50 protein-coding genes, 2 tRNA genes and 2 pseudogenes (2 of these 54 cut by a window edge) are annotated in these 56,945 nt (G+C 64.7%); 27 read left to right on the forward strand and 27 right to left on the reverse strand.

Translation table 11 applies throughout. The features are described from left to right. Both ACQKIE_RS00550 and ACQKIE_RS00555 read left to right on the forward strand, forming a co-directional pair. Positions 1-701 carry the final stretch of a ShlB/FhaC/HecB family hemolysin secretion/activation protein gene (locus ACQKIE_RS00550; protein ID WP_427454933.1) on the forward strand. 964 nt of this gene lie to the left of the window's left edge, so only the last 701 of its 1,665 coding nucleotides appear in the window; the start codon falls outside the window, past its left edge; its stop codon occupies positions 699-701. 57 nt (positions 702-758) lie between these two features. Next, entirely contained in the window at positions 759-1,865 is a 1,107-nt protein-coding gene (locus ACQKIE_RS00555; RefSeq protein WP_427454934.1) for a catalase family protein, read from the forward strand. 18 nt (positions 1,866-1,883) lie between these two features. Here ACQKIE_RS00555 and phbB read toward each other — a convergent pair whose 3' ends face one another. Both phbB and gluQRS read right to left on the reverse strand, forming a co-directional pair. Further along, entirely contained in the window at positions 1,884-2,624 is a 741-nt protein-coding gene (gene phbB / locus ACQKIE_RS00560) for an acetoacetyl-CoA reductase (RefSeq protein WP_427454935.1), read from the reverse strand. Between the two features lie 56 nt (positions 2,625-2,680). Beyond that, on the reverse strand, positions 2,681-3,589 hold the full coding sequence (gene gluQRS, locus ACQKIE_RS00565) for a tRNA glutamyl-Q(34) synthetase GluQRS (RefSeq protein ID WP_427454936.1): 909 nt from the start codon (positions 3,587-3,589) through the stop codon (positions 2,681-2,683). A gap of 170 nt (positions 3,590-3,759) precedes the next feature. On the opposite strand from gluQRS, the gene htpX reads away from it, so the two are divergent. The 4 genes from htpX (at position 3,760) to ACQKIE_RS00585 (ending at position 8,069) form a co-directional block, all read left to right on the forward strand. After that, the gene (htpX, locus tag ACQKIE_RS00570; RefSeq protein WP_427454937.1) at positions 3,760-4,650 is read left to right on the forward strand and encodes a protease HtpX; all 891 of its coding nucleotides are present in this window, start codon (positions 3,760-3,762) and stop codon (positions 4,648-4,650) included. Positions 4,651-4,791: 141 nt separating this feature from the next. Then, complete coding sequence (gene htpG, locus ACQKIE_RS00575; protein ID WP_427454938.1) at positions 4,792-6,657, forward strand: molecular chaperone HtpG; 1,866 nt, start codon at positions 4,792-4,794, stop codon at positions 6,655-6,657. Positions 6,658-6,723: 66 nt separating this feature from the next. Next, entirely contained in the window at positions 6,724-7,629 is a 906-nt protein-coding gene (locus ACQKIE_RS00580; RefSeq protein ID WP_427454939.1) for an AEC family transporter, read from the forward strand. A gap of 41 nt (positions 7,630-7,670) precedes the next feature. Then, positions 7,671-8,069 carry an RNA-binding S4 domain-containing protein gene (locus ACQKIE_RS00585; RefSeq protein ID WP_427454940.1) on the forward strand — a complete coding sequence of 133 codons (399 nt, stop codon included), beginning with the start codon at positions 7,671-7,673 and terminating at the stop codon, positions 8,067-8,069. A gap of 24 nt (positions 8,070-8,093) precedes the next feature. On the opposite strand, the gene mutS is transcribed toward ACQKIE_RS00585, so the two are convergent. Then, positions 8,094-10,679 (reverse strand): DNA mismatch repair protein MutS, encoded by a 2,586-nt coding sequence (mutS, locus tag ACQKIE_RS00590; protein ID WP_427454941.1) that lies wholly within the window; start codon positions 10,677-10,679, stop codon positions 8,094-8,096. A gap of 200 nt (positions 10,680-10,879) precedes the next feature. Between mutS and ACQKIE_RS00595 the strand changes: the two genes are divergently transcribed. Next, complete coding sequence (locus tag ACQKIE_RS00595; protein ID WP_427454942.1) at positions 10,880-11,614, forward strand: lysozyme inhibitor LprI family protein; 735 nt, start codon at positions 10,880-10,882, stop codon at positions 11,612-11,614. Between the two features lie 27 nt (positions 11,615-11,641). Further along, positions 11,642-13,417 (forward strand): XVIPCD domain-containing protein, encoded by a 1,776-nt coding sequence (locus ACQKIE_RS00600; protein WP_427454943.1) that lies wholly within the window; start codon positions 11,642-11,644, stop codon positions 13,415-13,417. A gap of 28 nt (positions 13,418-13,445) precedes the next feature. Here ACQKIE_RS00600 and ACQKIE_RS00605 read toward each other — a convergent pair whose 3' ends face one another. The 17 genes and pseudogenes from ACQKIE_RS00605 to ACQKIE_RS00685 all read right to left on the reverse strand — a co-directional run. Further along, positions 13,446-15,134: a type IV secretory system conjugative DNA transfer family protein gene (locus ACQKIE_RS00605; RefSeq protein WP_427454944.1), complete on the reverse strand. Its 1,689-nt coding sequence runs from the start codon at positions 15,132-15,134 to the stop codon at positions 13,446-13,448. Between the two features lie 36 nt (positions 15,135-15,170). Continuing rightward, positions 15,171-16,631 (reverse strand): XVIPCD domain-containing protein, encoded by a 1,461-nt coding sequence (locus ACQKIE_RS00610; RefSeq protein WP_427454945.1) that lies wholly within the window; start codon positions 16,629-16,631, stop codon positions 15,171-15,173. Next, a complete protein-coding gene (locus tag ACQKIE_RS00615) occupies positions 16,628-17,443 on the reverse strand; it encodes a hypothetical protein (protein WP_427454946.1) in 816 nt (271 codons plus the stop codon). The genes ACQKIE_RS00610 and ACQKIE_RS00615 overlap by 4 nt, the downstream gene beginning before the upstream one ends. 33 nt (positions 17,444-17,476) lie before the next feature. Next, positions 17,477-18,802, reverse strand: coding sequence for an XVIPCD domain-containing protein (locus ACQKIE_RS00620; RefSeq protein ID WP_427454947.1), 1,326 nt, complete (start codon positions 18,800-18,802; stop codon positions 17,477-17,479). 34 nt (positions 18,803-18,836) lie between these two features. After that, the gene (locus ACQKIE_RS00625; RefSeq protein ID WP_427454948.1) at positions 18,837-19,487 is read right to left on the reverse strand and encodes a hypothetical protein; all 651 of its coding nucleotides are present in this window, start codon (positions 19,485-19,487) and stop codon (positions 18,837-18,839) included. 59 nt (positions 19,488-19,546) lie between these two features. Further along, positions 19,547-20,047: a DUF4189 domain-containing protein gene (locus ACQKIE_RS00630; RefSeq protein WP_427454949.1), complete on the reverse strand. Its 501-nt coding sequence runs from the start codon at positions 20,045-20,047 to the stop codon at positions 19,547-19,549. Then, complete coding sequence (locus ACQKIE_RS00635) at positions 20,044-21,138, reverse strand: type IV secretion system protein (protein WP_427454950.1); 1,095 nt, start codon at positions 21,136-21,138, stop codon at positions 20,044-20,046. Before ACQKIE_RS00635 ends, ACQKIE_RS00630 begins: the two co-directional genes overlap by 4 nt. Positions 21,139-21,192: 54 nt before the next feature. After that, entirely contained in the window at positions 21,193-21,990 is a 798-nt protein-coding gene (locus ACQKIE_RS00640) for a hypothetical protein (protein WP_427454951.1), read from the reverse strand. A gap of 32 nt (positions 21,991-22,022) precedes the next feature. Continuing rightward, positions 22,023-24,485 (reverse strand): VirB4 family type IV secretion/conjugal transfer ATPase, encoded by a 2,463-nt coding sequence (locus tag ACQKIE_RS00645; RefSeq protein WP_427454952.1) that lies wholly within the window; start codon positions 24,483-24,485, stop codon positions 22,023-22,025. Between the two features lie 56 nt (positions 24,486-24,541). Beyond that, positions 24,542-24,853, reverse strand: coding sequence for a type IV secretion system protein VirB3 (locus tag ACQKIE_RS00650; protein ID WP_427454953.1), 312 nt, complete (start codon positions 24,851-24,853; stop codon positions 24,542-24,544). Next, complete coding sequence (locus tag ACQKIE_RS00655) at positions 24,846-25,271, reverse strand: TrbC/VirB2 family protein (protein WP_427454954.1); 426 nt, start codon at positions 25,269-25,271, stop codon at positions 24,846-24,848. Before ACQKIE_RS00655 ends, ACQKIE_RS00650 begins: the two co-directional genes overlap by 8 nt. An 813-nt stretch (positions 25,272-26,084) precedes the next feature. Continuing rightward, positions 26,085-26,487, reverse strand: a pseudogene (locus ACQKIE_RS00660) (lytic transglycosylase domain-containing protein); the annotation flags it as partial. Positions 26,488-26,538: 51 nt separating this feature from the next. Further along, complete coding sequence (gene virB11 / locus ACQKIE_RS00665) at positions 26,539-27,582, reverse strand: P-type DNA transfer ATPase VirB11 (RefSeq protein WP_427454955.1); 1,044 nt, start codon at positions 27,580-27,582, stop codon at positions 26,539-26,541. A 7-nt stretch (positions 27,583-27,589) separates the two neighbouring features. Then, positions 27,590-28,855, reverse strand: coding sequence for a TrbI/VirB10 family protein (locus ACQKIE_RS00670; protein WP_427454956.1), 1,266 nt, complete (start codon positions 28,853-28,855; stop codon positions 27,590-27,592). After that, positions 28,852-29,658, reverse strand: a complete 807-nt coding sequence (locus tag ACQKIE_RS00675) for a TrbG/VirB9 family P-type conjugative transfer protein (protein WP_427454957.1) — start codon at positions 29,656-29,658, stop codon at positions 28,852-28,854. Before ACQKIE_RS00675 ends, ACQKIE_RS00670 begins: the two co-directional genes overlap by 4 nt. Next, positions 29,658-30,680: a virB8 family protein gene (locus tag ACQKIE_RS00680; protein WP_427454958.1), complete on the reverse strand. Its 1,023-nt coding sequence runs from the start codon at positions 30,678-30,680 to the stop codon at positions 29,658-29,660. Before ACQKIE_RS00680 ends, ACQKIE_RS00675 begins: the two co-directional genes overlap by 1 nt. Before the next feature lie 162 nt (positions 30,681-30,842). Beyond that, positions 30,843-31,181: pseudogene (locus tag ACQKIE_RS00685) on the reverse strand (hypothetical protein); the annotation flags it as partial. A gap of 1,082 nt (positions 31,182-32,263) precedes the next feature. On the opposite strand from ACQKIE_RS00685, the gene ACQKIE_RS00690 reads away from it, so the two are divergent. The 6 genes from ACQKIE_RS00690 (at position 32,264) to ACQKIE_RS00715 (ending at position 37,751) form a co-directional block, all read left to right on the forward strand. Then, the gene (locus tag ACQKIE_RS00690) at positions 32,264-32,770 is read left to right on the forward strand and encodes a CinA family protein (RefSeq protein WP_427454959.1); all 507 of its coding nucleotides are present in this window, start codon (positions 32,264-32,266) and stop codon (positions 32,768-32,770) included. Positions 32,771-32,866: 96 nt separating this feature from the next. Beyond that, positions 32,867-33,916, forward strand: a complete 1,050-nt coding sequence (gene recA / locus ACQKIE_RS00695) for a recombinase RecA (protein ID WP_427454960.1) — start codon at positions 32,867-32,869, stop codon at positions 33,914-33,916. Then, positions 33,897-34,409 (forward strand): regulatory protein RecX, encoded by a 513-nt coding sequence (locus ACQKIE_RS00700; protein WP_427454961.1) that lies wholly within the window; start codon positions 33,897-33,899, stop codon positions 34,407-34,409. Before recA ends, ACQKIE_RS00700 begins: the two co-directional genes overlap by 20 nt. A 69-nt stretch (positions 34,410-34,478) precedes the next feature. Continuing rightward, positions 34,479-37,112 carry an alanine--tRNA ligase gene (alaS, locus tag ACQKIE_RS00705; RefSeq protein ID WP_427454962.1) on the forward strand — a complete coding sequence of 878 codons (2,634 nt, stop codon included), beginning with the start codon at positions 34,479-34,481 and terminating at the stop codon, positions 37,110-37,112. 299 nt (positions 37,113-37,411) lie between these two features. Then, positions 37,412-37,609: a carbon storage regulator CsrA gene (gene csrA, locus ACQKIE_RS00710; RefSeq protein ID WP_072323041.1), complete on the forward strand. Its 198-nt coding sequence runs from the start codon at positions 37,412-37,414 to the stop codon at positions 37,607-37,609. 49 nt (positions 37,610-37,658) lie between these two features. Then, positions 37,659-37,751: transfer RNA gene (locus ACQKIE_RS00715), tRNA-Ser, on the forward strand. Positions 37,752-37,805: 54 nt separating this feature from the next. Here the strand turns inward: ACQKIE_RS00715 and ACQKIE_RS00720 are convergent. From ACQKIE_RS00720 to ACQKIE_RS00730, 3 genes are all read right to left on the reverse strand, one after another. Beyond that, on the reverse strand, positions 37,806-39,803 hold the full coding sequence (locus ACQKIE_RS00720; RefSeq protein ID WP_427454963.1) for a beta-L-arabinofuranosidase domain-containing protein: 1,998 nt from the start codon (positions 39,801-39,803) through the stop codon (positions 37,806-37,808). A gap of 70 nt (positions 39,804-39,873) precedes the next feature. Continuing rightward, positions 39,874-40,155, reverse strand: coding sequence for a hypothetical protein (locus ACQKIE_RS00725; RefSeq protein ID WP_427454964.1), 282 nt, complete (start codon positions 40,153-40,155; stop codon positions 39,874-39,876). 41 nt (positions 40,156-40,196) lie between these two features. Further along, positions 40,197-41,048, reverse strand: a complete 852-nt coding sequence (locus ACQKIE_RS00730) for a MipA/OmpV family protein (RefSeq protein ID WP_427454965.1) — start codon at positions 41,046-41,048, stop codon at positions 40,197-40,199. 135 nt (positions 41,049-41,183) lie between these two features. On the opposite strand from ACQKIE_RS00730, the gene ACQKIE_RS00735 reads away from it, so the two are divergent. Next, positions 41,184-41,939 carry a response regulator gene (locus tag ACQKIE_RS00735; RefSeq protein ID WP_427456750.1) on the forward strand — a complete coding sequence of 252 codons (756 nt, stop codon included), beginning with the start codon at positions 41,184-41,186 and terminating at the stop codon, positions 41,937-41,939. Next, positions 41,936-43,366, forward strand: a complete 1,431-nt coding sequence (locus ACQKIE_RS00740; RefSeq protein ID WP_427454966.1) for an ATP-binding protein — start codon at positions 41,936-41,938, stop codon at positions 43,364-43,366. The genes ACQKIE_RS00735 and ACQKIE_RS00740 overlap by 4 nt, the downstream gene beginning before the upstream one ends. Before the next feature lie 121 nt (positions 43,367-43,487). Here ACQKIE_RS00740 and ACQKIE_RS00745 read toward each other — a convergent pair. Continuing rightward, positions 43,488-43,564: transfer RNA gene (locus ACQKIE_RS00745), tRNA-Pro, on the reverse strand. Between the two features lie 152 nt (positions 43,565-43,716). Here ACQKIE_RS00745 and hisS point away from each other — a divergent pair. Both hisS and ACQKIE_RS00755 read left to right on the forward strand, forming a co-directional pair. Further along, positions 43,717-45,102, forward strand: a complete 1,386-nt coding sequence (gene hisS / locus ACQKIE_RS00750; RefSeq protein WP_427454967.1) for a histidine--tRNA ligase — start codon at positions 43,717-43,719, stop codon at positions 45,100-45,102. A gap of 34 nt (positions 45,103-45,136) precedes the next feature. Further along, on the forward strand, positions 45,137-47,026 hold the full coding sequence (locus tag ACQKIE_RS00755; RefSeq protein WP_427454968.1) for an HAL/PAL/TAL family ammonia-lyase: 1,890 nt from the start codon (positions 45,137-45,139) through the stop codon (positions 47,024-47,026). Between the two features lie 3 nt (positions 47,027-47,029). Here ACQKIE_RS00755 and ACQKIE_RS00760 read toward each other — a convergent pair whose 3' ends face one another. Beyond that, on the reverse strand, positions 47,030-47,737 hold the full coding sequence (locus tag ACQKIE_RS00760) for a response regulator (protein WP_427454969.1): 708 nt from the start codon (positions 47,735-47,737) through the stop codon (positions 47,030-47,032). A gap of 150 nt (positions 47,738-47,887) precedes the next feature. Between ACQKIE_RS00760 and ACQKIE_RS00765 the strand changes: the two genes are divergently transcribed. Genes ACQKIE_RS00765 through hisIE form a run of 9 tightly spaced genes read left to right on the forward strand, consistent with a single transcriptional unit; the run spans position 47,888 to position 55,226 of the window. After that, on the forward strand, positions 47,888-48,205 hold the full coding sequence (locus ACQKIE_RS00765) for a YerC/YecD family TrpR-related protein (RefSeq protein WP_427454970.1): 318 nt from the start codon (positions 47,888-47,890) through the stop codon (positions 48,203-48,205). Next, the gene (gene hisG / locus ACQKIE_RS00770; RefSeq protein ID WP_427454971.1) at positions 48,202-49,095 is read left to right on the forward strand and encodes an ATP phosphoribosyltransferase; all 894 of its coding nucleotides are present in this window, start codon (positions 48,202-48,204) and stop codon (positions 49,093-49,095) included. The genes ACQKIE_RS00765 and hisG overlap by 4 nt, the downstream gene beginning before the upstream one ends. Continuing rightward, positions 49,092-50,399, forward strand: coding sequence for a histidinol dehydrogenase (hisD, locus tag ACQKIE_RS00775; protein WP_427454972.1), 1,308 nt, complete (start codon positions 49,092-49,094; stop codon positions 50,397-50,399). The genes hisG and hisD overlap by 4 nt, the downstream gene beginning before the upstream one ends. Next, on the forward strand, positions 50,396-51,460 hold the full coding sequence (hisC, locus tag ACQKIE_RS00780; RefSeq protein WP_427454973.1) for a histidinol-phosphate transaminase: 1,065 nt from the start codon (positions 50,396-50,398) through the stop codon (positions 51,458-51,460). Before hisD ends, hisC begins: the two co-directional genes overlap by 4 nt. Beyond that, positions 51,457-52,521: a bifunctional histidinol-phosphatase/imidazoleglycerol-phosphate dehydratase HisB gene (hisB, locus tag ACQKIE_RS00785; protein WP_427454974.1), complete on the forward strand. Its 1,065-nt coding sequence runs from the start codon at positions 51,457-51,459 to the stop codon at positions 52,519-52,521. Before hisC ends, hisB begins: the two co-directional genes overlap by 4 nt. Further along, positions 52,521-53,111 (forward strand): imidazole glycerol phosphate synthase subunit HisH, encoded by a 591-nt coding sequence (gene hisH, locus ACQKIE_RS00790; RefSeq protein WP_427454975.1) that lies wholly within the window; start codon positions 52,521-52,523, stop codon positions 53,109-53,111. Before hisB ends, hisH begins: the two co-directional genes overlap by 1 nt. Beyond that, positions 53,108-53,860, forward strand: coding sequence for a 1-(5-phosphoribosyl)-5-[(5-phosphoribosylamino)methylideneamino]imidazole-4-carboxamide isomerase (gene hisA, locus ACQKIE_RS00795; RefSeq protein ID WP_427454976.1), 753 nt, complete (start codon positions 53,108-53,110; stop codon positions 53,858-53,860). Before hisH ends, hisA begins: the two co-directional genes overlap by 4 nt. Next, the gene (hisF, locus tag ACQKIE_RS00800; protein ID WP_427454977.1) at positions 53,854-54,624 is read left to right on the forward strand and encodes an imidazole glycerol phosphate synthase subunit HisF; all 771 of its coding nucleotides are present in this window, start codon (positions 53,854-53,856) and stop codon (positions 54,622-54,624) included. The genes hisA and hisF overlap by 7 nt, the downstream gene beginning before the upstream one ends. Beyond that, complete coding sequence (gene hisIE / locus ACQKIE_RS00805; RefSeq protein ID WP_427454978.1) at positions 54,621-55,226, forward strand: bifunctional phosphoribosyl-AMP cyclohydrolase/phosphoribosyl-ATP diphosphatase HisIE; 606 nt, start codon at positions 54,621-54,623, stop codon at positions 55,224-55,226. Before hisF ends, hisIE begins: the two co-directional genes overlap by 4 nt. Before the next feature lie 67 nt (positions 55,227-55,293). Here the strand turns inward: hisIE and arsC are convergent, their stop codons facing one another. Next, complete coding sequence (gene arsC / locus ACQKIE_RS00810) at positions 55,294-55,629, reverse strand: arsenate reductase (glutaredoxin) (RefSeq protein WP_427454979.1); 336 nt, start codon at positions 55,627-55,629, stop codon at positions 55,294-55,296. 5 nt (positions 55,630-55,634) lie between these two features. Next, positions 55,635-56,945, reverse strand: the 3' portion of a protein-coding gene (locus ACQKIE_RS00815; protein WP_427454980.1) for a pseudouridine synthase. It continues 189 nt past the right edge of the window; the window shows 1,311 of its 1,500 coding nt (coding positions 190-1,500); the start codon falls outside the window, past its right edge; it ends in the stop codon at positions 55,635-55,637.

The raw sequence follows: 56,945 nt of genomic DNA on the forward strand, positions 1-56,945 counted from the left end.
TTGCGATGGGCGTCTATGCGTCCAGGCAGGACGATCGGTATCGCAACGTGGATACAGGCGCCATGATCGCGCTGCAGTCCAGCGTGCGCGTGCTCAACGCAGAGCTATCCTGGCTGGCGGTGGACGACAAGCGCACGCGTCAGTTCGCCTTCGCCGTCGCCCATGGGTTCGATGGATTGGGTGCTTACTCCCGCGCCGTGAGCAACTTCGGTGCGCTCGGCCTTGCCATGCCGGATGTCGCCTTCACCCGCTACACCGCCAACTTCAGCTGGTCGCAGCAATGGGCGCACAAGCTCGGGACCGTCCTGCGGGGTACGGGGCAGTACAGCCACGACACGTTGCCGTCCACGGAGCAGATCAACTTCGGCGGCCCCAGCTTCGCCTATGCGTACGACCCCGGCGACGCGGCAGGCGACAGCGGCTGGGCGGCGTCCGCCGAGATCAATCGAAGCTTCGTTCCCGGAGCGAAGTGGGTCGCGTCGCTCGTCCCCTATGTTGCCTACCAGGCGGCACGCGTCTACCTCAACGGCGCGCGCCCTTTCATCGACCGCCTCGATTCCGCCGCGATCGGCGTGCGTGCCTCGGACAACAAGCACTACGCCATCGACTTCGCGCTGGCCTGGCCCACGGGCGATAAGCCACCGGAAAGCGAGGATCGCGACATGCGCTGGAACCTGACGTTCAGTTACAAGCTGATGTGACCGCGCCTTCACGGCGCGGGCGGCAAGATCCTGCGACCGCTCGCGCCGAGGCCCGTCATGCCCCTGTCCCTGCACCCGCCGCCGATCCGCTTCGACGAGTCGCTGGAACATGTCGAGCCGGATGAGGCCGAGACCGTCGAGCAGCTCATCGAGACGCTCACGCGGATCAACCAGACCACGCTGGAGCACGAGAAGCACGCGCATCGATCGGTGCACGCCAAGAGCCACGCGTTGCTGACCGGCGAGCTGATCGTTCCCGCGGACCTGCCGCGCGAGCTGGCCCAGGGCCTGTTTTCCAGGGAGGGCAGGTATCCACTGGTCATGCGATTGTCGACCGTGCCGGGAGACCTGCTCGACGACAGCGTGTCCACCCCGCGCGGCATGGCGCTCAAGATCCTCGGTGTCGAAGGCGAGCGGCTACCGGGCAGCGACGGCGACATGACGCAGGACTTCGTCCTGGTGAATGGTCCGGTCTTTTCCGCGCCCAATGCAAAACGTTTCGCCGCTTCGTTGAAGCTGGTGGCCGCGACCACCGATCGGGCGGAAGGAGCGAAGAAGGCGCTGTCGGCCGTACTCCGGGGAACGGAACGCGTCATCGAGGCCTTTGGCGGAAAGAGCGCCACGCTCCTCAACCTTGGCGGGCAGCCGGAGACGCACCCCCTTGGGGACACCTATTACAGCCAGGCGCCGCTACGCTTTGGCGATTACGTGGTGAAGGTCTCGGTCGCGCCGCATTCGCCGAACCTCACCGCGCTCACCGACGCCGAACTCAACGTCAACGGCAAGCCGAACGGTCTGCGCCAGGCGATGGTCGAGCACTTCGGTACACAGGGTGGCGAGTGGGACCTGCGGGTGCAGTTCTGCACGGATCCCGAGTCGATGCCGATCGAGGATGCGTCGGCGCGATGGCCGGAGGAGAAGAGCCCGTACATCGACGTGGCACGGATCGTCGTGCCACCGCAGCCGGCGTGGAACGCCGCGCGCCGCGCGGCCATCGATGACGGCATGGCCTTCAGTCCATGGCACGGCCTGGCCGCGCATCGCCCCTTGGGGTCGGTGATGCGCGCGCGGCGCGTGGCCTACAAGGTCATGGCGAAATTCCGCGCGCACCACAACAACGTGACCATGCGCGAGCCGCGCTCGATGGCCGAACTGAAGCTCTAAGCCCTGCCGGAAGGCGGGCTACCAGCCCATGTAATGGCCGCCATTGATCGCGAGGTTGGAACCCGTGATCCAGCTGGATTCCTCGGCGGTGAGGAACGCGACCGCGTGCGCGATCTCTTCGGGGCGGCCGAGCCGTCCGATGGGGATCTGGGCGATGATCTTGGCCCGCACGTCTTCGGGCACGGCCATGACGAGGTCGGTGCCGACGTAGCCGGGCGACACCGTGTTCACCGTGATGCCGAAACGCGCGTTCTCCTGCGCGAGGGAGATGGTGAATCCGTGCACGCCGGCCTTCGCGGCCGCGTAGTTGGCCTGACCGTACTGGCCCTTCTGCCCGTTGATGGAACTGATCTGGACAATGCGGCCCCATTGCCGGGTCCGCATGCCCTCGATGACGGGGCGCGTCACGTTGAAGCAAGCGTTGAGGTTGGTGTTCACCACCTCGGTCCACTGCTGGTAATCCATCTTGTGGAACGTCGTGTCGCGCGTGATGCCGGCATTGTTGACGAGGATCTCCACCGGTCCGGTCCGTTCCTCGACCGCGCGGATCATCGCCTCCGCCGACACCGGATCGGAGACGTCGCCCGGCACCATCACCACATCGATGCCGTCGCGGACCATGTCCTCTCGCCACGCCGCCGCGCGGGCCTCGTCGCGGAAGTTCGTAGCCACCCGATGGCCCTGGCGCGCAAGGTAGCGCACGATGGCCGTGCCGATGCCGCCCGTGCCGCCGGTCACCAGTGCCGTTCGCTGCGTCATGCCTTGCTTCATCCTCGCGTCGATCCCGTGCTGGCCCGTGTCCGGGCAAACGATTCTTATAGCGTCGCCGTGGCGCCAAGACTACTGCGGCGAAGCGACGCAGGCTCGAATCCGCGCAATGCGTCGCGCAACAAGGCATCCGGGGTCGCGGCGGCAGGCGAGGGCAAGACACCCAGACGGGCCAAGGCCAGGCGCAGCGCGGGCAGGGGATCCGCGGGATCCACCGGCAACGCCGCGGTGGATTTGGACAACTTCCGGCCCTTGCCATCGACGACCAGCGGCAGGTGCAGGTACCCCGGCGTGGGGTACCCCAGGACCTGCTGCAGGTGGATCTGCCGGGCGGCGGAATCGAGCAGGTCGGCGCCGCGGACGACGTGGGTGACCCCTTGTTCCGCGTCGTCCACCACGCAGGCCAATTGGTATGACCAGAAGCCTTCCACCCGGCGGATGACGAAGTCGCCCGCCACCTCGCGCAGGCTTTCCACCTGGGCCCCTTGCAGGTCGTCGTCCCAGCGGATCGTCAGGTCCGGTGTCCGCAGTCGCCACGCGGGTGGGCGGGCCAGGTCCGGTGGGGCGACGCACAGGCCATCCCGATGGATGCCACCATGGAGCGCCAGGTCCGTGCGGCTGCACCAGCAAGGGAAGAGCCGGCCGGCTTCGCGCAGGCGTTCGAACGCCGCGGCATAAAGCGCGTGCCGGTGCGACTGGTAGACCGGAGGCCGGTCCGGCGACAGGCCGAAGGCACCCAGCGTCGCCAGGATGGACCCCGCCGACCCGGGAACCTCCCTGGGGGGATCGATGTCTTCGATGCGCACCAGCCACTCGCCTCCCGCATGGCGCGCCACCAGCCAACTCCCCACGGCGGCTACCAGGGAGCCGAAATGCAGGGCGCCGGTGGGGGAGGGGGCGAAGCGTCCGCGGTAGCGTGGCGAGGTCGTCATGAGCGGGTTTGAGAGGTTTCTCATATCCGTTCGGCTGGAAGGCCGACAAGTGTAGGCGATGCCCGGACGGCAGAGCCGCACCGGGCCTGCCTCGCGCGCGCCACGGGCCTTTCCGCCATTGAATCGTTCACCGTTCGCCCCGAAAACTTGGCACAGGCGGCGCCTATCGCCAGGCGCCTTGAGAGAGACAGATCATGTTCAAACGTATCGCCTTGTTCGTCGCCACCAACCTCGCGGTCATTCTCCTCCTGACCTGCGTCTGCCATGTCCTGGGCATCGACCAGTGGGCCGCCCAGCGCGGCATGGGCATCGGCGGACTCATCGTCTTCGCCTCCGTCTTCGGCATGGGCGGTGCATTCATCTCGCTCGCCATTTCCAAGTGGATGGCGAAGATGTCCACCGGCGCGAAGGTCATCACCGAACCGCGCAACGAGTCGGAACGCTGGCTGCTCGACACCGTGCGCCGCCATGCCGAAAAGGCCGGCATCGGCATGCCCGAGGTGGCGGTCTACGACGCCCCCGAGATGAATGCCTTCGCCACCGGCATGAGCCGCAACAACGCGCTCGTCGCGGTAAGCACGGGTCTGCTCCAGCAGATGGATCGCGAGCAGGTGTCGGCCGTGCTGGGCCACGAAATAGGCCACGTCGCCAACGGCGACATGGTCACGCTGACCCTCATCCAGGGCGTGCTCAACACCCTGGTCATCGTCCTTGCCCGCCTCGTCGGCCGCGTCGTCGACAGCTGGCTGAGCGGCGGCCGCGAGCGCGACGGGGAAGGCGGCATCGGCTACTTCGTCGTGGTGATGGTCCTGCAGATCGTCTTCGGCCTGTTCGCCTCCATGATCGTCATGTGGTTCTCCCGCTGGCGCGAGTTCCGGGCGGACGCCGCCGGCGCCAACCTGGCCGGTCGCGCCTCGATGATCTCGGCCCTGCAGCGCCTGTCGGGCAACCACGGCGACACCAGCCTGCCGCAGTCGATCCAGGCCTTCGGCATCTCGGGCCACCTGGCCTCGGGCCTGAAACGCCTGTTCATGAGCCATCCGCCCATCGAAGAGCGCATCGCCGCCCTCCAGGCCGCCCGCTAACGGCGCCGTCCCTGCGAGGGCAGGCAATCGGCGACCTGGCGTTCGAGCCTCGTCAAGGGCCCCGGCCAACCCGGGGCCCTTTTTTCGTTCTGCTTCGATCCCCATACTCCCGTGCCTGTCCCACCCAGAAGGAACGGCACCGTGAGCCAGGAAACCCGTAAGTTCGAAGCCGAGGTCGCCCAGGTCCTGCACCTGGTCACCCACTCCCTCTACTCGCACAAGGAAATCTTCCTGCGCGAGCTCATCTCCAACGCCTCCGACGCCTGCGACAAGCTGCGTTTCGAAGCGCTGGCCGACCCCTCCCTGACCGATGGCGATGCCGACCTGCGCATCCAGGTCACGTGGGATCCGGAGGCGCGCACCATCAGCGTGCGCGACAACGGCATCGGCATGAGCCGTGACGAAGTCGTCGCCAACATCGGCACGATCGCGAGCTCCGGAACGCGTCGCTACCTCGAGGCGCTGTCGGGCGAACATAAGGCGGACGCCCGTCTCATCGGCCAGTTCGGCGTGGGCTTCTACTCGGCTTTCGTCGTCGCCGACAAGGTCACCGTGATCACCCGCCGTGCAGGCCAGCCGGCCGTGGCCGGCGTGCGCTGGGAGAGCGACGGCAAGGGTGAGTACACCCTCGAAGACACGAACGTCAGCGAGCGTGGCACTACCGTGGTGCTGCACCTGAAGGCGGACGAGGACGAGTTCCTCAAATCGTGGACGCTGCGTGGCGCCATCACGAAGTATTCCGATCACGTCGCCTTCCCGATCCGCATGCCGGCCGAGAAAGACGGCAAGCCGGACCCGACCGAATGGACCACGGTGAATTCGGCGTCGGCGCTCTGGTCGCGCCCGAAGAGCGAGATCAGCGACGAGGAATACCAGAACTTCTACAAGGCGCTGGGGCACGACTTCAACGACGCGCTGGCCTGGACGCATAACCGCGTCGAGGGCAATCAGAGCTTCACGACGCTTCTTTACGTGCCCGAGCAACCGCCGTTCGACCTGATGATGGGCGGCCGCGACGAACGCAAGGGCCTGAAGCTGTACATCAAGCGCGTCTTCATCATGGACGCGGCGGAGGAATTGCTGCCGAACTACCTGCGCTTCGTGCGCGGCGTGGTGGACGCCGACGACCTGCCGCTGAATGTCAGCCGCGAAATCCTCCAGCACAATCGCCAGCTGGAGCAGATCAAGGCGCGCTGCGTGAAGGGCGTGCTCGACCTGCTGGAGCGCATCGCGCGCGACGAGCCGGAGAAGTTCGCGACCTTCCTCACTGGTTTCGGCAATACGCTGAAAGAAGGCATCGTCGAGGACACGGCGAACCGCGAGCGCATCGCGAAGTTGCTGCGCTTTGCGTCGACGAAGGGCGACGGCGCGGCGAAGACGGTTTCGTTTGACGACTACATCGGCCGGATGGCCGTGGGCCAGGACACCATCTGGTACGTCACCGCGGACAGCTATGCCGCCGCCGCGGGCAGCCCGCAGCTGGAGGCGCTGAAGGCCAAGGACATCGAAGTGTTGCTCATGTCCGACCGTGTGGACGAGTGGATGCTCGGCTACCTCACCGAATACGGCGGTAAGCGCCTCCGCAACGTCGCGAAGGGCGAGTTCCCGTTGGACGAGGCGGACAAGGCGAAGCAGGAGGCCGCCACCGAGGCCAATGCGCCGCTGCTCGAGCGTGCGAAAACCCTGCTCGGTGATCGTGTGAAGGAAGTGCGCGTGTCGGCACGCCTGACCGACTCGCCCTCCTGCCTCGCCCTCGCCGACTTCGACCTGGCGCCGCACCTTGCCCGCCTGCTTCGTGAGGCGGGGCAAGAGGTGCCGGACGCGAAGCCGGTGCTGGAGCTCAATCCGGAACACGCCTTGGTGAAGCGCCTGGCGGCGGAGACGGACGACGCGAAAGCCGGCGACCTGGCGAGCCTGTTGTTCGAGCAGGCGGAGATCACCGCCGGGGCGCAGCTGGCCGATCCGGCGGCGTTCGTGCAGCGGATGAATCGCGTCCTGCTGGGCTGATATCCGGGCGTTGTGGGAAGCACGCTGGCGCGCGCTTCCCACACAAGGCTGCTATCGTCCCGCTTCATGTCCGCGCTCCTCATTCTTTTCCTCTGCCTCGCCCTCGGCATCCTCTGCCGCCGTTTCGCGCCGCTGCCCGAAGGCATCGTGCCCGGCATCAACTGGTGGGTGCTCAACATCGCGCTGCCGGCGCTCGTGCTGGCGCTGGTGCCGCATGTCACGATCGACGCGCGCCTGTGGTTTCCCGTCGCCGGCATGTACGTCACCTTCCTCGGGGCGTGGGTGCTGTTCGCGATCCTCAGCAAGGCCTTCGGCTGGTCGCCGCAGCGCATCGGATGCCTCACCCTCGTGTGCGGCCTCGGCAACACCTCGTTCATGGGCTATCCGCTGGTCGAGGCGTTGCACGGGAAAGCCGGACTCTCCATCGCCGTGATCGCCGACCAGCTGGGTTGCTTCCCGATGCTCGCCGCCGGAGGCATTGTCGTGGCGTCGATGTACTCGGGACAGGGGACGAGCGTGGCGACGATCGTGCGGCGGCTCCTGAGTTTCCCCGCCTTCATCGCGCTGGTCGCCGGCGTCGCGATCGGGCTGTTCGGCGGCATGCCGATGGCGCTGGAGAAGACCCTGTTGCAGATCGGCGCCACGCTGACCCCGCTGGCGTTGTTCTCGGTCGGCCTGCAATTCCATCTGCACTTGCGCCGCGAGCAGCTCGGCGCGCTGACTGCCGGTATCGGCTGGAAGCTGCTCCTCGCTCCGTTGGTCGTGTACGGCCTCGGCGTGGCGGCGGGCGTGGGTGGGTTGACGCTCACCGTCGGCGTCCTCCAGGCGGCCATGGCACCGATGATTTCGGCGGCGATCCTCGCGGACCAGTACGACCTCGAGCCTCGTCTCGCCAACACCGTATTGGGTGCCGGCATCCTTCTCTCGCTGGTGACGATCCCGCTGGGCAACATGCTCCTGCCTGCAGAGTAACTAGCCTTGCTATTCACGGTGCCGACCGCATCCTCCTCCCTATGACCGACATACCGACGACCCCCGGCGTGCGCGCCGACGTGTGGCTCTGGGCCGCGCGCTTCTTCAAGACCCGCAGTCTCGCCAAGCAGGCGATCGAAGGTGGGAAGGTCGAGCTCAACGAGGCGACGTGCAAGCCGGCGAAGCTCGTGCACGTGGGCGATACATTCCGGGTCAGCCGGGGCGAGGAGCGGCTCGTCTGCGTCGTCGCCGCGCTTGCCGAGAAACGGGGGCCGGCGCCGGAAGCGCAGAAGCTTTATGTCGAAACGGAAGAGAGCGTTGCCGAACGGGCCCGCCGTCGCGAGGATCGCCGCCTCACCGGCGGCGCTTTGCTACGCCCCGACTCGCGTCCCGACAAGCATGCCCGTCGTTTGATCCAGGATTTGAAGAAGACGCTCTGATCGCGCGGCAGCGGGCCCGGGTACTCAGCGCAACATTTTCCTCAGCTTGTAAAGCTGCTCCAGCGCCTCGCGGGGGGCCAGGTCGTCCGGGTCGAGCGCGCGCAGCGCCTCTTCCACCGGCGACGGCAGCGGCGGCGCGAACAAACCCATCTGCGGCGCCGCCGCGGGCGGTGCCGCTACCGCCTTGGTGACTTCGTGGCCTTGTTCCAACGCGGCCAGGTAACGCCGTGCATCGGCAATCACGCTCTTCGGAAGCCCGGCCAGTGCGGCCACCTGCAGGCCGAAGCTGCGATTGGCCGGACCATCCTTCACGGTATGCATGAAGACCAGCTGGTCGCCGTATTCGACCGCGTCGAGGTGCACGTTGGCGATCGTCCGATACTCGCCGGCGAGTTCGGTCAGCTCGAAGTAATGCGTGGCGAACAGGGTGAACGCGCAACTGGTGGCCGCCAGGTGCACCGCCGCGGCCCGTGCGAGCGACAGACCGTCGTACGTGCTGGTACCACGACCGACCTCATCCATGAGAACCAGGCTGCAGTCCGTGGCGTTGTGCAGGATGTTCGCGGTCTCGCTCATCTCCACCATGAACGTCGACTGCCCGCGCGACAGGTCGTCGCCCGCGCCGATGCGAGTGAAGATGCGATCGATCGGTCCGATGGTCGCGGCCGACGCCGGCACGTAGCTACCGACGTGCGCGAGCAGGACGATCAGCGCGTTCTGCCGCATGTAGGTGGACTTGCCGCCCATGTTCGGCCCGGTGATGACCAGCATGCGACGGCTCTTGTCGAGCACGAGGTCATTGGGTTCAAACGGTTCCTCACGAACCTTCTCGACGACCGGATGGCGCCCGCGTTCGATGCGAATGCCAGGCGCGTCGGTCAGTTGCGGCGCGGTCCAGTCCAGCGCTTCGGCACGCTCGGCGAGATTCGCCAGCACGTCGAGTTCGGCCATCGCCGCCGCGGCGACCTTCAATTCAGGCAGGCGTTCGATCAGCTTGTCCAGGAGCAGTTCGTACAGCGCGCGCTCGCGCATCAGCGAACGTTCCTTGGCGGAGAGGACCTTGTCCTCGAACTGCTTCAGTTCCTCCGTGATGTAGCGCTCGGCGTTCTTCGTCGTCTGGCGACGCGTGTAATGCTGCGGCGCCTTTTCCGACTGCGCCTTGCTGATCTCGATGTAATAACCGTGCACGCGGTTATAGCCGACCTTCAGCGTCGGGATACCGCTGGCGGCCTTCTCGCGCTCTTCCATGTCGACCAGGAACTGGTCGGCGTTCGTGGAGAGGCGGCGCAGTTCGTCCAGCTCCTCGTCATAGCCTTCGGCGAGCACGCCGCCGTCGCGCAGCAGGACGGGCGGCTGGGGGACGATAGCCGCGGCGAGCAGCGCGGCGGTGTCGGCATGGTCGCCGATGCGCTGCACGAGACCGTGGAGGAGCGGGCTATCGAGACCTTCGATGTCCTCTCGCAGGGCCGGCGCCGCGGCGAGTCCATCACGCAGCGTGGAAAGGTCGCGCGGACGTGCCGATCGCAGGGCGACGCGGGCCAGGATGCGCTCGAGGTCGCCGACGCCGCGTAGCCGTTCGCGGAGGGTCACGTGACGGCGTGAGTCGATCAGGCTGCCGATCGCCTGGTGACGGCCGCGCAGCACCTGGCGATCGCGCAAGGGGCGGTTGAGCCAGCGGCGCATGAGGCGCGCGCCCATCGGTGTCACCGTCTCGTCGAGCACGCCGAGCAAGGTGTTCTCGACATTGCCGCTCTGGTGCGTGTCGATCTCGAGGTTGCGGCGCGTGGCGGCGTCCATCGCGATTGTCTCGCCCGCGTTCTCCACGGCCATGCCCGTGAGATGGGGCAGGGCGCTCTTCTGCGTTTCTTCTACATAGCCGAGCAGGCAACCCGCCGCGGCGATCGCCAGCGGCATGCCGTCCACGCCGAAGCCGAGCAGGTCGCGCGTCTTGAAGAATCGGCACAGCTCCCGGGTGGCGGCGTCGCCGTCGAAGTGCCAGGGCTGGCGCTTGCGCAAGCCGGGAAGTGTCGAGACGAGCTTTGGCCAGGCCACGTCCTCGCCGACCAGCGTCTCCGCCGGCTGCAGGCGGGCGAGTTCGGCCGCGAGGCCTTCGGCCGTGGCCACCTCGGTCAGCAGGAAGCGACCCGTGGACAGGTCGACCCAGGCCAGACCGTAGCCTTTCGGGCCCGCGGCGATAGAGAGCAACAGGTTGTCCCGGCGCTCTTCCATCAGCGCCGCGTCGGTCACCGTGCCGGGGGTAACGATCCGGACAACTTCGCGCTTTACGGGCCCCTTGGACGTGGCCGGGTCGCCGATCTGCTCGCACAGGGCCACGGATTCGCCCAGCTTCACCAGGCGGGCCAGGTAGTTTTCGACGGCGTGGTAGGGCACGCCAGCCATCGGAATCGGCGCACCGGCCGACTGGCCACGCTGGGTCAGGGTGATGTCCAGCAGGCGGGCCGCCTTGCGCGCGTCGTCGTAGAACAGCTCGTAGAAGTCGCCCATCCGGAAGAACAGCAGGATGTCCGGGTGCTCCGCCTTCGCCGCCAGGTACTGGCGCATAAAAGGGGTGTGCCCGGCCGCGGCCGAGATGTCTTCTGCCAAAGCCATGATTTTCCGAGGTTCCGTGCCGAAGGCGTGCCACCTGTGGCACGCCGGTCGGACATGATAACGGATGGCCCGCGGCGCCGGCCGGGGCGCCGGTCCGGGCGCCGGGCCGTCAGGCCGCGACCGATGCACGGTTTTTTTCACAAAGGGCTGATACCGTTTTCGGAAAGCGGCTCCGGACCGTTGACGACACAGGAGTTCCAATGCTCGGCAGGCGAATGGACGAGGGACGGGCGAACGCCCGCATACGATGGGTGGCCGCCATGGTCCTGGGCCTGGCTTTTTCGGCGGGTGTCGCGGCACAGGACGCGGGGTCGACCGGTTACGACACGCAGGATGCGCGGCTCAATGCGGCCTACAAGGCGCTCTCGGCGTCACTCGATAACGCCGGCCGCAATGCCCTGCGGGACGAAGAGCGGCAGTGGATTGCCGGCCGGGACCAAGCCTGTGGCGTCACGCCCGGCGCGGTCGTAAAGAACACCTGCACCACGACGCAAACGAGTTTCCGGGCCGACGAGCTTGAGAAACGCGTGCGCGGAGCGACGACGCCGCCCGCAAAGCAGGGCGCTGCGGCCATCGCGGGCGACTGGGGTTATCGAACCGAATGCAACCTGGGCCACTTCGTCCAACTGCACGTCTCTTCACTCGGCGCCGCGCCGGAAGGCACGTGGTCGGACGGTAACCACTCGATGGGAAGCTCCGGTCGCTTCAAGGGCGAGTGGCGCGACGGAAAGCTGTATCTCCGCTTCTGCGCCGACGAAACGGAACGGGACGGTTATCCCGCCTGTCCGGCCTTCGGAAACGTCGACGGATACGTCGTGCCGGAGGGCAAGCGGCTCGCCTGGTATCACGCCGATAGCAGTAAGTACGTCTCGCTGGACCGCGTGGCGAAAGGCGGCAAGGCGCCGCTGGACAAGCAGTGCAAGGACGACATGTAACAGCGACCATCGACCAGGAGTTGCAACATGCCAGGATTGACTGATAACGAAGCGCGCGCGCTGTCCTATTTCGCCATCGGCGTGAGTTCGGAAGGGGGCGATGTCGCCTACCGGCTGAGCTTCGCAGGGAACATCCGCGACGATGCCCAGGGGCATCCCAGGATGCATCCGATCGGCAACAGCGGTTTCTCCATCGGAACCCTGCAGACCGACCTCGGCCAGCACCCGGAAGTCGCGACCGACTTGACCGACGCCTATCAGGCGTGGGCCCGTACCGCGCACCCCGACTGGTCACTGAGCGCGGGGCAGCGTACGCAGACGATCGCCGACCTCGGCCGCACCGGACACCAGATCGAGGCCCAGCATGGTCGCCCCCTCGACGCCACCGTGAAGTCGCACCTCGATGCCTTCATGGCCAGCGATGCCGGCGTCGATTTCGTCCATCGGCACGACACGGCCCAGGTGGACCGGCTGATGATGAATGCCATCGCGCCGCTGCGGCAGACGGCTTTGTACCAGCACGCCTCGGAACAGGATCAGGCTCGCCTCATCACGATGACGGCCAAGCTGTACAACCAGAGCGAAACCTACGGGAATCGCCTGATCGGTCAACTCCAGCAGGGCGAACACCACAGCGTGGAAGATGTGCGGCGGTCCATCGACCGTTATCCGGATTACGTCACCGACGGCCGCGACCACGCGCTTGCCGGGGCGTCGCTGTTCAATGATCTGCGCGTCACGGCCGCCGACCATCCGCTCCGTCCGGCGTGGAATACGGTGTTGAACGACCCCCTCGTGAACCCGACCCGTTTGGGTAACGATCCGACGCATCCGAACCTGCCGCACGAGTACGCGGCAATCCGCGACGCGTTCACCGATCCCGCACATGCGCGCCCGATGGTGCAGGCACTGGGGCAGGGGGGCTCCTATGCGGAGACGGCCAATCATCGCGGCTTCTATGCCGAAGGTCGTGACCTGGTGACCTGGGACCGGTCCGGGCACGGTGAGGCCCTGGTCAACGGTCAATGGCGTTCCGTGAACAGCCGGGACGTGTCCACGCATGTCAATGCGGACCACACGCTTGACGTCAACTTGCGCAACAACGGCACGAATGAGCGGTTGCTGCATGTGACGCATCCCGGCCGTGTGCGCGGCACGGCTCCCACCCATGCCACCGGCGATCACGTGCAACATCCGGGTACGTTGCGCGAGCACGACCATGCGCCTGCAATCGGGGACCTGCAACGCCAGCTCGCGCAGTTGGGCTACAAGGGTGCCGACGGCCGTCTGCTGCGGCCTGACAATGACTTTGGCGCGAATACAACCGCCGCGGTCAAGGCATTCCAGCGCGACCATGCCCTTGGTGACGACGGCATCGTGGGGACGAAGACCTTGGAAGCCTTGAATCGGGCGGTGCAGCCACGGCAGCCTGGACTGGACGATGCCGCCCATCCCGGCAATGCGATGTTTCGCCAAGCGCTCACTGGTGTGCATGCAGTCGATGCGCAGCAGGGCCGGACGCCCGACCAGTTGAGTCAGAACCTCGCGGCGTCACTGGCCGCGGCGGCTCACGCCCAGGGAATCTCCCGGATCGACCACGTGGTGTTGAGCGACGACGCCCGTCGTGCCTATGCGGTGCAGGGCGAACTCAACTCGCCGTTCAAGCAAATCGCGGAGGTCGATGTCAGCCAGTCGGTTGGCAAGACGATGGCGCAAAGCAGTGCGGAATGGCAGCAGCCGCCCGTGCCGGCGCAACAGCCGGCGCAGACGCAGCAGCAACAGCAGCCGGAGATGCATCGGTAAGGGATGTAGTGCTGAGTTTTCCCGAGCTTTAAACGGCCAACGGCGGCACGCTCACCTTGGGCATGAGGCGCGACGTAAAGTAGCGATCGTTGTAATAGCGAATCTTCTCGCACATCACGGGATGGGGGATGCCCTCGTAAAGGAAGACTTCTTTCTCCGTCCCCATCGCCTTCAGTTCCTGCGGAAGCATCAGCGCACGCTTCTCTTCCGAGTGGCTCTTCGATACATCGCCCTTCTTGCTCTTGGTGATGTTCTCGCGACGTACCGTTGTATAGCCCAGCATGTCGGAATAGTCGTTGGCGTCCTGCTGCTCCCGTGGCGCGTAGACGATCTGCAGCGCGTGGTTGGTGATGACCGTGCGCGAGACGTCCTTGCCATAGGTCGCATCGAGCTGGGCCATGCTCTGGATGATGGGTAGCAGGCGGATGTTGTAACCCGCCATGTACGACACGGCCGAGGCGATGATCTCCACCTTGCCGATCGAGGTGAATTCGTCCATCAGCAACAGGCACTGGTGCTTCAGTGACGCGTCATTCTGCGGCAGCACCTTGGTGTTGAGGTTGATCAGCTGGCTGAAGAACAGGTTCACGATCAGGCGGCTCTCGGCCAGCTTGTTCGGTTGGATGCCGATGTAGATCGTCATCTTCTTCTTGCGCACATCCGTGAGCAGAAAATCGTCTTCGCTCGTCGCGGCGTCCAGGACCGGGTTGATCCAGGCGTTCAGCGGTTCCTTGAAGGTGCCGAGGATGGAGGCGAAGGTCTCGTTGGCCTGGGAAAGCAGGTTGGCGAAGGCGGATTGAGCGTTGGCGCTGAGGCAGGGCTCTTTCGACAGCCGCGTGTAGAGTTCGCGCAGGTCGGTGCCATCGCCGGAGGACAGGCGATAGATCATGCCCAGTGTCGGTTTGTTCCGGATGATTTCCGGGCGTCCTTTCGCCTCGTCATCGTCCCATTTCTCGCACAGGTAAAGCGAGAAGGCCATGAATGCGTTGCGGGCCTGGCTGACCCAGAATTTCTGGTCGTCCGAGACGTCCGGATAAAGCATCGTCGCAATGCTCATCAGGTCGGAGACGCGGAAGGCGGGATCCTTGGAGACGTAACTCAGCGGGTTCCACCGGTGCGTGCGGCGGTCCTCGGCAAATGGGTTGAACAGGTAGATCTCCTGTCCCTGCGAAGCGCGCCAACCGCTGGTGAGGTCGAAGTTCTCCTGCTTGATGTCCAGGACGACTACCGATTCCTGGTAATCGAGAAGGTTCGGGATCACCACGCCGACGCCCTTGCCCGAGCGGGTGGGGGCGGCGAGGATCACGAATTGTTGGCCGGGGAGGCGGACGAGCTTGCCCTTGAACTTGCCTACCAGAATGCCGTTCGAGGAAGAGGAGAGCATCTTCTGCTTGCGCAGGTCTGACGTGGTGGCGAACCGGGCATCGCCATGCATCGATGGCTTGCTGCGCTTCAACAGAAAATAGAGAAAGACGAGCCACAGCAGCAGCGGCAGACCAAAGCCCATCGCGCCCGCCAACTTGATCTTCCATGCATAGGGTTGGTACTGCTCGAGTCCGAGTGAAAGCGCTCGCACGTAATCGACATAGGTACTGAGCTTCAAGAAGCCTTTGCCAACCCTCAGGAAAAGAAGGGTGAGATAACCTGAAAACACCTCGCCGACGATGAGCGTGGCAACGAAGGTGCCCGACGCCCAATATCCCCTGGTCCTAGTCATGCCGCGCTACCTTCCTTTCTCGCTTTCGTTTTGGGCTCAGAGACCTTGTGAGGGTTGTGTCTGCTCGGGCGTTTGCGCCCGGACGGTCTGCGACTGCCGCGTTTGGTCGGCAAGGCGTTGCCACGCCTCGGTACTCTCGGCGACAGGTGTGCGGACCGCGGCCTCGGTCGATACTTCGGTCACTCGCTTCAGGGGTGAGTCGAGGTTGCCCTGTACACCGTATGTGCGAGTCGCATCGTCACTCAGAACGGCGCGATCGATGCTGTTCAGTCCGTCGCGCCGGGCGGCGACGGTCAGGGAAGCGGCGAGGTTGTCGCTGGAAACATCCGGAGCGCGCCGCCTTTCTCTATCAAGGGCATGGACCGCGGTCTGGGCCTGTGTGAATAGCGCATGGTCGGGATGTCCGGTTTCGTTCAGCGCCGCCGTGGGCTTTTCATGCTCGAACCACGACCTGGGATGAGTCAGGCTGTGCCAAGCGTGCGACGCCCTATCCTCGATGGCGCGGGCACCGTCTCCGAGCGTGTGGCCGAGGTGCCGCACATCCTCTTTCAGATGATCGAAGCCTTCGCGAACTTCATGCGCCACGTATTCGACACCCCGTTCCACGGCAACAACGCCTTCCTGCACGGCTTCGACGACACGATGTTCAAGCGCATCCTTGAGCTCGCCTACCACCTTCGGAATTTCCCAGGATGCCGAGAGACCCATGCGAATATTCCTGACATCGGCTCGATAACGATCGACCATGCCTTCATGCGCGCGGTATCGGGACTCATTCTCCGGTTCAATGATCGTGCGACCAAGGAGCTTGCTGTGCGGCACGAAATTGTCGATCGCGTGCGCGTCGAAGTCCGTCGCCTTGATCGGGTTGCGTGGGCTAAGGATGCCGCTGTCGTTGCGATAGCCCGCCCTGGTCAGCGTGTCGATGTCCATTTGCGCCGCGTAGATGCGGACTTCGCCGAAATGTGGGCTCGCTGCGCTCACGAGGTCACCCGCCCGGACGTTGTCGATGACCTGGCTTCCGCCTTCGGGCACGCCTTCGCGTAGGCCTGCGGCGCCATACGCATTGAAAGTTTCACCCTTCAATCCGAATTTCGCCGCGTTGATTTCGGCCAGCGTACCTCCGAGAGAATGCCCGGTAACGGTCACCTGCATCGGCCTGTGGTGCAGGTCGGCCTCCAGTTTCGCTCGCTCGAGAACCCGCTCGGTGAAGACGACGGAGTTATCCGTTTGCAGGTTCAACCCTGTGAGCACCATGCCGGCGTCCACACCGCCGTCTTGAACCGGTTCCCGCTCGAACTCCGTGCCGCGGTAGGCGATGACGATCTCGCCTGTGTCCAAGCGGCGATACGCGGTGGCCTGGAAGCCGGTCAACGGATTGTCCGCGACGTCGAACGCTTCATAGGTGATGCCTCCCAGCTCCTTTGGCTTGTTGAGCACGGGGTCTTGATAGGCATCCTGTGCGAGGAGGGCATAGTCCGTCGAGGAGAGCGTCATGGACGCTTTTCCTCGGCGCGCACAGTGATGGAGAAGGTAGCCCTGGCCTCGTCCTGGTACTGGGCTCGATCCGCCTCGCCCACGTCGATGCGATCCAGTTGCGTCGTGGCATAGGACCTGTTCGAGTAATAGCGTGTCGTGTACTTGCCGTTGAACAAGTCGTCGCGAAAAAGCGGCGCGCTGAAGTCGACCTTCTTGACGAAGAGGTTAGCGCTGGCCGCTACCACCGACCAGTGACAGACCCCCTTGCCGAAGTAGTCCTCGTCCTGGAGGAGGTCCGCAAACATCTCCCCTTTGTAGACGCCATCGCCGGTCCGGGTGAGAGCAATGGGTACGCGCTTTTCGGGCGCTACCGTTGCTCCGGTAACCGGCGTCAGCGGCACGCAGGCTTCGTTCGCGACACGGTAGTCGACCACACCTTCGACGCGATCGAAGGGGCCGGGTGCGCCTTCAACCTGCACCGTGATCTCGTAGCGCATCCGTGGATGGGGATTGAGCTTGACGTCGGGCTTGTTCATGGCGGTACCGTCTGCAAAAGAAATAAGAGGAAGAAGCGAAACGAGCAGGGCAGCGGTGCGATGCATGGTCTCAGGCCCCGGTGTCTTTGGATTTCCGTCCCATCGAGTTGGCTGCGGCCCAGGCAGGCTTTGCGTCGAACTCTGTGTCGGGACGGAGCGCGACTGCCGATCCATGAGTTGCTGCCATTGCCGGACGTGCGTCGTGCAGGCCTCGCCAGACAAGAGCCGAGCGATCGACGCCAAATCCGATCGCAGCAAATGTGCATTTGCTTCGTCGTAGATATCGCGACTCATGATGTTCTCCATCGCGGCGTCTAAAGGAGCGAACTACAGACTCATGGCCGGAGGGGGCGCCACGGGCGGCGAAGCGGCTTGACGTTGGGCCTGTTCAGACGTGGGCTCGGCGGGGAGCGGTTTCGCCAAGGTCGCCGTGCTCTGGTCCACCGGCGTGTTCATCGCCTGCATGGTCGGCACGTCGGCCACGCGCTTGTGCGGTGAATTCGTGTCCCCGGCAACCGCGTACACGCGACTCGCATCGTCGCTCAGTACCACATGATCGATCGTCGTCATGCCTTCCCTTCGCGCCGCCACGGTCAGCGCGGCGGCGAGGTTGTCGCTTTGCTGATCGGGCGTGCGCTGGTGCTGCGCGTCGAGGCGGTGAACCGCGGCGCGGGCCTGCTCGTAGAGTGCATGGTCGGGATGAGACGGATCGTCGAGACGCATCGCGGCGGCCGGTTCCCGATGTGCCGCCGATAGGGAAGCCAGCGTGCTGGGCCCGGCGATGCCGTCGACTTTCAGGTGATGGTCACGCTGGAATGACTCCAGTGCCGAGCGGGTATCGGAGCCGAACCGGCCGTCGGCCCGCAAAGGCCGGTTATGGGAGTTGGTATAGCCCAGCTGCGCGAGGGTCGACTGAAGTTTGCGCACATCCTCGCCGTCGGCACCTTCCCTGAGATTGCGCTGGTGGGACTCTGCGCGATGTGCCGGCGCCGAAGGCACGGGCTGGCCCACCGTGCCTTCGCCGAGGCGCTGCATGACATCTGGCGTGAGCCGCCGTTGCCAGTCGGTGAACCGATGCTCCCGGTCTTCCAGGCCATTGAGTTTGCCGTTGACCGCGAGCGTCGCTGCGCGAACGTCGCCACGGGCGGCCTCGGGCACACGGTTCTCCCAGTACCACACGGCAATGCGTGAAGCATTCTGGGGCTCGGAGGCGAGTTCCGGGTGGCGCACCAGGTCGAGACCGAGCGCTTCACCGGCTTCGCGATAATTCTCCTTGCCGGTCAGCTGGATGTAACCGCGGCCGCGATAGGTCCAGCCGTCACCGGGCTGATCGTTGCCGTTACGCCCGCCGTACATCAACTCGGCGAGTCGCTCGGGGTGTCCCTGCAAGGCCTCGAGCCGGGCGGCCTCGAGCGCCTCCGGGCCTTCGCGCCATGCGGATTTCACGGGAATCTGGGAAATGTTCCGGGTATAGCGGAAGCTTTCCTCGAGCCGGTTCAACCCATTGGACTCGTGCGTGACCTGGGCCATGAAGTTGGCCAGTTCCTTTGGGTCTCTGATGCCGGCCGCATAAGCATCGGCCATGACCTGTGTTTCACGATCAGTCGCCATGTGTAACTCCTGTTTGACTAGCCTGTCGTCGCGTCCCTGCACGTTTTGCCTCGCCTGCCATGGCGAGGCCTTCGAATCAGGGAAGGGTCACTTCCGGAAGGCGCGACGGGTCAAAATCCTTGAAGGAGACATCGCCCAGGTCCTTGGCCGTGAGATCCACCTGCTTTTCCTTACCGGTCTCGCTATCGGATGACTGGCGGACGACGCGGCTGATCAACCAGTCTTTTCGGGCTGTCGACCAGGTGAAGGTGTATTCGTCCGACCAGCGTTCCCGGCTCCCGCCGCCGGTGGCGATGAGGAACTGACCGGGAGCGAGAATGCGCGTGTAGCCAAACGGATCGCCGGCTATTCCGCCGCAGGTGGAGCAAGGCACGATGCGATCGTTCGAGGCGACCTTCCGCAGTTGGCCCGACTGGTCCCGCATCAGGAGGAGCACGGTACGACCGGGTCCTTCCCCGAGCTTCTCATTACCCGTCTTCCGGGGGTCGAGTACCACAACGGTTCCCTGCCGACCATCGCCGGCGAGGTCACCCGACTTGGACTCGAGGACTCGTGCCCCGTCCGTCGCAAACGATTCAAGTTCATCCATCTTCTTTCCTTTGTCCTGCATGGCGGACGTGGTCGACGGTGTTGGACGGGCATAAGGGTTGGTGGCCTGTGCCTGGGCCCATGCGGGGGCGAGCAGCGTCGCGATACACGCGCAGCCGATGCGAAGTATGAGGGTCATGACTAGCGGATTCCTCCTGACAGACGAAGCCAATCGCAATAGGGATGGATAAGCGGAGATCATTCAGGGACCGGTTCCACACATGCGGAGTAATAGACAGAGCAGTTTGTGTCTGGTCTGTTCTTACAGCTTTCCATTGCGGCTGTCTCTGCTTGCAGTTTTGTCGATCGGCTACTCGTTGTAATACGGGTGTCGCCTACCACCATCGCGACACAGCTGTTTTTTGCGGTGATCAGGACGTTGCACGTCGTCCCACCTTGGGAGGTGCAGTCAGCCAAAGCTGATCGCTCGGCTTGATTTTGAGTCGTGCTTTCAGCGGATTTGCCTAGAATAGGCTTCAAGTTATCCACCGCAAGGGAAACCCATCGCGCGGTCCAGCGCGGTCCGACAAAGTTGTCAGCTGCACCCGACTCCGGCGCGCCATTATTTAGAGGCACGCAAGCCCGCCACCCATTTCCCTGTTGTGGGACTTGGCCAGGGGGGCAGCCATTTTCAGCATGAGTTGCACCAGCAAGAATGAGCGTGCCGACGAACAGAGTGAGTTCACGAAAATGCTTCATTGGCCCCTAGCCTGTGATGTTGAGACTTTCACTGTGTCGGGCTGCGCGGTCGGTGTTGTTCCTGTGGTAAGGCGTGGCGTGAACTGCGTATTCGCTCTGTCTCCGCCTAACTGCGGCGATCCTTGGGAGTCCCCACCGGTTACTCTGTGTGCCGACCACGAACCCGGTGGCTGCCCACTCGGCCCGATGCTACTGGCAGCCCCGCCGAATGCCGAGTAAGTAAGGAAGTTGCCCAGGGTACCCTGGAAGAACATGGCCGCCATGGGGGGGACGGAGACGATCAGGGCAGTTAGCAAAAGCCCGATGCCACCCTGCTGCATGGCGATACTGTTGAGACCTTCGGTGCTGCTGCCAAGCAACTTGTTGACGATCTTGGCGCCCCACATTGCCTCATTGATCTTGATGGTAAGTTTCAGGACGATGCTGCATACCACGCTGAGCAGCGCCATCGAGAAGATGGTGCCGATGCCGTACATCAGCCAGCGCCGGAACAAGTCCTTGGTCTGGTCGAAGATCAGGCAGAGGATGAAGAGGGGGCCAAGTCCTATGAACAACGCCATGGCGAACTGATAGAGCAGCAGCATGACGCCTGCGGCCATCGGTGGACTGGCCGTGCCGAAGGCGGCAATCCAGGACGCACGCTGCTTGTTGGCCAACATCTCGGCATCGCTCGGGACGACTTGCACGGAGTTGATCGTGCTCAGTGCGAGCTGGGTCCATGCAAGGTTGCCGTCGATGGAATCCGCCGTCGTCTCGCTGTCGTTGCCGGTGAAGAGGCCATGGACCTCCTTGTCGAGGTCCACGGTGAGGAACGTGTGCAGGCCGGTCCCCGCCACCGCCATCGTGGTGGCGGCGCCAACGATGACCGCGATGCGCCCCATGTTGAGGACCGTCGCCATGAGTGGTTCTCGCGACTGGCCGGTGAGGATGCGGTAGCCCTGGAAAAAGATCCACAACGTGACGAGCACAAGCGCCATTGCGCTGGCCCATGACATCATGCGACCCATAAGGTCCATGCCGAACGTACTGATCTGCTTGTTGAGATAGTCGTAGACCAGCCGGAAGTAAATGTAATCCGTAATATTTGGCATGTTGCCTTATTCCTGAGTGTATGTAGCCAGCCCGGGCAGTCCCTGCGATTCGGGTCAGTTGAATGCGGCCTTGAGCGCAGCGGTGTTCACGACCGTGCCCAGGACACTCGGCGAGCCGGCCATCGCGCGCCGCGAGAGGTTGGCTTGCATCGTGAGCAGCATGTCGATCTGGGCGTCCGCCTGCTTTTGGTTGGATTCCCATTGGGCACGGGCAGTGTTCAGCGTCTGGCCAAATTCGGTGAGCTGCGCGGTGAAATTCGCCGTGTTGCCGCTGGACTGGCCGATCTTGCCGATCAGATCACTCTGAGCCTTGGCCATTTCGGTACCCTTCTCCGCAACGTAGTTGAGGTAGCGGACCGTATCGTTGTACTTCAGATTCTTCGCTTGTACGACCATCGCGCAAATGTCCTGTTGCTGCTGAAGTACATCGCCATTCATGTCCGGGATCAGCTTGTCGAGCGCGGTGTCCAATACGCCGGCGAGGCCTCCTTTTGCAATCCTTCCAGGGCACTCGACATCCACGCCGAAGTTCTCGTCAACCTCCGTGAATTGGTGCTTGAGCGTGAACAGGGTGAAGTTGAGGTGCTGGAGCTTGTTCAACTGGGTCTGCCAGAACGCGGCCTGGTCGGTGTAATGCTGCATCACTTCCTGATAGTGCTGAGCTGTCTCCACCCATCGACCGTACTGGTCATAGAAATTCTTGAGCGAGTTCATGATCGCTGTGTAGTCAATGACCGGCCACCCTGCGCGAGCGGGTTCGCTGTGCATGCTGCAGGTGAGCGTGAGAACCGTGGCGGCCATCGTCTTGAGGAAGTGGCCTCGAATTGTCTTGAGCGAAGTCTTGATGCTCATGATGTCTTCCTGTAGTGATTCGATGGTGGCGATTACGCGACGCGCTTTGAAGAAGGTGTCGGCCGAGGTGAAGGTCTCCCCTTGCCGCTACCTTTGCGGTTTTCGTAGAACGTTTCCAGCCACTGTTCCGGACGGAGATCGTCTGGCGAAACGCCTTCGGTTTCGGCTCGCGCCTTGAGGATCTCGTGCATGATCTCGATGTTGTCGGTGGAAGCAGAGATGACTGCCAGGGCATCATCCAGTCCTCGCAAGTTGAGCTGGCACACGGCGGATGCATGGCCCTGCTTTACGAGGAAGCAACGCGACCGCTCGTCGAGGCTGACCACGACCTGATATTCCGCATCTGTCAGTTTCAGGCCATCCACGTAATCCTCGCGGCTGGCATTCGGATTTGGCAGCAGGATCATCGTGGCCGTCTGCTCGATCAAGGCTGCCGAAATATCGCTTGCCAGCGCATCCTCGGGACTTTGCGTTGCGAAGATTCCGAGACCGTTCTGCTTACGGATCGTCTTTTGCTTGTTCTTCGCAAATTCCTTGAGTCCGCCCTTGCCGTCGAGGATCTTCCAGAACTCGTCCATGACGTAGATGAGGCGGCGGCCGTCAATCAGAGCCTCCAGACGGTGCAGGAGGTAATTGATGACAGGAGCGCGGACTTCGGGGTTATCGATAATGTCCGTGTAGTCGAAGCCAATGATGTTGGCTTTCGTGAGGTCGACCGTGTCGCGCGGGTTGTCGAAGACCCATCCGAGGGAGTTGCCGGCCGTCCACTTGCGCATGCGAATGTAGAGACCGTCGTCGCCCAGGTTCGGCAGGCTCTTCTGGAAGTTGGTCATGTTCCGCAGGTGCATGGGTGTGTCGAGCATGCTCTCAACCGCCCGGAAGATGTCCTCCTCTTCCCGGGAGCTGTAGACGCTCTTGCCGGCCAGCACCTTGACCAGGTCGCCGAGGAACTGGACGTTCTCCTCGTTTCGTTCGCATTGGAACGGATTGAAGCCGGTCGGCTTACCGTTCTCCAGCGCCAGGTAGTTGCCGCCGCAGGCACGGACGAAGATCTCGGCGCCCCTGTCTTTGTCGAAGAAGAAGATCGTGGGCGAGGGATCGAGCTTCTGGACCTGGCTGAGGAGAAAGTTGATAAGTGCGGTCTTGCCCGTGCCCGACTTGCCGATGACCATCGTATTGGCGATGGCCTTCTCGCCTACTGAGTTCTCCGCCGGATGGGTGGCGTGGAAGTTGAAGTAGTAGGGCTGGCCATTGGTCGTCTGCAAGGTCGTGACGCAGTTTCCCCAAGGATTGTTATCTCTTTTACCCGTGGCGAAATTATGCAATGGCGAAAGGCCGAGGAAGTTGAGCGAACTGACGTTCGCCATCCGCGTGCGGTACTTCCAGTTTCCCGGGAACTGGGCATAAAAAGCCGCTGTGACGGCCAAGTCTTCCTTCACCGAAACGAATCCCGCGTTGGATAATTCGGCGCGCGTCGCGGCGATCTGCTGCGACAGGAGCTCCTGGCTGGACGCATAGATGGCAATGGTGAAGTGGTACTCGCCGAGCACGAAGTTGCCCGAGGCCAACTGGTCCATGGCGTGATCCAGTTCGACGATCTGGCTGACGGCCTTGTCTCCCGACGAAATCATCATGCCCTTCGTGCGCTCCAGCGCCGAGAGGGCGCTCTGGCGACCCATGGGCGAGAAGGAGTGGGTGATCACGTACTCGAAGTCGAGGTACTTGAGCCCGTTCAGGATGCCGGGGTAGGTAGCCTCCACGTACTCCTTGATATTCAGGATCGCTCCGAAGTGGTTCTGACCGTCCGGCGTCGTGAGCACGTAGTCGCCGGTTTTCGCGGAGAAGCGTTGTCGGCTTACCGGGAGGTAGTCGTAGATCGGGGCGCGGAGTGACGGCACGGGCTCGTCGATCCGGTTGAGGATATATCCATACAGCTCAAGGATCTCTGAGAAGACAACGCCGTTCGCTGCTTCGTACAAGCCAAGCCTGTACGGTGCGTAATCCTTCAAAACCGCCTCGATGTTGCCCGCCAATTCGAGCACAGTGGCGACGGCCTGGTTCTGTTCTTGCTGAAGTCGGTCGGTGTCCCCGCTTTTTTCCATCCAGCGCTTACCCTCGACGACTGGTCGATAGATCATCGTCAGGTAGAGTTCGTTCTGCATCAACTTCTGACCAGAAAGCGAACGGTAGTACGCCTCGGACAGTTCCTGGTTGAATGGCTGCCCGAACTTCGAGCTGTCCCGTATCGGGCGTCGCCGCCGGATGTCATGGACCCAGAAGGCCACGTTGGGATAATCCGGGGCGCGGAGCGTTTGCAGCATCCGGTTGAACGTGTTGTGCCGGTGCTCGATCTCCCATTCCTCGCGACCGACGAAGGGCAGGCCGTCCAGGCGCCACACCAATAGGAAGTCTCCACCCGTCGTCTTGACGACGGTGGGCGAGACGTGGCTCGAGAGCGTGATATGGGTGGCGATGGGCGTGTCGGGCGTGAACATGGCGGTTTACCGTGTGGAGCGTGAAAGGCCCTGGCACGCTCTGCCAGGGCGGGCGCCTACTTCCTGCGTTTGTTCTTTGGGTCGCGATAGCCATTGGGCGTGAACACCCACATGCCACCGTGTTCCTGCACGTTTCTCACCCGAGTCTTGAACTGGAGTCGAAGTCCAAGCAGGCGAAAGATCATCTCGTCCCGCTTCGCCATCATGCGCATGATGAATACGACGACCGGGATGAGGAGCAGGAACCAGTAATTGAAGTACATGGCCAGCAGCAGGCACGAGCCAGCACCCATGAAAAAGGGCACATAAGGCACGCCCATGAACATGGGTGGGCGCGTGCAGCCGCGGAACAGTACGTTCTTATGCATGGAAGTGCAGGAACTGCATGGCTGTCTGCATGGCGTGGATGATCATGCCAACGTTGCCGGCGTCGGTGCACTGGCCGCTGGCGCCGGCGTCGTCGCCCTGGACAACGGTCTTCGCGATTTGGGCTGCGGCACCGATGAGCACGCCACCGATGAGTGCGGGAGTGACATCGGAGATACGCTTGTGGGCGAAGGCGATCTGGTAGCCCGAGAAGATGACGGCAACGGTGACGACCACGATCGAGGCTGCGTTGAGAATGCCTTTGATGTTCGTGAAGAAGCCGCACACCTTCTCGCGGGTGTCCTGCGCAAAAGCGAGCTCGGGGATGGCGAAGAGGGCTACCACGGCGAACAAGGCGAGCGTATTGACAAGCGGGTGCTTGGACTTCGCGATGGCGGAGCTGATGGTGGACAGGGACATCATTCGGTTCCTTTGTTGCGGTTGGGTTGTCGGGAAGGCTGCGTTCCGCGCAGCCGGCGGTGCGATGGCGTCGTCCGGAATCCTTCCGGCACGTGCCTGCAAGTCAGAAAACGAACGCATCGTCGGTGCCTCCATTGCGTACGTCGGCGTTGTCTACCGCGGGACGCTGCGGAGTGACGACAGCAGGTTGCGCGGGCGCGACCGCGGGGCCGTCATTGGGCCCACTCACCTGGGGAACGAAGACTTCCTCGCCTGTCGGACCGGCCTGCACCGAGAGGTTCCCGGCGGGAGATGCCGCGGAGATTCCGATCTGGGACATCACTGCGGCGGTGCCGGGATCGGTTCGGATGCGCCCCGGCGGCATCGGTACGTTTTGAGGTAGCTGAGCGCCGATCTGCCGGAGCAGGGCTGCAGTGGCCGGATCCGTGGGGATGGGGCCTGGCGCGGGCCGGGGAGTATCGACGAGCGCCGGATTCGTGGCGGGAACTGCGCCCGGCAAGCCGCCGCCATTCGCGGCCTGCATGGCCTGCAGCGCTCGAAGGGTTTCTGGATCGAGCGTCCCTTGGAGGGCGGGCGTGGATGAGGGATCGGCAGACTGTCCGCTACCCGCGCCGCTTGCGCCGGCAATGGCAGGGCCTATGACGGCCGCCACCGCGGAATCGACCACACTGCGCATCGCCACCCTGTATGCGGGGCTGTCGGTTGCAATACTACTTGTGCCTTTCCCGGCGCGTACCACCCTCACCGGAGTGTTGGTTAGCAGTGGAATGGGTTTGCCACCTGCGGATGTAAGGTCGCGCGACATCGAGTCGAAGACTCGCTGGACGTAGCCGTCGTCGTACCCGGTCTTGAAGTTACCGGAGTAGTAGCAGCTAAAGGCCTTGCCCCAGTCTTTCCCTGCGCTGGCATAGCACTGCGCGAGGATCCGCGAGCCTGCCACGAGATTGGGGCAGTACTCGAATGCCTCTTCATAATTGTCGAGCCCGTACCTTCCGAGGTTCGACCTGTTCACTTGGGCGATGCCTAATGAATAGTTGTAACCACGCTCTTCGAGCATGCGGACCGTGGCAACGGCTTCAGGGAGATTTTGCGGCTGGCGCACGAGCTGGCCCCCCACGACGCCGATGGCGTAGGGGTTTCGACTCGACTCGACGTTGACGACGTGCTTCATCACCTCGGCCGGGACGGCAAGGTTTTGACAGCTCATCATTTCCAGTCCTGGTAGCACCTCTACAACTCCTGTCTAATGACCTGTTGTCGTGCGGCGTTATCCCCCGCCCGAGCCGTTCATGGCACGAGCCGGGTTGAAGTCGATACCGGTGATGTAGCGCCGGCCAGCGTGCGCCTTGATATGGACGATGATGTCGATCGTCAGCATCAAGAGGCGTTTGATCGTCGAAAATTCCAGACCGGCTCCTTCGCTTGATGCCTTCACCATCAATGCAAGCTGGTCCCAGGTCTGCTCCACGCTGCCAGCGTGGCAACTCGTGATCGAGCCCGGGTGGCCGGACGCACAGTTACGGATGAAGTAAAACGACTCGTCACCGCGCAGCTCGGCCAGGATGATCCTGTCGGGTTTCATGCGGAGGCAGGCTTCCATGCAACTCTTGGCCGTGACATTGCTCGCGCTCTGCCCGCCCTTGGAGTAGAGCAGATGCACGACGTTCGGCTGGTCGATGAAGAGTTCGCGAGCGTCCTCGATAGTCACGAGCCGTTCGTCAGACGGAATGTGGTTTACCAGCGACTTCATGAAGGTCGTCTTGCCACTGCCGGTGGCGCCAGCGACCACGATGTTCTTCTTGTTGATCACCGCGTGCCGGAAGAAGTCCGCATAGCGACGCTCGGCGCGCAATTCGAGGAGCTCCCGGTCGGCCTGACTGATGAGGTGCTCGCCTTCAAGGATTTCGGAGAAAAAACCGTCCTGATCGTACTGAGCAAGGGTGCGCGTCTGCTTCGAGGGTAACCGGATCGTGATGGAGACGCGTCCTGCTTCGCAGGCCGGCGGAATAACGAACTGGGCACGCTGGCCCGTGGGAAAGGTCAGCGACACGACCGGATCCGTGTCCGTGATGCGTTGGCCCGTGTTGCTTTCATTGACAACCGCGGTGCAGAACTGGCGCGCGCGATCGAAGGTGAGCGACGGCACTTCCACACGCTGCCAACCGCCCCGGCGCTCGAGGTAGAGCTCTCCGGGCCGATTGATGCAGATTTCCGTGACGTCCGGCTCGGCAAGGAATTCCCGTACCCCCAGTACCTCATACTGGTAATCCAGGAAGTCGTTGCTGACGGCGGCCAGTGCGCTTTCGCTCATGCTGACCTCAGTACCTCGCCACCACGCCGGCAAAGTCCACGTCCTTGGCGACGTAGATGGCCAACACGGTGCCCTGGTTGATGGTGACCGTCGCCGGCCGGTTGGCGGCACGCTGGACGGCCTGGTTAGCCAACTGCTGGATCGTTGCGGCCGTGTTGCTCTCGAACGGAGTCTGGGTGACCACGCCATTGCTTATGGTTGTCTGCCTCGGTCCGTGCTCGGCAGCCTCGTACTTGAAGGCATCGCTAAGAAGGCTGATCAGCAGTGCGGCGCCGATGCGGCTTCCCCAATGCGCGTTGTAGTGTCCCGGATGACCCGCTCCACCGAGCGTGTCTATACCCGGGCTAGCCATGTTCACGTCGATCCCGGTGGGCGTGACGATGCGGTCCCAGATGACGGCGACCCGTGGACCGTCCGGTTCCATCTCGTACTTCCCCAACACCTTCGAGCCCTTGGGCAGCAGGAGCCTTTTACCGGTGAACGAATAGACGGGCTCGGTGACTATGCAAGACGTGAATCCCGGAATGTCGGTGATGATGCGGGTCTCAAGGACGCAACGAATGAACGTTCCTCGCAGCATGAGCGTATCGGGGTGCGTCAATGGCGAAGCACTGGAAACGTCCGGAAGGTTGGCCGCAGAGTACGCCAAGTTGCCGTTGCTGCTCATTCGCGGCGCCGGTGTCGGGTTTCCGCCGTTGGGATCCGGAAGCATGTAGCCCTGCATGGGATTGCCTCCAGCCCCGCCGCCTGAGGTGCCGTTGGCGACACCGGTGGTGCCTTGGCTAGCCGCTGCGATACGGCGCTCCAGTAGGGTAGGGCCGCGAGGCCGCTCCGGCTCCTGCGACGGTCGAGATGCATCGCGCGGCAAGGGGGGCGAAACCAGTCGAATCGGTTCGGCGGCCTGCGGTGCTGGTGCGAGGGGCGCTGGCGAGGGAGGCGGCGCAATGGGCGCGTCTGGTACGGTGACGGTCTCTTCGCGCTGCTTAGGCTTCGCCTTTTCTCCGCCGAGGCCGCCAAATGCCCAGACAGCAATGACTGCCAGGAGCAGGGCGATGCTGGCAAGCAGTCCCAAGGCACGTCGGTTCATGCGACGCATGTCGCTGGAGGTCAGCTGCGGTGCATTGCTATCGAGGTCGGGCTGGGGTTGTTGCCGCGCTTGCGAGGCGTAGGGATTCCCGGCCAGCGGGTCGCGCTGGTCGTCGTGGTTTGCCCGCGGCGCCTCGTTGCCGGCGCCGGCGTCGTCTTCCGGATGATGTGGCGTGTTCGGGCTCACTTCTTGGTATTCCTTCGCAGGCCCACGACGTTGTTGTCGTGACGAATAACCAGGTACGGGTACGTTCCGTGGACGACGATCGTGTTGCCTTCCACTGTCGTGTTCACAACCGAGTCCTCACCGTGTTCCTTTTCGCGCATGTACACCGTCGGGAAGTTGCCCGTCGGGAACTGCTTAAGGTCCGGCATCTTGATGTACGTGAAGCGACCGTCGTCATAGACATTTATCGGTACGAGCCATGGCGCGGTGCGGCGCCTCTTGGCGAAGTCGTAATCGAAGTTGTAGTCGCGCCCTTTCACCAGTCCGGTGTCGAGCATCGGTGCTTCCTCGACCTTCTTCGTCTCCGCCATGAAACTGGTGTCGGCGGGGTAGTTGAAGACGATCTTGTATTGGACTCCCGAACGCCGTGCCTGCTCGAGCGTCTTCCAGTCGGTGGCCACGACCTTTAGCTCGAAGATGTACGAGTGCGTGGCGGTACGAATCATCATGTTCGTATCCACGTCGACGTTCTTCGGCTTCACATAGAAGACGTTATCGCGACGGGTCAGATCCCATCCACTGCTGAAGCCGGTGCTGTAGTCGAGGATCTTCTCGCTGGGACTCAGTTCGATCTGAGTGGTAATGCCCAGGCCTGTACGCACCTGGTAGATGCGGTCGGCGGAATACTCATAGGTCGTCAACACCGTAGTGGGTGCCGCGGGTGGCGTCGACAGCTGTGCCGTCTCAGCGAAGGCGAGGTGGGCGAAGGCGAAGGCCGCGGCCCCCAAAACCCATCGCAGGTTCGGTGTGTTGGGTCGATTCATCAACGGCGCCCTCCATTGGCGGCGCTTCGGGCGGTGGAACGGGCCGCCGGGGCGGCATCGGTGGGTGCTGCAACTGCTGTGCCCGCATTGCCGATGGGGTAGGCCGGCGCGGATGGAAGGGGGGAAGGTGGAAGCGTTCCGCTCTGCAATGGTTCCTGAGTGCCCTGCACTGCGGCGGCAGGAGGCATGTCGTCGGGGTCCATCGTCTGGGCCGGTGTAGCAGGCGGGGCGCCGGTGACCTGCGGTTGATTCGTCACGGCGCCGCCGCTTGCAGGCGCCTGCGGAACTTCGACGGGAACGGCATCGCCGTAGTCGTTGTCGACGCGATAGCTTGTGACCTGGAAGCCAAGAGGGTTCTCAATCCGACTCTGGTCGTCCATCTGGAGATTCGTCTTGTAGACGAACTCCATGGTGGCGATCTTGCTGTCGAGCGGCGTCGTCCCGCCATTCGCCTTGTCGAACACGCTGCGCTGGAAGCGCACGGTCGCTCCCTTCGGCGTGCTGTTCACGCCGCCACCGACCATCACGATGCTGAGGATCTTTACGCGGATGGCCTTGTTCGTCCCGTACATCTTGTAGGAGCTGTACTGGTTCGAAGGCGAATGCAACGCGCGGTACGGGCCCGAAACATTTGGGGCCGCCATGGTCATGACAGTCGGCCAATCACGCATGTTGGTCAGCGCGAGGTCGTACGATTCACGAGCAAGCACGAAGTGCGCGATGTTGCTGCGATTGACGGCTTCGCTCGACGTGATTCGGCGGTTCACGAGGTCGTCGGTGAGGCGTGCGACGGAGCTCACTCCCGAGTAGGGATCGGCCAGGACGATATAGGGCACCTTTTCCTTCAACGGCAGCATGTAGAAATAGCCACCGAGGAGGATCAAGGCGCCCACGCTGGCACACAGTGCCACCAGCCACGCGCGGCGTTCACTGCGTCTCGCCAGGTCTGCGATCGTGACTTCGAAGTCGACGCTCCTGGAGACGGTCTCATCGATCTTCGGAGAGTTTCTTTTCTTCAGCATGAGTGACGGCGGCCTGTTCGTCGTTGCGTGCGCATTCGGTTACTTGAGATCCGCGGTCGCAGCGACTTGGCCCGAGGGGACCGTCGGCGCAGTCGTGGTGACAGGGGCGGGAGTCGTCGAAGCCGGCACCGCCGCCGGAAGGGCCGTGATCCCGCTCATCTCCTCGACAACGAGATCGGGGCCGTCGACCAGGACGGCGACGCCTTGCGGTCCGTAAATAGAGCTCAACTGCGACGTGGCATCCCGCAGCTCAGTCGTATGGATCGCGGACGCGGCTTTGGTCAGCGTGAAGTCCGAGCGCAGCTTGTATTGAAGCTTCATGCCGTTGTCGCTGGTCCATCGCGATAGCATCGTCTTGAGCGTCCCATCCATGGGCGCGGCGTAATACGTGTAAGGGACCGCGAGCGGAATTTCCGTGGTCTTGTCCTCGAAGCGGTTCACCGGCTTCCATGAGCCGCCGAAATCCTTGGCGGCCGGCGTACCGCAGGCAGAGAGGCCCATCGTAAGCAGGAAGACGAGGCCAGTAGCTAAGGCGTGGGGCAGGGATCTATTCACGTGTGACTCGTAAGCTCTTGAAAACCAGGGAGGCAGCAGAGAAAGGACAGCAAAACTCCTCGCCGAATGCGCCGAGCGTTTAAAACGCCATGAAAGAGGATTGAGGAGTGACCTCGGGGAGGGGTCGTCCCGATGAGGAAACCGCGGCGATCGTGCCGGCGGTTGTAGCGTTTGCTGGGACCACAGGCCCGAGCGAACCCGGCCTCGAGCGACATGCAAATCATCCATACAACATCCTGTACAAGCGCCTTGGGCGCCCTTGCATTACGTGCCAGCGAAGAAAGGCCGTACGCACTCGGAGACGATCTCTGATCGCCCACTCAAAGTTGCGTCGTCACTGGCCTTGGATTCCCCACCCCTTGAGCGGGCCCCTGCCCGCGGCGTAAAGGTATCGCAACAACTGTTTCTTGACTAGCGCCCTAAACGTCCGATTTTGCGACGGTTATCACACAATATCGACATGTAATGTGAGTGAAACGCGTCGAAGATTTGACGGGCGTCCCGGCGGTATTGAGAATTGGCCACGCTTTTTGCCGGATATGTGCATGACTCGTGAAGGTTGCGATTGAAACCACCGTGCGTGTCCCTGTTAATGCGAAGGCTGGCAGCCCCCGGTGTCAATTGCGCTACACGCCGCTGCCTCGACACATGGTGATCGAGTCGCAACCGATACGTCAGCGCTCCTTATCCTTCAAGGCTGTGGGTGCTTGCCGCCCAAGGGCTGCGGTTCGCCCACGGACTCATGAGGGGGGAGTTGCTCACGCAGCTAACGTCAGGCCGGTGGCCTGAGATACGGTGTGATCTGTACGTTGCATCATCCTGTAGTCCTTCTAGCCACCGCACTGTCATCACGACAAAACGGCAACGCGTGCGAGTCCATGGCAACAACCGAAGGTGGGCATGGTATCGACGGGAGCCTCTAATGGCAACCGTTTGGCGAACAGGCGTTCACGATATTTAAGGCAGGGGCGGCATCGACATCGCCGCGTGCCGGGAGTAGAACTCCCCCTTTTGCCCGAGGACGTTCCATGGCCGATTCGATCCCCACAGACGCCGACCTCGAAACCCTGGCCCGCCAGGTCGCCGATGCCGCGCAGGAGAAGCGAGTCATGGTGGCGACCGCCGAGTCGTGCACCGGCGGCTGGATCGCGAAGACGCTCACCGATCTGGCAGGGAGCTCGGCCTGGTTCGAGGCGGGTGTCGTTTCCTACAGCTATAGCGCCAAGGAAGCCCTCCTCGGCGTCAATCCGCGCACCTTGGAGCGCACGGGCGCCGTGAGCGAGGAAACGGTGCTCGAGATGGTGTCCGGCGCCCTCGCCAGGTACGGGGCGGGTGTCGCCGTGGCGGTCACCGGCATCGCGGGCCCGTCCGGCGGCACGCCGGACAAACCCGTCGGCACCGTCTGGATCGGCTGGAAGCGTCGCGGGGGCTACGCCCACGCGCGGCTCTATCATTTCGACGGGGATCGCGAGGCGGTCCGGCGGCAGACGGTCGCCGCCGCGCTTGTTGGAATGACCGCCGAACTGAAGAGCTGACCCCGGCAGCTATGGCAAACTTGGGGATCGCGGATCGCAGTCCCTGAGACCACGGTCGGGCAAGATACTCACCTACACACGAGACTGGAATTCACGATGGACGACAATAAGCGCAAGGCGCTGGCGAGCGCGCTCGGCCAGATCGAAAAGCAGTTCGGCAAGGGCGCCGTGATGCGTCTTGGCGACCGCGTCGACGACCAGATCGACGTCGTGTCCACCGGCTCGCTTGGCCTGGATATCGCCCTCGGGATCGGCGGCTTGCCGCGCGGCCGTGTCGTCGAAATCTACGGTCCGGAATCGTCGGGCAAGACCACCCTCACGCTCCAGGCCATCGCGTCGTGCCAGCGCGACGGCGGTACGGCGGCGTTCGTCGACGCCGAGCACGCCCTCGACCCGAGCTACGCCGAGAAGCTCGGCGTCAACGTCGCCGACCTCCTCGTCAGCCAGCCGGATACCGGCGAGCAGGCCCTGGAAATCGCCGACATGCTGGTGCGCTCCGGCGCCGTGGACATGGTGGTCGTCGACTCGGTGGCCGCGCTTACCCCGAAGGCCGAAATCGAAGGCGAGATGGGCGATTCCCACGTCGGCCTGCACGCCCGCCTGATGAGCCAGGCGTTGCGCAAGCTCACCGCCAACATCAAGAAGTCGAACTGCCTCGTCATCTTCATCAACCAGATCCGCATGAAGATCGGCGTGATGTTCGGCAGCCCGGAAACCACGACCGGTGGTAACGCGCTGAAGTTCTACGCCTCCGTGCGCCTCGACATCCGCCGTATCGGCGCGGTGAAGAAGGGCGAGGAAGTCATCGGCTCGGAAACCCGCGTCAAGGTGGTGAAGAACAAGGTGGCGCCGCCGTTCCGCCAGACCGAGTTCGAGATCCTTTATGGCGAGGGCACTTCGCGCGAAGGCGAGATCATCGAGCTGGGCGTGCGCGAAAACCTGATCGACAAGTCCGGCGCCTGGTACAGCTACAAGGGCGACCGCATCGGCCAGGGCAAGGAAAACGTGCGTCAGTTCCTCCGCGACAATCCGGCCATCGCCAATGAGGTCGACGCCGAACTGCGCGCCCGACTGCTGGTGAAGCCTGGTAAGAGCGACACCGCGGCAGCCAGCGACAACGAGCAGGATGCGCTCGAGGAAGTCTGATCCCGGCGCGGGCAAGGGTGATCGCAAGGCCGATCGCCCGACCCGCACGGCCTACGAAAAGGCGCTCGGGCTCCTGGCCCGGCGTGAGCATTCCCGCCGCGAACTCGCGCAGAAGCTCGAGCGCGGCGGTTTCGCGCGTGACGAATCCACGGCCGCCGTCGAGCGGCTGGGCGACCAGGGCTACCAGGACGACACCCGCTTTGCCGAGGCGCTCGTTCGTAGCCGTGTGGGGCAGGGCTATGGCCCCGCCCGCATTCGCGCCGAGCTTCGCAGCCAGGGCGTCGGGGACGCTACCATCCGCGAATTGATCGAGGCGGCGGACGTCGACTGGGACGCCCTCGGCGCCCAACAGCTGCGCCGGCGCTACGGCAGCCCGGTCGCCGATCCCGCGGAACGAGCCCGCCGGGCGCAATTCCTCTTGCGTCGTGGCTTCGCCGCCGCCACAGTACGTGTTCTTACCCACGCCGATGCGGAAGACGCCGACGACGACTGAAGGCAGTGAGCCTTGATTCTGGACGGAGCGTCCCCGCGAAACCTCGCCGCTCCGAAGCCACGATTGCTCATGAAAACCGCAGACATCCGTTCGACCTTCCTCGATTTCTTCCGCTCCAAGGACCACACCATCGTGCCATCGGCATCGCTGGTGCCGTCGAACGATCCCACGCTGCTGTTCACCAACTCGGGCATGGTGCCCTTCAAGAACGTGTTCCTCGGCAGCGAGAAGCCGGGCTACGTGCGCGCGGCCGACGTGCAGCGCTGCCTGCGTGCCGGCGGCAAGCACAACGACCTCGACGCCGTCGGCTACACCGCCCGTCACCATACGTTCTTCGAGATGCTGGGCAACTGGTCCTTCGGCGACTACTTCAAGCGCGACGCCATCCGGTATGCCTGGGAGCTCCTCACGGGCGTCTACAAGCTGCCGGCCGAGCGCCTCTGGGTCACCGTCTACCATACCGACGACGAGGCCTACGACATCTGGCACAAGGAAGTCGGCGTGCCGGCGGAACGCATCGTCCGTATCGGCGACAACAAGGGCGCTCCGTTCGCGTCGGATAACTTCTGGCAAATGGCCGATACCGGCCCGTGTGGTCCCTGCACCGAAATCTTTTATGACCACGGCCCGGACGTGGCCGGCGGTCCGCCCGGTTCGCCGGACGAAGACGGCGATCGCTACATCGAGATCTGGAACCTCGTGTTCATGCAGTTCGACCGTGCGCCGGACGGCACGCTCGCACCGTTGCCGGCGCCCTGCGTCGATACCGGCATGGGCCTGGAGCGCCTGGCCGCCGTGCTGCAGCACGTCCATTCGAACTACGAGATCGACCTCTTTGCGCACCTGATCGCGGAAGCGGCCCACCTCACCGGTACCACCGATCTCGCGAACAAGTCGCTGCGCGTGATCGCCGACCATGTTCGTGCCTGTTCCTTCCTGATCGTCGACGGTGTCCTTCCGTCCAATGAAGGGCGCGGCTACGTGCTCCGCCGCATCATCCGTCGCGCGCTTCGCCATGGGTGGATGCTCGGCGTGCGCGGCGACTTCTTCTGGAAGATGGTCGCGCCGCTCGTCGCCGAGATGGGCGAGGCGTACCCGGAGCTGGCCGCGAAGCGGGCGTTCGTGGAGCAGGCGTTGAAGACCGAGGAGGAGCGCTTCGGCGAAACCCTCGAGCACGGCATGCGCCTCTTCGACGACATCGCCGCGAAGTCCGGGCAGATCATTCCGGGCGCGGATGCCTTCCGTCTGTACGACACCTATGGGTTCCCAGTGGATCTCACTGCGGATATCGCTCGCGAGCGTGGCATGAGCGTCGACATGGAAGGCTTCGAGCGCGCCATGGGCGAGCAGCGCGCGCGTGCGCGCGCCGCGAGCAACTTCGCGACGAAGGCGCAGCTTCCGGCCGAAGTCGCCAGCGCGCTGGCGCCCACCGAGTTCACCGGTTACGACGACCTCGAACTTGCCGATGCGAAGGTGCTGGCCATCGTTCGCGACGGCAAGGCGGTCGATCGTCTTGGCGACGGCGAGGAAGCTTTCGTGTTGCTGGATCGCACGCCGTTCTACGCCGAGTCCGGCGGTCAGGTGGGCGACACCGGCACGTTGAGCAATCCCTCGGGGTCTTTCGCGGTCGCCGATACGCAAAAGGTTGGCGGCGCGTTCTTCGCCCATTTCGGTACCTGGCAGGGCTCGGCGCCGCTGGAGAAGGGTGCCGTGGTCGGCGCGTCCGTCGACGCCGCGCAGCGCCAGGCAACCGTGCTCAACCATTCCGCCACGCACCTGCTCCACGCGGCGCTGCGTACCGTCCTCGGCGATCACGTGGCCCAGAAGGGGTCGCTGGTGGCGCCGGAACGCCTGCGTTTCGACTTCTCGCATTTCAAGGCGGTCACGCCCGAGGAGCTCGCGCAGATCGAACGCATGGTCAATGATGAAGTTCGTCGAAATGCACAGGCGGAAGTGCATCACATGGGTTATGACGAGGCGATCGAATTCGGCGCCATGGCGTTGTTCGGCGAGAAGTACGGCGCCGAGGTTCGCGTCCTGAAGATGGGCGGGTTTTCGACCGAACTGTGCGGCGGCACGCACGTCTCCCGGACGGGAGACATCGGCCTGTTCAAGATCGTGTCCGAATCGGGTGTCGCCGCGGGGGTCCGTCGCATCGAGGCGGTCACGGGCGCCGGCGCCATGGCCCGCGTCGCCGAGGAGGAGCGCATCCTCGGCGAGGTGTCCGGCCTGCTGGCAGCGACGGGTGACGACGTCGTGGAGAAGCTTCGCCAGTTGTTCGATCGCCAGAAGAAGCTGGAGCGCGAGATCGAATCGTACAAGGCCAAGGCGGCGAGTTCGGCCTCGGCCGACCTGGCGGCTTCGGCTGTCGACGTGGGTGGCGTGAAGGTCGTCGCCGCCCGCCTGGAAGGCCTCGATGCGAAGTCCCTTCGCGACAGCATGGACGTCCTGAAGCAGCAACTGGTCGATTGCGCGATCGTCCTGGCCGGTGCCGTGGACGGTCGCGTTTCCCTGGTGGCCGGCGTCGGCGGGGCCGCGTCAGGCAAAGTGAAGGCGGGCGACCTGGTCGCCGAAGTCGCCTCGCACATCGAAGGGAAGGGCGGCGGCCGCCCCGACATGGCGCAGGGCGGCGGCCTCGACAGCCCGGCCTTGCCGGGCGTCCTCGCAGGCATTCCGGCCTGGGTGGAGGCGCGCCTGCGCTGAACGGAACGTGGCCGACTCGTCGCCGGGACGTCATAAGGGCGTTCTGGCGCACGTATTCACGGCGCCGTGCGTTGCGTACCCCGGTTTGGCTCGGCTAGTATCATCCGAATGTCGAAAGCATCCTTCGGCATCGATCCTTCGGATCGCGATGGCAGGACAGCTGGTCAGCGACACACACAACTAGAGCCGGGGAAGGCATCGGCCTTCGATGGTCGAAACGTCGATCCATTGACGGCAAGCACTCGGGGTGAGTTGTCGTTGGTGGGGAAGCCAATACCTGATTTTATGGAGTATCAATCATGCTGATTCTGACCCGCCGGGTCGGTGAAACCCTGATGATCGGCGACGAGGTGACCGTCACCGTTCTGGGTGTGAAGGGTAACCAGGTGCGCATCGGCATCAATGCGCCGAAGAATGTCGCGGTTCACCGCGAAGAAATTTACCAGCGCATCAAGAACGAGAACGATCCCGCCGGCCATTCCGGGGACGACCAGTAAAGGCTTTACGGCCGAAGCAAGGGCAAGTATCCTTGCTGGCTCGTTACACGGAGAGTTGCCCGAGAGGCCGAAGGGGCTCCCCTGCTAAGGGAGTATAGGGTCAAAAGCCTTATCGAGGGTTCGAATCCCTCACTCTCCGCCAGTTACGCAAGACGCCCCGAGAGGGGCGTTTTGCGTTTATGGTCTTTGACTTGCCTCAGGAGCCCAGCGCCGGAAACGACGTGATGCGCAACTTGGCGCCCGCGTAAGGCACGAGGCGCAAGGTGGTGTACGGCTCATCCTCCATCGCCGGCTTCAGGGGTACGGGATCGGCGGCGCCTTCCTCCGCTTTCCAGGCCACGAGCCGACCTCGAACGGCGAGCGTCACCGCCGGCGTGACGCCCGCGAACGGTCGCGTTCCGATCGGGTGCCGTTCCACCGCCCCAGCCTCGCCCGCCGCGTAGTTCCATGACGATGTCGGGTACACCTGCCAGTCATGGGTGAGGCCGCGCTTGCGCCACTTCACCCACGCCTCGCCAACGGGCAACGAGAACACGAGCGGGCCACGACTGAAGCTGACGGACTCGTTGAACCCGGTTTCGGTCACCACGTCGGCTGGCAGCGACAACTGGATCTTGTCCCCCGCGGCCCACCGGCGCTCGATCGTGAGGAACCCTTCCCCAGCCTTAGCCTCGACCCGTTCGCCGTTGACTCGCACCGATGGCGCACGGCACCAGCCCGGTATGCGCAGGCGCAACGGGAACACGACCGGCGAGGCCGGACGTAGCGTCATGGCGATGTCGTCGCGGAAGGGGTAGTCCGTGTCCTGCTCGATGTCTATGGGTACGCCACGTGCCACCGTAGTGACGCGGCAGGGGGCGTAGACGGTCGCGGCGAGGCCCCCGTCGGCGCAGGCCATCCACAGGCTTGCCGTGAGCTTGGGCCAACCCTGGTGGAAATTCGCCGTGCAGCAGCCGAAGTGGGGGTCGAGGCCAAACAGGTTCGACTCCGGACCATTAGTGGTCCACGGTCGACGATGCAGGCTGCACTCCACCTGGTTCGGCTGCTGGTCGTATTGGTGCGCCCACATATCGTCGGTAAAGGCGGCCGGCAGCGCGTTATAGGCGATGCGCTCGATGCGGTCGCCGAGCACGGCGTCGCCGGTGATGGCCAGCGCCGTTTCCAGGGAGTACATGGCCTCCACGACCGCGCACAGTTCAATACCCTGCGACGGATTGCGTCCGGCGAGGTGCTCGTCCGCGGAAAACATGCCGTTGGCCAGGCCGTGGTAGCGGTCGAGTTGTTCGAGCTGGTGGTGGATGGCGGCACGGTCGTTCGCGTCGCGCGACACCAGTGACCACACCGGCGACGCCTTCAACGCTTGCGCGACGTTGACGCCATGCACCTGTAGCCCATCGTCTTCCATGAAGGCGTCCTTGCCGCCCTTGGCTTCGACGAGCTTCGCATCGGTCTTCTCCTTGAAAGGGAAGTTCGCATACATCGCTTGCCAGTCGTAACCCTGCTTCTTCAGCAGCGCCGCCAGTTCGAGCAGTTTCGGGTCGTGCGTGCGCGCGTGCAGCCAGAGGATCGACGCGACCTCGTCTTGCCAGCGCATGCGCCCCCAATCGCGCAACGGCCGTTCCGGCAGCGCGCCCAACTGGTAATGGAAATAGCGCGTCATGAACGGGACCACGCGCGCATCGCCGGTCAGTTCCTGGTACTGCGTGAGCACCTTCAACATGACCATGCGCGGCCACCAGTCGTCGTTGCTCTTCGGGCCGAACATTCCGTTGGGCCAGGGGTTCTCGAGCGTCCAATCGATGAAGCGCTGCGCCTTCGCCTTCAGCGTGGGCGAGTCGAGTTGCCATGCCAGCGGCAGCAGGCCGTCGACGAAGTAAGGCCCTCGCTCCCATGACTCGCCCTTGCCGCCGAGCCAGCCGCTGTCGGGACCCAGGTCCGGCCACGTCTCATCCACACGCCCACCGAGGCCCTCCGCCTGGATCTCCAGCTGACGGCGCAGCCATCCCGATGGGCGGATAGAGCCGGCCGGAAGCAACTGCAAGGGCTGGGGTGCCAGGGGTGCTTGCGGAAACACGGCAGCGGAACCGGTTTTCGTCGTGGCGGCGATCTGATCGATCGGCAACCATGACGTGAGTGCGCCGAGAACGGACGCCTGCAGAAAGCTCCGGCGGCCGGGAAGGGTGGAGTCGTGCATCGGGATACATCCTCTCGCCATCTACCTTCGGGGCAATATGTATGATTTTTCCCGTCCGAGGAAGCGTGACTCAACTTCGTTTGATCACACCCTCGCCTTCGAGCATGGCGCGCAGGGGCGTGGAGCGCACGGCAAAAAGCTCGAAGAAGCCCATGGACGCAAGCCGCCGTGCATCCCGCAGAATGCGTTCTTCGCAAACGATGCGGACCGGTTCCGTCGCGCGATCATCGAGGATCAACCTCATCACCAGCACGAAAGACGCCAGCTCGTCCCATCCGACGGCCGGGCTACGCGGGGCAACCTTGCGTGACAGCCTGCCGCAACCTCCGTACAGCCATTTCAGGCGCCGCATCCAACCGGGACGCCCGGCACTTCGGCGAATCCGGCCCGGCATCAGAAGGTATACCCGAGGAACGCGCCGGTAGAGACCTGGTTCGCCCTGCCGTTGGTAGTGACGATGGGGCTGCGCTTCGCGTCGCCTGCCAGCCGCTCATACTTGATCAAGCCGGTGAGAGTCCAACGCTTGCCGAAGGCGTAGTTCAGCGTCGTCGTCACGCCATAGCTGGTGATCCCACCCTTGGGCTGATAGGCCTGCAAGCCCGTCGCCAGCGATTGCGCGTGCGACACCCCGAAATACGTGCGCGTGCGAGTGGCGTCTGTCCACTGGGTACTTACCTGCGTCATCCAGCGGACACGGGACGCCAGGTGCGCGGTATAGCCGAATCCAAACTGGACCGCCGTTCCGCTGCCACGCGTGCTGCTTTCACCGTGATCTTTTCTGAGGACAGCACCGCGAGTGGCCGCCAGCTCGGCGAACCATGACTTGCTCCGGTAGCTGCCGAACACGCCCGCGTCGAGGCCCCCACTGATTTTGCCCAGGCCATGCAGCGCCCGATCGCCGGCCTCGTCCCATGCTGCTTCCGGCGTGATGCGTGTCAGCAGGCCCAGCCGAAAGCGGTCATTCTGGCCGAACCGGAACAGGTTCACGCCGATGGCGGGGCCGCGCACGAAGAAGCGGTCGCCGTAGTCGATCGACAAATACGGGGCGGGGCGTATCTCGTTCTTGGACGCGCCGGGGAAGATCGGTGTGCGCAGGAGGCCGAGTCCGGCGACCACATTCCAATCGCTTTCCCGCGCTGGCCCCGGCGCTACCTGCGCCCATGCCGGAGTAGTCATCACGAGTATGACGATCCCCATGGCGCGTGCCGCCGGGGTCGCGCGCAGGAGTGGGATCAGGTTCTTCATGGTCAGGCATCCTGGGGATTACGGAGGCCTGGACTCTAGGAGGCCGTCCACCCTGGACGATGACGTGCGCCTTGCAGATCGTTTCAGTATGTTTCAGCCGTGTCGCAGGCTGCCGGACTGCGATATCGTCCGGCGATGAAGTCCGGCGCATCGACCACTCGCCAGCCGCACGTCTTGATCGTCGATGACGATCAGCGGATACGTGCGATGCTGGCCCGCTTCCTCAGCGATCACGGCATGTATGTCACCGTGGCTGGGGATGGCGTGAAAATGTTCGACGCCCTCGGCCGCGAGGCCCCCGATCTCATCGTGCTGGATGTGATGTTGCCTGGCGAGAGCGGATTCTCCCTTTGCCGGCAGCTGCAGAACGCGGAACGACCGATTCCAGTCATCCTCTTGACGGCCATGGACGGGGAGACCGATCGCGTGGTCGGCTTGGAGCTGGGCGCCGACGACTACATCGTCAAGCCCTTCAATCCCAGGGAACTGATCGCACGTATCCGCGCCGTGCTGCGCCGGACCTACGTCAAGGCGGATCAGGCGCAAAGCAGGCGGCCGGTCTATTGTTTCGCCGACTGGACACTCAATGTGAGCCATCGCAGCCTGAAATCACCTGCCGGTATGCTTACCGATCTGACCAGCGGGGAGTTCGATCTCCTGCTGGCCTTTGTGGAACATCCGCAGCAGGTACTTAGCCGTGATCGTCTGCTGGACCTCGCGCGGGGTCGCAACAGCAATCCGTTCGACCGCAGCATCGATGTGCAGATCAGTCGGCTGCGGCGCAAGATCGAAGCCCATCCCCTCGACCCGGCGCTGATCAAGACAGTTCGCAATGGCGGCTATTTTTTCGCTGCCGACGTTCGCTCCGAAGCGGACGATCAGACAGCATGACGTTGCGCTGGCGGCCACGGTTCGGGCTGACGTCGCGCATCGTCATCGTCATCCTGCTGTCGCAGGTGTCCATCGAGTTGTTCCAGAACATGCTGAAGCGTCTGGTGCCGCCACCCAGCTTCATTCTGATCGACGCGTCCTGGTTGTCCGATCGGACGGTGGAGGCTGTTCGAGTGGCGCGCAACGCACCGGTCGACGAACAACAGGAAAAGCTGGACTCGCTCGCGTCGTCGGGATGGTTGAAGTTTCGCATCGAGCCGGCGACGAAACCTGGCACATCGTCCGAGCTTCTGACGTCGATAGCGCAGGGTATCGCACCGCAAATCGGAGTCGATCCGGCCGCTATCCGGGCCAGTGCAGAAACGACGTCCACCGACATCGACCTGGAGACCGGGACCATGGTCGTCCTCGCCGCCAGCCTGCCGACGCGCCTCGTCGACGTGGCGCGCAATCGCATGCAATCGGATATCGCGATATTGCGAAGCTTCCGCATCGCCATCGATCTGGGCGGCTCGCGCTGGCTGGTGGTCTCACAGAACCTGGACGAAAAGGCGGCCACGCGGCGCGTCAGGAATATTGCGATCATCATCGTCACGCTGCTATTTATCAGCATCCTGTCGCTATGGATGGCACGCCGCCTGGTTCGGCCACTGACGCGGCTGAGCGAGGCCGCCGAGCGTCTGGGAAGGGAGCGTAAGCCCACCCTTATCGGCGATATGTCCATTCCGGAGTACGCCTCGATCGCGCGTACCTTCAACGAGATGCAGCTTCGGCTGAAGCAGTTCGTCGACGAGCGCACCCACATGCTGGCCGCGATCGCGCACGACCTGCGCACGCCGCTTACGCGTCTCCGGCTGTTTGCCGAATACGTCGATGACGAAACGCAGCAGCGGCAGCTTCTTGCGGATATCGCCGAGATGGACGCCATGATCAACAGCACCCTGGCGTTCGCGGGTGGCGAGGCCACGTCGGAGGCGCACAGCCTGGTGGACATCGCCGCGTTGCTGATCAGCCTATGCGACAACGCCTGTGATGCGGGAGGGTGGGTCGATTATCACGGGCCTGACCACGCGCAGCTTCCATGCCAGCCAGTGGCCATGCGCCGTGCACTCGCCAATCTCGTCGAAAATGGCTGCAAATACGCCAGACATGTCACGGTCGAATTGCGTGATGAACCGGATGCCGTTGCTATCGCCATCAGCGACGATGGGCCGGGCATCGCGCCTGAGCAGGTTGAGCGCGCCTTCGCTCCGTTCCAACGCCTGGAGGGCTCGCGCAATCGGACTACCGGCGGTACTGGCCTGGGTCTGGCCATTGCGCGCGATGTCGTCAGGGGCCATGGCGGCAGCATTCGTCTGCTACCCGTCGTGCCGCACGGACTGCTCGTGCGCGTGGATCTGCCGAAGCCGAGCGGGCAGCGGGTATGAGCATCGGTCGCTCCGGACGATCAACGCAGCTATTCGTCGACCACTCCGGCCGCAAGAAACGAAAAAAGCCCGCTTTCGAGGGCGGGCCTTTCATCGTCAAGCGACGTAACTACTTGATTATTGGTCGGGGAGACAGGATTCGAACCTGCGACTTCTACGTCCCGAACGTAGCGCTCTACCAGGCTGAGCTACACCCCGACGGGAGCCGCGTATATTAGCCATGGGCCGGTTCCTTGGCAACAGGTCGTCGCACTTTTTTTACATTCCGCCACGAGGCCGCGCGTGGCCATCTGCTAATCTATGCGGCTGCCGCCTGGCGGCCTCCGTAAGCCTGTCCGAAGAGGAATTGCATGGCACTCACCCCGGCCCGCACCATGCCCGGTGTCCTCGAGCTCCTGCCGCTCGACCAGATCGCCTTCCAGCGCATGTTGGACACGATTCGCCGCAATTACGAACGGTTCGGCTTCCTGCCGATCGAGACACCGGTCATCGAATACAGCGACGTCCTGCTGACCAAGACGGGCGGCGAAACCGAGCGCCAGGTGTATTTCGTGCAGTCGACCGGCGCCCTCGGCACGGCAACGGAAAAGGGCGGGGTGCCGGAACTGGCGCTGCGTTTCGACCTGACCGTGCCGCTCGCCCGTTACGTGGCCGAGCACGAGCACGACCTGAGCTTCCCGTTCCGCCGCTACCAGATGCAGCGCGTGTACCGCGGCGAGCGCGCGCAGCGCGGCCGTTTCCGCGAGTTCTACCAGTGCGACATCGACGTGATCGGCAAGGACTCCTTGTCGGTGCGCTACGACGCCGAGATCCCCGCGGTGATCTACAGCGTCTTCCGCGAACTCGACATCGGCCCCTTCACCATCCAGCTCAATAACCGCAAGCTGATGCGTGGCTATTTCGAGAACCTCGGCATCGCCGATGCGGAACAGCAGATGCTGGTCCTCCGTGAGGTGGACAAGCTCGACAAGCGTGGCCCGCAGTACGTGCACGACACGCTCACCGGCGAAGCCTTCGGCCTCTCCGCCGACGTGGCGGCGAAGATCCTCGATTTCGTCCAGGTGCGGTCGACGTCGGTGGCGGACGCGTTCGCGCAGCTCGATGCGCTGGGTAGCGGTTCGGAGACCTTCGAGCAGGGCAGGACCGAGCTGAAGGAAGTCCTGGGCCTGATTCGCGACTTCGGCGTGCCCGAAACGCATTTCGCCCTGAACCTGTCCATCGCGCGTGGCCTCGACTACTACACCGGCACGGTCTACGAGACCACGCTGAACGACCACCCGGGCATCGGCTCCATCTGCTCGGGCGGCCGTTATGAGAACCTCGCGGGGCAGTACACGAAATCGCACCTGCCGGGCGTCGGCATTTCCATCGGTCTCACGCGCCTGTACTGGCAGCTTCGCGATGCCGGTCTCGTGTCCACGGCCCGGAGCACGGTCGACGTGTTGGTGACCCAGATGGATGCGGCGCAATTGCCTACCTATCTGGCCGTCGCCAGCGAACTGCGCAGCGCCGGCATCGCCACCGAGGTGGTGCTGGAGGGCGGCAAGCTGGGCAAGCAGTTCAAGTATGCCGATCGTGCCGGCATTCGTTTCGTCGTCGTCATCGGCGAAGACGAGATCGCCAAGGGCGTGGTCACGGTCAAGGACCTGCGGCGCGAGGACCAGTTCGAGGTCTCGCGCGCCGACCTGGTGAAGACGTTGCGCGTCGAACTCGCCCAGGCCGAAATCGGCCGCTGAGCCCACTTCCCACCGACTTTCCACGGCCTCATCCATGACCAGCAGCATCCTCCTCGACGGCCGCAGCCTTACCCGCGCGCAAGTCGCCGCCATCGCCCGCCAGGGCGCCACGATCCGTCTCGACGAGGCGCAGCTGGTGAAGGTGAAGCGGGCCGCCGACTTCCTCGCCGAGAAAGTGGGCGGCGGCGAGCCGATCTACGGCGTGACGACCGGCTTCGGCAGCAATGCCGACAAGCTGCTCGGTGCGCATCGCGTGCGCGACGAACTGCCTGGCGGCAACCCGGAGCCGCGCGAAGGCACCTTGCTGGAAGAGCTGCAGCACAACCTGATCATCACGCACGCCGTATGCGTCGGTAAGCCGTTCTCCGCCGACGTGGTCCGCGCGATGCTCGCTATTCGCGTCAATACGTTGATGCGCGGGCATTCGGGCATCCGCGTGGAGACGCTGCGTGCGCTTGCCGAACTGCTGAACCGCGACGTCATCCCCGTGATCCCGGAGAAGGGCTCGGTCGGTGCCAGCGGCGACCTCGCGCCGCTCTCGCACCTGGCCATCGTCCTGCTCGGTGGCGGCGAAGCGTTCTACAAGGATGAGCGCCTGCCCGGCGCCAAGGCGCTGGCGGCGGCGGGCCTGGCGCCGGTGCGGCTGTCGTTCAAGGAAGGGCTGGCGCTGAACAACGGTACGACGCAGATGCTCGCCACAGGCGTGCTGGCGCTCGACACGATGGACATGCTGATCCGCACCGCCGACCTCGCCGCGGCGATGACCCTGGACGCCTTCGCCGGCCGTACCGGGGCCTATGCCGAGGAAGTGCACGCGTTGCGTCCGCACCCAGGACAGGTCGAGGCGGCGCGGAACATGCGCGGCCTGCTCGAGGGTTCCACGCTCGCCGATATCCCTTACCACCTCGTGCCGCGCTTCCGGTCGTGGCTTTCGGATTCCTGGTCCGATCCGGCCGGCCAGGCCTATCGCTTCGATATCGGTTGGGACTGGGTGCCCGCGACGCAGCGGCATGGCAAGGAAGCGTTCTACTCGCGCTTCCTCCCGTTCAAGGGTGGCAAGAAGCACCAGCCGCAGGACGCCTATTGCCTGCGCTGCGCACCGCAGGTGCATGGCGCGGTGCGAGACGCCTGGGAACAGGCCTGTCGCGTATTCGACGTCGAACTCAATGCGGTCACGGACAATCCGCTGGTCTTCCCGGACGCGAAGGACGCGGAAGTCATCGAGGACCAGGTTATCTCCGCAGGCCATTTCCATGGCATGCCGCTTGCGCTGGCCATGAGCTACGTGAAGGCGGCCATCCCCGTGCTCGCATCGATTTCCGAGCGGCGCACGGCCAAGCTGGTGGACCCGGCGAACAACGACGGCCTGCCGGCCTTCCTCATCGGTAACGAGGATGCGACGGACTCCGGCTTCATGATCGTCCAGTACACCGCCGCCGCGCTCGTCAACGACCTCGCCACGCGGGCGCATCCGGCTTCGGTGTATTCCGTGCCGACCAGTGCGAACGCGGAAGACCATGTGTCCATGGGCGCCAATGAGGCGCGCCACGTGCTGGAAATGACCGAAGACCTCGGCCATGTCCTGGCCATGGAGTTGTATACCGCCGCCCAGGCGCTCGAGTACCGGCAAGACATGCTCAATGCCGCGCGTGCGCTCGCGCACCGTGGCGACCTGCAGGCCTTCGCGTCCAAGATTGCCGGCGCGCCCCGCACGGACTCAGCGCATTACTCGCGATTCGAGAGCGAAGTGCGCGCACTGATGGACGCGCTCGCGGCCGCCGGCGATTTCCATGCCGGCGCCGCGGTACGTCGTGCGTTGACGATGCTGCGCGAGCACGTGGCCTTCATGCAGCGCGACCGGGCGATGGATGGCGACGTGCGCGCGGTGTGCGAACTCGTGGCATCCGGCCGCCTCGTCGCCTGATACTTAGGAGGCATGTACCTGCGTGTCGGCGGGACGTGCGGATGCCTCCGCCGCCGAGGACCAGTCGTCGAGCGTGCCCGCGCGGATGCCGGCCAGGTACTGGTAGAGCTGGGCGTCGTTGACCAGGCCCAGCTTCGCCATGGCCGAGCGCTTCTGTCGGCTGATGGTCTTGAAGCTGCGCCCCATCCGGTCCGCGATGTCCGAGAGTCCATGTCCCTGCGCATACGCGCGTAGCACCTCCACCTCGCGCGGCGACAGCCGCGAGGCGAGGTCGTCGTGTCCCGCGGCGCAGTCCGCCTCGTGGAAGAGCCGCTTGATGGCGGGACTCAGATAGGCCCGCCCCACGTCCGCCGCGTGCACCGCCACGGGGATGTCACGCAGGTTCGTGCGCTTGTCGAAAATGGCGGCGACGCCCATGTCGAGCAGGCCGCGCAGGATGGCCGGGTTGGAGAGCATGGTGAGCACCACGATCCCGACGTCCGGCCGGGTGGCGCGGATGCGCCGGATCATGGGCAGGCCGTCCGGCTGGATCCCCTCGGGCATGGAATAGTCGGTGACCACGACGTCGCAAGGGTGTTCGGAGAGGGCCTCGAGAAGGGTATCGGTGTCGTGGGCGCGCGCGACGATCTCGTATCGGTGCGCCTTGAGAATGGTTTCGACCCCCGCGACGACGACCGGGTGATCGTCGGCGATGATCACGGTGCTCGGCATGGTAGGGCTCGCGGCATGGACTGGCGCCATGGTGGCGAGCGCCCGCCCCGAAATATATGGAAGAAAAGCGCAATCCGATGCCCGGGAGCTTGCCACGGGCCGGTTGCGCAGCTACGATGACGTATCGTATTAACGCGTTAGTACATTATTATGAAGCGACGCTTCCTCGACCCCGAAACCCCCGCCGATTCCGCCGAGACGAGCCTGTGCGAGGCCCTCGCCGGCCTCACCACGGTGGAGGAAATGCGAGCCTTCCTGCACGACCTCTGCACCCCCGCCGAGATAGAGGTGATGGTCGATCGCTGGCGCGTCGTGCCACACCTCCTGGAGGGACGGTCCTACCGGGAGATCCATGAGCGCACCGCCGTGAGCATCACCACGATTGGCCGCGTCGCCCGATACCTGAACCAGGGCAACGGGGGTTACATGGCCGCGGCGGCGCGGCGCAACCTCGGGGGTGGGACATGAAGCCGCGGGATCGCCTGCGCATCGCCATGCAGAAGTCCGGCCGGCTTACCGAGCCCGCCCAGGAGTTGCTGGCGCGTTGCGGCCTGAAGTTCCGGCAAAGCCGGGACAAGCTGTTCTGCTTCGGCGAGGGCGAGCCAGTCGACCTGCTGCTGGTCCGTGACGACGACATCCCGGGCCTCATCGCCGAGGGCGTCTGCGACCTCGGCATCGTCGGCCGCAACGTCCTGCGCGAATTCCAGCTGTCGAACACGGAGGCGGGCAGCGGACTCGACGAGTTGCGTGCCTTGGGCTTCGGGCACTGCCGGCTCTCCATCGCCGTTCCCCAGGAAGACGCCTATGACGGCCCCTCGCAGCTGCACGGCCAACGCATCGCCACGTCCTATCCGGGCCTCCTCGGCGAGTGGCTGCGCACGAACGACGTGGACGCGAAAGTGGTGATGCTCGCCGGCTCCGTCGAAATCGCGCCCCGCCTGGGCACGGCGGACGCCATCTGCGACCTCGTCTCCAGCGGCGCCACCCTCGTCGCCAACCAGTTGCGGGAAGCCGCGGTGGTGGTCGAGAGCGAGGCCGTGCTGGCGGGACGCCGCGAGTTGCCAGCGGACGAGCGCGGGGAGATCGCCGAGCTGCTCCTGCGTCGGCTCGACGGCGTGATCCAGGTGCGCGATTCGCGCCTGATCCTGATGCAGGCGCCGCGCGATTCGCTGGCCGCCATCACGCGCCTGCTGCCGGGCATGCCCGTGCCGACGCTGACGCCGGTCGACGGCGCGCCGGACCAGGTCGTGCTGCAGGCGCTGTGCGCGGGCTCGGTGAGTTGGCGCCAGCTGGAAGACATGAAGCGCGCCGGTGCCCGCGACATGCTCGTGCTGCCGGTGGAGAAGATGCTGGCATGAAACGGATCGACTGGAAGACCCTCGACGAAACGGGACGGGACGCCGCACTGGCGCGGCCGGCGCAGTCCCGCGCCCCCGGTCTGCGCCAAGGTGTGGAAACGATCGTCGCCGACGTGCGCGCACGTGGCGACGCGGCGTTGTTCGAACTGACCGCGCGATACGACGGCAGCGAGCTCGATAGCCTGGTCGTGACGGACGACGAATTCGATGCGGCGGAGGCTCGACTCGCGCCGGAACTGAAGGCCGCGGTGCGCGAGGCGGCCAGCCGCATCGACCTCTTCCACCGCGCCGCCGCGCCCGCCGGGATCGTTGTCGAGACGGCGCCGGGCGTGCGTGTCGAACGCGTGCTGCGCCCGATTCGCCGCGTGGGCCTCTATGTGCCCGCGGGTGGCGCACCGCTGCCGTCCACGGCGATCATGCTCGGCGTGCCGGCGGCGATCGCCGGATGCCACGAGGTGGTTTTGTGCACGCCGGTGCAGGCGAACGGACGTTGCGATGACGCCGTGCTCTTCGCGGCGCGAGCCGTCGGTGTCCATCGAGTGTTCAAGCTCGGCGGTGCGCAGGCCATCGCCGCCATGGCCTATGGCACGGCCACCGTTCCCCGCTGCGACAAGCTCTTCGGGCCGGGCAACGCCTGGGTCACCGAAGCGAAGCTGCAGGTTGCCGGCGACCCCGACGGTGCCGCCATCGACATGCCCGCCGGGCCGTCGGAAGTGCTGGTGATCGCCGACGAGGCAGCCGATGTACGCTTCGTCGCCGCCGACCTGCTGTCGCAGGCGGAGCATGGACCGGATTCCCAGGTCCTCCTCGTCAGTCCGTCGCGCGCCTTGCTCGATCGTGTCGAAGCGGAAGTGGCTCGGCAGTGCGCGGAACTGCCTCGCGCCGCCGTCGCCGGCACCGCATTGGGCGAAAGCCGCCTGGTGCAGGTGGCCGACCTCGACGAAGCGGTGGCGGTCAGCAACCGGTATGCGCCCGAACACCTCATCATCCAGACCGCCGCGCCGCGCGCGCTGCTGGAAGGCGTCGAATCCGCGGGCTCCGTCTTCCTCGGCGAGTGGACGCCTGAGTCCATCGGCGACTACTGCAGCGGCAGTAATCACGTATTGCCGACCTATGGCTATGCACGCAGCTACAGCGGCGTGTCCGTGGCGAGTTTCCAGAAGCAGGTGACGGTGCAGGAACTCACCGCCGAAGGCTTGCGCGGCATCGGGCCGTGCGCGGCGATCCTGGCCGAAGCCGAACAACTCGAGGCGCACCGTCGCGCCGTCACCTTGCGCCTGTCAGCGATGGATGCCCTCGCATGAGCGTGCTCGACCTCGCTCGTCCGGACATCCGTGCGTTGTCGCCGTACTCCAGCGCGCGCATGGAAGCGCAGGGCGGCACCGTGCTCCTCAATGCGAACGAATCCTCACGGCCGCCGAACATCCCCGGTGGCGAAGGCCTGAACCGTTACCCGGACCCGCAGCCGCCCGCGCTGGTGGCATCGCTGGCCGAGCTCTACGGCTGCGATGCCGATCGCATCCTCGTCACCCGCGGCAGCGACGAAGCCATCGATTTGCTGGTGCGGGCGTTCTGCCGTGCGGGGCAGGATGCGGTGGTGGTATCGCCTCCGACCTTCGGCATGTATGCCGTCTCCGCAAGGATCCAGGGCGCATCCGTGATCGAGTCGCCGCTCGATCCCACCGGCACACTGGATGCGGACAAGCTGCTTGCCGACGTGACACCGGCGGTGAAGCTGGTCTTCGTCTGTAGCCCGAACAACCCCACGGGTAACCTTGTCGGCCTCGACGACATCGCACGGCTAGCCGGCGAACTCGACGGACGCGCGGTCGTCGTCGTGGACGAGGCCTATGTGGAATTCAGTGGCACGCGGAGCGCCGCGTCCCTCGTCGACCGGCACGACAACGTGGCGGTGCTGCGCACCCTCTCGAAGGCATGGTCGCTGGCGGGCGCGCGGGTCGGTGCGCTGATCGCTCGCCCCGAGGTCATCGGTTTGCTGCGCCGGATCATTCCTCCGTATCCGCTGCCGTCGCCATGCGTCGATGCGGCGCTCGGTGCGCTTTCCTATGAAGGCCGCCGCGTGCAACGCCATCACGTGAACGAGATCCTCACTGAGCGGGCACGCATGCTCGAGGAGTTGCCCGGTGTGCCCGGGGTGCGCGAAGTGCTTCCGTCGCATGCCAACTTCCTTGCGGTGCGTTTCGACGACGCATCCGGGACGTACCGCCGCCTGCTCGCCGCCGGCGTGGTCGTGCGCGACATCACGAGGTATCCCGGCCTCGGCGATGCCTTGCGCATCACCGTCGGCACGGGCAACGAGAACGACCGCGTCCTCGCGGTGCTGCGCGCAGGTGCGGACGGATGAGCCGGAAGATCCTTTTCATCGACCGCGACGGTTGCCTCATCGAGGAACCGGCCGACGAGCAGATCGACAGCTACGACAAGCTGGCCCTCGTGCCGGGTGTGATCGCGGCCCTGCAGCGCTGCGTCGCCGCCGGTTACGAACTGGTGATGGTGACCAACCAGGATGGACTCGGTACGCCGGCGTTTCCGCAGGAAGCCTTCGACGGACCGCACGACCTCCTCCTGCGCATCTTGTCCTCGCAAGGCGTCGTGTTTCGCGAGCAGCTCATCGATCGCAGTTATCCGCACGAGAACCGCGATACGCGCAAGCCGGCGACAGGCCTGGCCCGCCACTGGCTTGCCGACGACAGCTGGAGTCGCGCGCACTCGGCGATGATCGGCGACCGCGAGACGGACCTCGAATTCGCGGCGAATATGGGCGTACGCGGCTTTCGCGTGGGGCAGGGCGGCATGGGCTGGAGCGATGTGGCACATGCGCTGCTGGACGCGCCGCGGACAGCTGACGTCGTTCGCGGCACGCGCGAGACGTCCATCCGTGTGTCGGTGGACCTCGACCGCGTGGCCGACCCCGCCGTCCACACCGGACTCGGCTTCTTCGACCACATGCTCGAACAGATCGGCAAACACGGTGGGTTCGCCCTGAGCCTGCGTTGCGAGGGCGATACGCATGTGGACGAGCACCACACCATCGAGGACGTCGCGCTCGCGCTCGGCCAGGCCCTGCGCAACGCGCTGGGCGACAAGCGTGGCATCACCCGTTACGGCTTCGCCCTGCCCATGGACGAGAGCGCCGCGCGCGCCTTGCTGGACCTTTCCGGCCGGCCCTACTTCGTTTTCGAAGGCGCGTTCCCGCGCGAACGAGTGGGCGACATGCCGACGGAACTGGTGCCACACTTCTTCCGCTCACTGTGCGAAACGCTCGGCGCGAACCTGCACCTCACGGTGCATGGCGAGAACGCGCACCACATGGTGGAAGGCTGCTTCAAAGTAGTGGCGCGCGCGCTGCGCCAGGCGATCCAGCGCGAAGGCGCCGACTTGCCCAGCACGAAGGGCAGCCTCTGATGCGTCCCGTCCTCGTCGACGCCGGTGGCACCAACATCGGGTCCGTGCGCTACGCCTTGCAGCGACTCGGCGCCGATGCCGAACTCACGGCCGATGCCGCGCGCATCCGCAGCGCCAGTCATGTGATCCTGCCTGGAGTGGGAGCCGCCGGCCCGGGCATGCGGCGCCTTCGCGAGGCCGGCCTCGTGGATGTGCTGCGTCACCTGACCCAACCCGTGCTCGGGGTCTGCCTCGGCATGCAGCTGCTGTGCGAGCGCTCCGAAGAGGGCGATACCGAGTGCCTTGGCGTGATTCCCGCCACCGTGCGCCGCTTCGCCGGCGGCGACGGCCTCCGGGTGCCTCACATGGGCTGGAACAGCCTGCACATCCGTACTGATCATCCGCTGGTGGCCGGCGTCCGCGAGGGCGACGCGGCGTACTTCGTCCACAGCTATGCCGTGCCCATCGGCGGCTACACGCTCGCATCCAGCGAGCATGGCGAGCCTTTCGCGGCGGTGGTCGCCGCAGGCAACTTCATGGGCATGCAGTTCCACCCCGAGCGCTCGGCGTCGCTGGGCGCACAGCTCCTGCGGAATTTCCTTTCCCTATGACACTTCCCATTCCCGCCATCGACCTGCGCGACGGCAAGGTCGTCCGCCTCTTCAAGGGCGACTACGCGCAGCAGACCACCTTTGCCTTCGAGCCGGAGGCACTCGCGGCGCGTTATGCGGACGAGGGCGCCGAGTGGCTGCACGTCGTCGACCTCGATGGCGCACGCTCCGGACACTTCGAAAACCTCGCCACGATCGCGGGCATCGCCTCGAGTGGGCGCCTGCGTGTGCAGGCCGGCGGCGGCATCCGCGACGAGGATGGCGTGCGCAGGTTGCTCGAGGCGGGCGTGCATCGCGTGGTCGTCGGGAGCATGGCCATCCGCGACCCTGAGACGGTCGCCGGGTGGATCGCCCGCTACGGCGCCGAGCGCATCGTGCTGGCACTGGATACGCGCTTTCGCGACGGTGAATGGAAACTTCCCAGCGCGGGCTGGACGGCCGACGAAGCGCGCACGCTGGACGACCTGCTTCCCTGGTATGCATCGACGGGCGCGCGGCACGTGCTGTGCACGGACATCGATCGCGACGGCACGATGAGCGGCCCGAACGTGGCGCTCTATCGCCACCTCGCCGCGCTGGCCCCGACGCTGGCGGTGCAGGCGTCCGGGGGCGTGCGTTCCCTCGACGACGTCGCGGCGCTGGCGCTGCAAGGCATGGCCGGCGTGATCCTTGGCCGCGCCCTGCTGGAAGGTGCGTTCGTGCTGACCGATGCCTTCGCCGTGGCGGAGCGGGCGAGCGCGTCATGCTGAGCCGTCGCATCGTGCCCTGCCTGGACGTGCGCGACGGACAGGTCGTGAAGGGCGTCCGCTTCCGCGACCATGTCGTCGTGGGGGAGATTGTCGAACTGGCCCTGCGCTATCGCGACGAAGGCGCTGACGAACTCGTGTTTTACGACATCACGGCGAGTCCGGAAGGGCGCCGGGTGGATCGTGATTGGGTCGAGCGCGTCGCGCGCGAGATCGACATCCCGTTCTGTGTCGCGGGCGGCATTCGTAGCGTCGACGATGCACGCGAGGTCTTGCATGCCGGCGCGGACAAGGTCTCCATCAATTCCCCCGCGCTCGAGCGTCCCAACCTCGTCGGTGAACTGGCCGACGCGTTCGGCGTCCAGTGCGTCGTCGTCGGCGTGGATAGCCTCCGCGATGACGACGGCGAGTGGCGCGTGCGCCAGTACACCGGCGACCCGTCGCGCACGCGTGCGCTCCGCAAGCGCACGCTCGACTGGATCGACGAAGTGCAGCGGCTCGGCGCCGGCGAGATCGTACTGAACTGCATGGGCACGGACGGGGTCCGGCGCGGCTATGACGTCGAACAGCTGAAGGCGGCCCGTGCGGTGAGTCACGTTCCGCTGGTCGCTTCGGGCGGTGCGGGCGTGCCGGCGCATTTCACCGAGGTCTTCCGGGAAGCCGACGTCGATGCAGCGCTCGCAGCCAGTGTCTTCCATTCCGGCGACATCGGCATCCCCGCATTGAAACGCGAACTGAGGGCGCAAGGCATCGAGGTGAGGGTATGAATGGCATGAATCCTGATTTCGCCAAGGGCGACGGCTTGCTGCCGGCGATCGTGCAGCATGCGCGGACCGGCGAGGTGCTGATGCTGGGGTACATGGACGAGGCTGCCTTGCAATCCACGCGAGAGCGCGGACTGGTCACGTTCTTCAGTCGCAGCAAACAGCGTCTCTGGACGAAGGGCGAAACCTCGGGAAACACGTTGACGGTCGTCGACACGCGGCTCGACTGCGACGCCGACACGATCCTCGTGCGTGCGCTGCCCGCCGGACCGACCTGCCATAACGGCACGTCGAGCTGTTTTGGCGATGATGTCGCGCCGTCATTGGGATTCCTGGCGGAACTGGATGCACTCGTGGCGTCGAGGCACGCCGAACGGCCGGCCGGAAGCTATACGACGTCGCTGTTCGAGGAAGGGACTCGCCGCATCGCACAGAAAGTAGGCGAGGAAGGCGTCGAGACAGCCCTGGCCATGGTGGCGCAGGACGACGACGCGTTGATCGGCGAGGCGGCCGATCTCGTGTTCCACCTGATGGTGGCCCTGCGCGCACGCGGTATCGGCTTCGAGGCGGTGGCTGCAAAGCTGGCCGCCCGTCACGCGCGTTAGATAGGCTCTTGCCCGGCGGGAGCCGACGCTGTCGGCGATGGGTGCTCGCGGCACCCTCACCCGTTGCCTACAGAATGGCCAACACCGCTTCAGGCGGGCGTCCGATCGCCGCCTTGTCGCCGTGGATGACGACAGGCCGCTCGATCAGCTTCGGTGTTTCCACCATCGCCTGGATTAGCTGCCCGCGCGTGAGTCCCTCCGGCAACGCCGCGTACGCCTCTTCACCCTTGCGCATCAACTCGCGCGGCTCGAGTCCGAGCAAGCCGAGCACGCGCTCCAGCTCGGCGACGGAGGGGGGCGTCGACAGGTAATCGACGATCACGGGCGAAAGCCCCCGTGCCTGCAGTAGCGCCAGCGTTTCCCGCGACTTGGAGCATCGCGGGTTGTGCCAGATGGTCAGCATGTGACTCAGCGATTGCCGCCGCGATTACCGCCGCCACCGCCACCGCCGCCGCCACGATTGCCGCCGCCCGGACGACCGCCGCGGTTGCCGCCGGGACGCGGGCCACCGGCACGGTTACCACCGCCTGCGCCGCCCGGACCACCGGTGCGATTGCCGCCGCCGGGGCCGCGGCCACGGTTGCCGCCACCTTCGAAACGCGCGTTGCCGGAGCCGCGATTGCCCTCGGCACGTGCCGGCCCCTGCCCAGCGGGGCGATTCCCGCCGGCATTGCCGGGGCGTCCCGCCGGGCGCGGACCGCGGTTGCCCGCGGCGTTGCCTGCCGCGTTACCGCCGCCCGTGCGGCTGTCGCCGGCGAACCAGGTGCGGATCGACGGCAGCTCCTGGCCGGGCGCGACGCGACGCGACTTGCGTTGCGCACCGCCGGCGCCCGCCCCTCGTTCCGGGCGCGCGACGTTGCCGTTGACCTCACGGCGCGGCGCGCCGCCTTGGCCCGCCGCCGGACGCCCGCCGCGGCCACCACGCCCGCCACGCGGATTGTCGTCGCGGAGGCGGTCGAATGCGGTGAGTTCGCGCGCTTCATCGTGCCGCGCCGAACTCCATGCGCCGGTGGTGCGGTTGTCGGGGCGATACTCGGTGACGTGGCGCGGCGCACGGCGCTGGTGCACCACGGCGCTCAGCGTCAGCACGGGCGCCGGGGCGCCGAGACCGGCACGCTCGCGCAGTTCCTTGATGGCGGTCTCGTCGAGCGATTCGCAGTCGCCGCGGCGCAGTGCGCGCGGCAGCTCCACCGTGCCGTAGCGGATGCGCTTCAGGCGGCTGACGAGGAAGCCCTGCGAATCCCACAGGCGACGGACTTCGCGGTTGCGGCCCTCGCGAATGGTGACGCGGAACCAGCTATGGCTGCCGCCACGGCTGATGATGCCGATGTCGTCGAAGCGCGCGGGACCGTCTTCCAGTTCCACGCCGGCCTTCAGCCGCTCGATCACCTCGTCCGGCACCTCGCCATGGACGCGGCAGAGGTATTCGCGCTCGAGGCCGCTCTTCGGATGCATCAGCGCGTTGGCGAGTTCGCCGTCGGTCGTGAGCAGGAGCAGGCCGGTGGTGTTGATGTCGAGGCGGCCCACGGCGACCCAGCGCGCGCCACGCAGGCGCGGCAGTTGCTCGAATACCGTGGGGCGGCCTTCGGTGTCTTCGCGGGTGGTCACCACGCCTTCCGGCTTGTGGTACACGATTACTTCCGCGTCGCTGCGGTTGTCGGTGGCGACGACAAACTGTTTGCCGTCGACCATCACACGGTCGCCCGCATGGACGCTGGC

Origin of the sequence: Luteibacter sp. NPDC031894 (genome assembly GCF_050273135.1) — a bacterium.
Lineage (GTDB): Bacteria > Pseudomonadota > Gammaproteobacteria > Xanthomonadales > Rhodanobacteraceae > Luteibacter.

Coding starts and splice junctions, on each gene's coding strand:
- ACQKIE_RS00555 (WP_427454934.1), top strand. CDS start 759: ATGCCCCTGTCCCTGCACCCGCCGCCGATCCGCTTCGACGAGTCGCTG.
- hisA (WP_427454976.1), top strand. CDS start 53,108: ATGACACTTCCCATTCCCGCCATCGACCTGCGCGACGGCAAGGTCGTC.
- ACQKIE_RS00640 (WP_427454951.1), bottom strand. CDS start 21,990: ATGAGCATCAAGACTTCGCTCAAGACAATTCGAGGCCACTTCCTCAAG.
- ACQKIE_RS00735 (WP_427456750.1), top strand. CDS start 41,184: ATGAAGTCCGGCGCATCGACCACTCGCCAGCCGCACGTCTTGATCGTC.
- csrA (WP_072323041.1), top strand. CDS start 37,412: ATGCTGATTCTGACCCGCCGGGTCGGTGAAACCCTGATGATCGGCGAC.
- recA (WP_427454960.1), top strand. CDS start 32,867: ATGGACGACAATAAGCGCAAGGCGCTGGCGAGCGCGCTCGGCCAGATC.
- ACQKIE_RS00765 (WP_427454970.1), top strand. CDS start 47,888: ATGAAGCGACGCTTCCTCGACCCCGAAACCCCCGCCGATTCCGCCGAG.
- htpX (WP_427454937.1), top strand. CDS start 3,760: ATGTTCAAACGTATCGCCTTGTTCGTCGCCACCAACCTCGCGGTCATT.
- ACQKIE_RS00755 (WP_427454968.1), top strand. CDS start 45,137: ATGACCAGCAGCATCCTCCTCGACGGCCGCAGCCTTACCCGCGCGCAA.
- ACQKIE_RS00600 (WP_427454943.1), top strand. CDS start 11,642: ATGCCAGGATTGACTGATAACGAAGCGCGCGCGCTGTCCTATTTCGCC.
- gluQRS (WP_427454936.1), bottom strand. CDS start 3,589: ATGAGAAACCTCTCAAACCCGCTCATGACGACCTCGCCACGCTACCGC.
- ACQKIE_RS00700 (WP_427454961.1), top strand. CDS start 33,897: ATGCGCTCGAGGAAGTCTGATCCCGGCGCGGGCAAGGGTGATCGCAAG.
- ACQKIE_RS00740 (WP_427454966.1), top strand. CDS start 41,936: ATGACGTTGCGCTGGCGGCCACGGTTCGGGCTGACGTCGCGCATCGTC.
- ACQKIE_RS00615 (WP_427454946.1), bottom strand. CDS start 17,443: ATGAGTCGCGATATCTACGACGAAGCAAATGCACATTTGCTGCGATCG.
- hisC (WP_427454973.1), top strand. CDS start 50,396: ATGAGCGTGCTCGACCTCGCTCGTCCGGACATCCGTGCGTTGTCGCCG.
- ACQKIE_RS00645 (WP_427454952.1), bottom strand. CDS start 24,485: ATGTTCACGCCCGACACGCCCATCGCCACCCATATCACGCTCTCGAGC.
- hisIE (WP_427454978.1), top strand. CDS start 54,621: ATGAATGGCATGAATCCTGATTTCGCCAAGGGCGACGGCTTGCTGCCG.
- ACQKIE_RS00625 (WP_427454948.1), bottom strand. CDS start 19,487: ATGACCCTCATACTTCGCATCGGCTGCGCGTGTATCGCGACGCTGCTC.
- ACQKIE_RS00585 (WP_427454940.1), top strand. CDS start 7,671: ATGACCGACATACCGACGACCCCCGGCGTGCGCGCCGACGTGTGGCTC.
- hisH (WP_427454975.1), top strand. CDS start 52,521: ATGCGTCCCGTCCTCGTCGACGCCGGTGGCACCAACATCGGGTCCGTG.
- hisB (WP_427454974.1), top strand. CDS start 51,457: ATGAGCCGGAAGATCCTTTTCATCGACCGCGACGGTTGCCTCATCGAG.
- ACQKIE_RS00675 (WP_427454957.1), bottom strand. CDS start 29,658: ATGAATCGACCCAACACACCGAACCTGCGATGGGTTTTGGGGGCCGCG.
- ACQKIE_RS00610 (WP_427454945.1), bottom strand. CDS start 16,631: ATGACGCTCTCCTCGACGGACTATGCCCTCCTCGCACAGGATGCCTAT.
- ACQKIE_RS00725 (WP_427454964.1), bottom strand. CDS start 40,155: ATGCGGCGCCTGAAATGGCTGTACGGAGGTTGCGGCAGGCTGTCACGC.
- hisF (WP_427454977.1), top strand. CDS start 53,854: ATGCTGAGCCGTCGCATCGTGCCCTGCCTGGACGTGCGCGACGGACAG.
- hisD (WP_427454972.1), top strand. CDS start 49,092: ATGAAACGGATCGACTGGAAGACCCTCGACGAAACGGGACGGGACGCC.
- ACQKIE_RS00595 (WP_427454942.1), top strand. CDS start 10,880: ATGCTCGGCAGGCGAATGGACGAGGGACGGGCGAACGCCCGCATACGA.
- ACQKIE_RS00650 (WP_427454953.1), bottom strand. CDS start 24,853: ATGCATAAGAACGTACTGTTCCGCGGCTGCACGCGCCCACCCATGTTC.
- ACQKIE_RS00630 (WP_427454949.1), bottom strand. CDS start 20,047: ATGAAGCATTTTCGTGAACTCACTCTGTTCGTCGGCACGCTCATTCTT.
- ACQKIE_RS00655 (WP_427454954.1), bottom strand. CDS start 25,271: ATGTCCCTGTCCACCATCAGCTCCGCCATCGCGAAGTCCAAGCACCCG.
- hisG (WP_427454971.1), top strand. CDS start 48,202: ATGAAGCCGCGGGATCGCCTGCGCATCGCCATGCAGAAGTCCGGCCGG.
- ACQKIE_RS00760 (WP_427454969.1), bottom strand. CDS start 47,737: ATGCCGAGCACCGTGATCATCGCCGACGATCACCCGGTCGTCGTCGCG.
- virB11 (WP_427454955.1), bottom strand. CDS start 27,582: ATGAGCGAAAGCGCACTGGCCGCCGTCAGCAACGACTTCCTGGATTAC.
- ACQKIE_RS00580 (WP_427454939.1), top strand. CDS start 6,724: ATGTCCGCGCTCCTCATTCTTTTCCTCTGCCTCGCCCTCGGCATCCTC.
- hisS (WP_427454967.1), top strand. CDS start 43,717: ATGGCACTCACCCCGGCCCGCACCATGCCCGGTGTCCTCGAGCTCCTG.
- ACQKIE_RS00690 (WP_427454959.1), top strand. CDS start 32,264: ATGGCCGATTCGATCCCCACAGACGCCGACCTCGAAACCCTGGCCCGC.
- ACQKIE_RS00680 (WP_427454958.1), bottom strand. CDS start 30,680: ATGCTGAAGAAAAGAAACTCTCCGAAGATCGATGAGACCGTCTCCAGG.
- ACQKIE_RS00720 (WP_427454963.1), bottom strand. CDS start 39,803: ATGCACGACTCCACCCTTCCCGGCCGCCGGAGCTTTCTGCAGGCGTCC.
- mutS (WP_427454941.1), bottom strand. CDS start 10,679: ATGGCTTTGGCAGAAGACATCTCGGCCGCGGCCGGGCACACCCCTTTT.
- phbB (WP_427454935.1), bottom strand. CDS start 2,624: ATGACGCAGCGAACGGCACTGGTGACCGGCGGCACGGGCGGCATCGGC.
- alaS (WP_427454962.1), top strand. CDS start 34,479: ATGAAAACCGCAGACATCCGTTCGACCTTCCTCGATTTCTTCCGCTCC.
- arsC (WP_427454979.1), bottom strand. CDS start 55,629: ATGCTGACCATCTGGCACAACCCGCGATGCTCCAAGTCGCGGGAAACG.
- ACQKIE_RS00730 (WP_427454965.1), bottom strand. CDS start 41,048: ATGAAGAACCTGATCCCACTCCTGCGCGCGACCCCGGCGGCACGCGCC.
- ACQKIE_RS00635 (WP_427454950.1), bottom strand. CDS start 21,138: ATGCCAAATATTACGGATTACATTTACTTCCGGCTGGTCTACGACTAT.
- ACQKIE_RS00605 (WP_427454944.1), bottom strand. CDS start 15,134: ATGACTAGGACCAGGGGATATTGGGCGTCGGGCACCTTCGTTGCCACG.